The sequence below is a fragment of the Neorhizobium sp. JUb45 genome, from assembly GCF_004343585.1.
GTDB lineage: Bacteria > Pseudomonadota > Alphaproteobacteria > Rhizobiales > Rhizobiaceae > Neorhizobium.
This window is the reverse complement of the sequence record NZ_SLYW01000002.1, coordinates 1-57,671: the sequence shown is the minus strand read 5'-3', so window position 1 is coordinate 57,671 and position 57,671 is coordinate 1. Positions and strand designations below refer to the sequence as shown.

The window sequence follows — 57,671 nt, the reverse complement described above, 5'->3', positions numbered from 1 at the left end:
GGACCGACAGATGCTCGGATAAAATTCCCAAGTGTAAATACGTCAGCTTCGAGCAAGCTTGGCGTGCAATACTACAGCATGCCACGGCCATGACCGCCTTCGGAGAGAGAGCAATGATTGTTCTTCAAGCATGCGCAATGTTTATTTCTATCACAATCCTGGTTGCAATGCTGCAAATTCTCAGGATGGATCAGAAACGTGCCCTCGTGCCACGTAAAATTCTCTGAGCAAAACCGTCATCAGGCATATTGCGGCATCGCTCTGCAGATGAATCATCATCCGTGCGGCCGATTTGTCGAGTTCAACGGTCGAAATTCCGCCTGATTGGACGCGGATGGCTTGCGCTCTATTTCCGATCGGATAACGACGGTAAGTAGCGCGGCCTTCCACCCAGGTGCTCATGTGATACCTTCAGATATACCCGTCACCGACGAAACCGAACGTCACCCGCTGTTGGCGGCGCTGCTTCGGTTCAAGGTCTATCTTGCATCCATCGCCATGATCGCCGTGTTCGGCCTGATGACGTTTGCAGCCTATAACCTCACCCACGAGGTTCGTTACGACGAAGTGCTCGAGGCACTGTCGCAGACGACGTGGACCTCCGTTGCGCTGGCGGTGCTGTTTACCGGCATCAGTTTTGCCGCGCTGATCTGCTACGATCTCAACGCACTGGATTTTATCGGCCGAAAGCTGCCGACGGCGCCCGTCGCCATGACGGCGTTCAGCGCCTATGCAATCGGCAACACGGCAGGCTTCGGTGCATTGAGCGGCGGCGCCATCCGTTTCCGCACCTATTCGCGGCTTGGCCTGACACCGGAAGAAATCGCCCGTGTCATCGCATTCGTCACGTTGGCATTCGGCATCGGGCTTCTGGCGGTCAGCGCGCTTTCGGCCCTTGTCACCGCGCCGCGGCTGGCAAGTGTCGCCGGCATGGATGCCGACATCCTGCGGCTGATTGCGCTGGCGGTCATCGCAGTTCTGGTCGGCGTGCTGATCCTTGGCCGCAACGGCCGCGTGATTGCCATTGGCAAGCTGAAACTGCGTCTGCCCGACACCCTGACCTCGTCGCGCCAGTTTCTGATCACCGCGCTCGACATCGCCGCGTCGGCTTCGGTTCTCTACGTGCTGCTGCCGGAGACCAATGTCGGTTGGCCGACCTTCTTCGCGATCTATGCCACCGCCGTCGGCCTTGGCGTGCTGAGCCACGTGCCGGCCGGCCTCGGCGTGTTCGAAACCGTCATGCTCGGTGCGCTCGGCAATGCGATCAGCATCGATGTCCTGCTCGGCAGCCTCGTTCTCTATCGCATGATCTATCATGTTCTGCCGCTGGTGATCGCCGTGCTTCTGGTCGTCGGTGCAGAATTGCGCGAGGCGATGCAGCATCCGGTCGCCAACGATATCGGCAATCTCGCCGTGCGGCTGGCGCCGCATCTGCTCTCCGCCTATGGCCTCATCCTCGGCGCCATGCTGATCTTTTCGAGCGTGACACCGACGCCGGACACCAATCTCGATTTCCTGTCCGGCTTCCTGCCTCTGCCGGTCATCGAAGGCGCGCATCTGTTTTCCAGCCTGCTCGGCCTGATCCTTGCCATTGCTTCGCGTGGTCTTGGCCAGCGACTGGACGGCGCCTGGTGGGTTGCCCTGATTTCGGCCAGCGCCGCCTTTGTCCTTGCCTTCCTCAAGGGCATTGCCGTGGTGGAAGCAACGGTTCTGGCCATCTTCATTTTCGCGATGATCCTCAACGTCAAGCGCTTCAACCGGCCGGCGTCGCTGTTCGGCCAGGCGCTCAGCCCGGCATGGCTCGCAGCCCTTCTCGTCATCATCGCCAGCGCCATCACCATCCTGTTCTTCGTCTATCGCGATGTCGATTACAGCCGGGAACTCTGGTGGCAGTTCGAGTTCAACGAGGAAGCGCCGCGCAGCCTGCGCGCGCTGCTGGCGCTGACGATTGCCGCCTCGGCCATTGCCTTCTTCAGCCTGCTGCGGCCCGCCTTCAGCCGGCCGGAAAAAGTGCTGCCGGAAGATCTGGAGCGTGCCGTGGCGATTGCCGGCACCCAGAATGTCGCCGATGCCAATCTGGTGCGCATGGGCGACAAGCGCGTGATGTTTTCCGACAGCGGTAAGGCCTTCATCATGTACGGCATTCAGGGCCGTTCATGGATCGCGCTGGGTGACCCGATCGGGGCGGATGAAGATACGGCCGAACTGATCTGGCGTTTTGTCGAGACGGCCCGTGCGGCCGGCGGCCGTGCTGTTCTCTATCAGGTCTCCCCTGCCCTGCTTTCCTATTGCGCCGATGCGGGCCTGCGCGCCTTCAAGCTCGGCGAAATGGCCTCGGTAACGCTACCGACATTCGAGCTCAAGGGCGGCAAGCTTGCCGGTCTGCGGCAGGCGCTCAGCAAGGGCGCACGCGAGGGGCTGGAATTCTCGATCGTCGCACCGCCCGATGTCGTCAACATTCTCGGCGAGTTGCGCGCCGTCTCCGACGCCTGGCTGTCGGAACACAACACGCGGGAAAAGACCTTTTCGCTCGGCGCTTTCGATGATGATTATGTCACCGCACAACCGGTTGCGCTGCTGCGCAAGGAAGGTCGTGTCGTCGCCTTTGCGACGATCTTCGTGACCGAAACCAAACATGAAGGCACAGTCGACATCATGCGTTTTGCACCGGATGCGCCGCGCGGGTCGATGGATTTCCTGTTCGTCAGCCTGCTGGAATATCTGAAAGGCGAAGGATACCAGGTTTTCAATCTCGGCATGGCGCCGCTTTCGGGCATGTCGAAGCGCGAGATCGCCCCGGTCTGGGACCGGATCGGCGGCACGATGTTCGAACACGGCGAAAGGTTCTATAACTTCAAGGGCCTTCGCGCGTTCAAATCGAAATTCCACCCGCTGTGGCAGCCGCGTTATCTGGCGGTTTCAGGTGGAACCGGCGCCGTGCTGGCGCTGATGGATGTTACCCTCCTCATCAGTGGAGGCGTTCGAGGAGTGGTCGGCAAATGAACCGTTTTGTTACCTGCATCGTCTCTGCCGCTCTGGCCGTCGGTATTTCACTGCCCGCCTCGGCACAGCAGCCGCCAGCAAGTCTCGATAGCGGCCTGATCCCCTCGCCGCATATCTTCAAGCCGAGCGGTGCGGTCACCGCCAGCGTTTTCCTCGTTTCGGACGCCAAGGGATGGGGCGAACGGGAAGAAAAACAGGCGCAGGCGCTGACGGAAAAGGGCGCGGTCGTCGTCGGCATCGATTTCCCGAGCTACATGACATCGCTTGCGAAAGATCCCCAGGACTGCATCTACATGATCTCCGACATCGAGTCGCTTGCCCAGCAGGTGCAGCGCTCGCTCGGCAACAGCAGTTATCACCGTCCAATACTGGCCGGCATCGGTGCCGGTGGCGGTCTGGTGCTTGCCATGATCGCGCAGAGCCCGCCCGCCACCATCGACGAGGCGATTGCCGTCGATCCGGTGGCGAGCGTTCCGCTGACGCGGCAGCTTTGCACACCGGCCGTGAAGACGCCGGTCGAAGGCGGCATCGTTTATGCGCTGACCGAAGGTCCGCTGCCGGCTCCGGTCACCGTTCTGACGACACCTCAGGCCGATGCCGCCGGAAAGGCGCATGTGCAGGAACTGGAAAAGGCCTGGAACGACATCGACCTCAACGACACCGACAAGACCGCCGACGAGGCGCTGTCAGCGACGCTCTCCGACCACATAGACGCGGCCGCCAACACCAGCCAGCCGCTTGGCCTGCCGCTGACCATTCTCGATGCCGAACCGAAACTGGACACGATGGCGATCATCTATTCAGGTGATGGCGGCTGGCGCGACATCGACAGCGAAGTGGGGGCGGCTTTGCAGGCGGAGGGTATTCCCGTCGTCGGCATGGATGCACTGCGCTACTTCTGGACCGAGCTGAAGCCGCAGCAGGTGGCCGACGATCTCGACCGCATCATCAAGAACTACCGGCGCGAATGGAAGGTAAAGAACGTTCTCCTGATCGGCTATTCCTTCGGCGCCTCCGTTCTGCCTGCCACCTACAATCTGCTGGAGCCGGAGCAGAAGTCGCATGTTGTGCAGATGTCGCTGCTCGCTCTGGCGCGTGAAGTCGACTACGAGATTTCGGTGACCGGCTGGCTGGGCGTTGCCGGTGACGGCAAGGGCGGCGACAGCGTCGAGGATCTGAAAAAGATCAGTCCGAAAATCGTGCAATGCATCTATGGCACCGATGATGACGAGGACCCCTGCCCGACGCTTGCCGCTTCCGGCGTTGCGACGGTTGCCATCGAAGGCGGCCACCATTTCGACGAGGACTACAAGGGCCTTGCCGACCACATCGTTGCCGCATTGAAGTCACGTCTGCCGCAGAAGCCTTGATAAGCCGCATTCTGCGGCAAGTTTTCGCTTGCCATCCTCACGGAAATGTCATGTAGCGGTGATCGTAGCGTTTCACAGCTCACATTGACTTAAAAACGCATGGATCGAGGTGCGGCTTTAGGGCCTGCGCCAAATCGATCTTGACTGCTTGCGGCCCGCGCGGGCCTCCCAGAGGAGAGGGTACGAGACACAATGGAAATCTTTACGGCTGCGGGATTTGCAGCTCTCTTGCAGGTTATCGCCATCGACCTGGTTCTGGCAGGCGATAACGCCATCGTCATCGGTCTTGCTGCCGCCGGCCTGCCGGCCGAACAGCGCAAGAAGGCCATTCTGGTCGGTATCATTGCCGCAACCGTTCTGCGTATAGGCTTTGCAGCCATCACCGCCCAACTGCTCGGCATTGTCGGTCTGCAGTTCATCGGCGGTCTTCTGCTGGCCTGGGTCTGCTGGAAGATGTGGACCGAACTGCGCTCGGCCGATCACAATGCCGAACATGCGGCAACCGAGGCAGAAGCGGGCGAAACCCGCGTCAAGAAGACGTTTGCGCAGGCCGCGATGCAGATCGTCATTGCCGACGTTTCGATGTCGCTCGACAACGTTCTGGCTGTTGCCGGTGCCGCGCAGGACCACCCGACGGTTCTCATCATCGGCCTCATCATCTCGATCGCGCTGATGGGTCTTGCCGCCAACTTCGTGGCCCGCCTGTTGCATCGCCACCGCTGGATCGCCTATGTCGGTCTGGCCGTCATCGTCTATGTTGCCGGCATGATGCTTTATCACGGCTGGGAACAGATGTGGCCCTATATCCAGCAATGGATGGCCTGACCCGATAAAACGCTGACAAGGAAGGCGCCCATGACCAAGACACTGGATACCATGAACGCCTTCCTCGACCGCCCGAAACCGGATGTGGCTTTTGCCGCGTCCGGCCCGCTCTCCGGCTTGAGCCTGGCGGTCAAGGATATTTTCGACCTTGCCGGCGACCGCACCGGCAACGGCAATCCGCAGATCTACGACAATGCGCAACCCGCCACGGCAACCATGCCGGCGGTGCAGGCGATGTTCGATGCGGGCGCCAGCTTTGCCGGCAAGACCCAGACGGACGAACTTGCCTTTTCGCTGATGGGCCAGAACGCCCACTTTCCCTTTCCCGTCAATTCCGCAGCCCCCGACCGTGTTACCGGTGGATCTTCCTCCGGTTCCGCCGCATCGGTTGCCGCCGGCCTTGCCGATATTGCCTGCGGTTCCGACACCGGCGGCTCGATCCGCGCGCCTGCCAGTTTCTGCGGGCTGATCGGGCTGCGCACCAGCCATGGCCGCATTCCGCTTGACCGCGCCATGCCGCTCGCTCCAAGCCTCGACACCTTCGGCTGGTTTGCCCGCGACGCCGCCACCTATGAGGCCGTCGGCGATGTGCTGCTGGGCAAAGACGGTTTTGGAGGCCACCTTGGTCGCGCTATTTCCGCACCGCTTCTCGACGCTCTGCTGCTTGGCCCGGCGGAAGCTGCCGAATATGGTCGGATGCTGGATGGTGCCTATCCGGTGATCGGCGCGCCGCAACCGACCACGAGCGCTCCCCCCTTCGATATCGACAGCCTCTATACGATGTTCCGGAAAATCCAGGCCTATGAGGCATGGGCCGCGCATGGTGCATGGATTTCGCAGAGCGACCGCGGCCTTGGCCCCGGCGTCAAGGAACGTTTCGCCTATGGTGCCGAGATCGACACCGCGACCTATGACGACGAGATTGCCAAACGCGCCATTTTCCGCAGCTATCTGAGCGATCTGCTGGGCGATGACGGTTTTCTGGTCCTGCCGACCGTTCCGGGCGCAGCACCGCTCAAAACCCTCGCCCATGATGCGTTGCAGACATACCGCGAGCAGGCGCTGCGTCTGCTCTGCTGGTCCGGCCTCTCCGGTTTCCCGCAGATCACGCTTCCGCTCGGCAGCGTCGATGGCGCGCCCTTCGGTCTCTCCTTGCTTGGCCCTTACGGCAGTGACATGCAGCTCATCAGGCTCGGGCGGTCGGTGCTGGGCGCCGCCGGTCATCACGGCGCTTGAACGGCATGAGCATGGAGAACACTGGCGGCAAGCGCATTCCCATTATCGGCGGTGGTCCGGCCGGACTTATGGCGGCAGAGGTTCTCTCCCGTAACGGCCATGCCGTCACCGTTTACGAAGCGATGCCGACGGTTGCCCGCAAATTCCTGCTGGCCGGCAAGTCCGGCCTCAACATCACCCATTCGGAAGATTTTTCCCGGTTCTCCACCCGCTATGGCGCAGCAAACGATTGGCTGCGCACATCGCTCGATGCTTTTACGCCCGACGATGTGCGTGCATGGGCAACGGGACTTGGCACCGAAACCTTCGTCGGCTCATCCGGCCGGGTGTTTCCGACCACGATGAAAGCCTCGCCGCTGTTGCGGGCCTGGGTGGCGCGTCTGCGCGAACAGGGTGTCGAGATCCTCACCCGGCATCGCTGGACGGGCTTTGACGGCGACGCGCTGCTGATCGAAACGCCAGACGGCACAAAAACCATTGAGGCCGATGCGGTTCTGTTGGCGCTCGGTGGCGCCAGCTGGCCACGGCTCGGCTCCGATGCCGCATGGTTGCCATGGCTCCGAGACCGCGGTGTCGAGATTGCCGATTTTGCACCCGCGAATTGCGGCTTCGATGTTGCATGGAGCGAGCATTTTCGCGAGCGCAATGCCGGCGCACCCGTCAAGTCGGTGACGGCATCCGTCACCGGCAACGATGCCCTGCCCGGCGAATTCGTGATTTCGCGCCACGGCATCGAAGGCAGCCTCGTTTACGCGCATGCCGGCACTTTGCGCGAGCATCTCAGCGAAACCCGCAAAGCGGCGCTGCTGCTCGATCTGATGCCCGGCCGCAGCCTTGAGCGGCTCACAAACGATCTGTCCCGTCAGGACCGCAAGGCGAGCTTTTCCAACCGGATGCGCAAGGGCGCCGGCATCGATGGCGTCAAGACGGCCTTGCTGCGCGAACTGTCGGCGCCGGACGTGCTGAACGACCCGCAGAAACTGGCCGCCCGGATAAAGGCACTGCCCATTCCGCTGGTCGCGCCGCGCCCGATCGCCGAGGCGATCTCGTCGGCCGGCGGCATTCGTCACGATGCCGTCGATGACAATTTCATGCTGCGCCGCCTCCCCGGCCTGTTCGTGGCCGGCGAGATGCTGGACTGGGAAGCGCCGACCGGCGGTTATCTGCTGACGGCATGTTTTGCCACCGGCCAGGCAGCAGCACTTGGAATGCAGGCCTGGCTGGCGCAGTAAGGGGCTTTATCCGCTCGGTGCGTGGTCGTCAGACCCCGACAACCCGCCACTTGCCCTCGACCATTTCGACGGCAGCCTTGTAATGATGGCCATGCGGCGATTCGAGCACGATATCGTGCTGTTCGACGGCGCGGACGAGGATGTCGTTACTGCCGACAATCGGGCTTGGGCAAATGCGCTTTGTGCCTCGCACGGTATCGAAATGGATTTCGCCGGAAACCTCGTGACGGGAACCGTCCTTCAGCACGATCTGCCATGTCATACGCATTCTCCTCCCTGTCCGCGGGTCGAGACAAATGACGGATGAGCCGGCACCTTGCCCGCGGTTCACACAGCCTTGCGCCGAGAAGGCTTTATGTCAAGCGGCTCATATGAGTGGCAGCTTCGCTGCGACAACGTGTCGGTCCTGATCCGCCACGACGATATCCTGAAGGCACCTCCCGCGACCATCCGGTGCGAAATCGCAAGACATTTCAACGCCTCGATGGAATTGGGAAAGTTTTCATAAATATTGTTCATTCTCCCCTGAAAATCTGGGGGACTTCATCATGACTTCGATACTCAGGACCGTGTCCGGCAAGCTGATACTTGCGACAGGCACGGCAATCGCCAGCATCCTCATCGCCTACACCGCCTTCAACGTCATCAGCATCAAGGCCAAGACCGAAAGCGAGGTCATGGCACTTGCGACGGAAAAGGCCGCTCTCGTCAGCCAGCGTGTCGCGACCGACATTACCCAGGCAACCTCGGCAGGCAGCACGCTCGCCGCCAGCCTTTCCGGCATCATCGCCGACGGCTCGAAAAGCCGGGCAGATATCGTCGCCATGCTCAAGAGCGTGGGACCGCAATATCCGAGCATTTTCGGCGTGTGGATGTGCGAACTTATCGATGCCAAGAGCCCGATCAAAACCGTCGGCAGCGACGGCTTGAACAATGAGGGCATATTTACCCCCTACTGGACCAAGGGCGACAACGGCCAGATGGAGTTTTCCACCTGGACCATCAAGCCGGAAGACGAATATTACAGCCTCGTGCTGAAGTCTCAGAAGGCTGTCATCACCGCGCCCTACCTGACCAACATGAAGAAGCTGGTGACTTCGGTCTCCGTGCCTGTCACCGTCAACGGCACGTTGTTCGGCATGGCCGGCGTCGACATCAAGCTCGATGACCTGACCGCAACGGTCAGCCAGATGAAACCGTTCGAGGGCGGCAGCGTGATGCTGCTGGCCAATAACGGCAAATGGCTGACGCACCCGGACCAGTCCAAGCTGATGAACGCCTATGCCGATCAGGGCGCCGATACGGTGAAGCAGGCGCTGGCGGACGGCAAGATCAAGGTGCTTTCCGGCATGCCCGACGGTTCCGTCCGGCTTGTCTATCCCTTCACGGCGCCGGGCATGAACACGACCTGGGCGGCTGTTCTCGACGTGCCGGCTGCGGTGTTTTCAGCCCCCGTCTGGCACCAGATCTACAATACCGTGATAGGCGGCCTGCTGATCCTTGCCGTCACACTCGGTGTCATCCTGATCGCCAGCCGCATTCTGATCGGCAAGCCGCTGAACAGCGTTCTTTCCGCCGTGCAGAAAATGTCGAACGGCAATTATCATGATCCGATCGCGGAAAACGGCGCCCGCGATGAACTGGGAAGCCTGACCTCCGCGCTTGAAAAGTTCCGTCATCAGCTGGCCCGCGGCGATGCCCTGAAGGCCGAGCAGGAAGCCCTGCAGGAACAGGTGGAAGCCGACCGCAAGGCGCGTAGCAGCCTGGAAAATGCCAAGGCGGAAGACCTGCGCCGCTTCGTGGAAGTCGTGCAGAGCCGTTTCGACATTCTCGCATCCGGCGACCTTACCGTGCGCATGAACGACAGGCTGGCGCCGGAATTCGAAACGATCCGCCAGAATTTCAATACGTCGGTCGCCTCGCTCGAAGATACGATCGGCAATGTGGTGCAGGCCGTTTATGCCATCCGCTCCGGTCTTGGCGAAATCTCCACAGCCTCCAACGATCTGGCCCGCCGCACCGAGCAGCAGGCCGCCTCGCTGGAAGAAACGGTTGCCGCTCTGGGTGAGGTCACGCGTGGTGTCAACGACACCGCGGATGGCGCCAACTCCGCGCAGAAGACGGTGAACGTGGCCCGCGGCGATGCCGAAAAGGGCGGCGAAGTGGTTTCGCGCGCCATCGCGGCAATGACCGAGATCCAGGATTCGTCTGCAAAGATCGGCAACATCATCAGCGTTATCGACGAGATCGCTTTCCAGACCAACCTTCTGGCGCTGAATGCCGGCGTCGAAGCTGCCCGCGCAGGCGAAGCCGGCAAGGGCTTTGCCGTCGTCGCGCAGGAAGTGCGTGAACTCGCCCAGCGCTCGGCTCAGGCCGCCAAGGAGATCAAGACACTGATCTCCCTGTCCTCGACGCAGGTCGGTGCCGGTGTGCATCTGGTGCAGGAGACCGGCACGTCGCTCGGCAAGATCGTCGAGCAGGTTCTCGGCATGAGCCAGACGATCGGCCAGATCGCATCGAGCGCCCAGGAACAGGCCATCAGCCTGCGCGAAGTCTCATCCGCCGCAGACCAGATGGACAAGGTGACGCAGCAGAACGCCGCCATGGTGGAAGAAACCACGGCCGCCGCACAGGGCCTGGCGCACGAGACCGAGGCGCTCGCCCATATGATTGGCCGCTTCAAGGTCGGCAACGAAGCGCGCGGGCAACAGTCAGGTTATGGCGATTACGCTCTGGCCAGCTGAACCGGATAATTCAGACACAACAAATAAGGCCGGTGCGGGAAGCTGCACCGGCCTTTTCCATTGAAGACATGCAGGAAAATATGACGGCCCTTCGCCGCTATGTTGCGAGGCACAGCCTCTCAGAAATCAGGCCACGTCCGCCATCGGATCGGAACTCAGCGACAGTTCAAGCCCGTTCTTGCCCTTGGCCTTGACGGCGTAAAGCGCCCGGTCGGCGCTTGCAAAAATATCCTTGGCCGGCATGCCCGGCACGATCAGCGCCGCACCGACAGAACCGCTGATCTTGAGTTTGGCGGGATAGGAACCAACCCAGCATTCCAGATTGGTGACAATACGCCTGCCGATGACTTCGAGCGCGGCTGGACTATTGCATTCCAGGATGATCGCGAACTCGTCACCTCCCAGGCGGGCAATCAGGGTCGCGGCCGGCGCCGCCTCGACAATCCGGCGTCCGGCATCCTTCAGGCATTCATCGCCGGCCTGGTGGCCCAGCGTATCGTTGATGGCCTTGAAGCCATCCAGATCGACAAGCAGCAATGCCTGTGGCTTCGACATCTGCCCGGCCACCGCGTCATCAAGAACAGCTTCGAACTTCATGCGTGACGCAAGCCCGGTCACCGCATCTGTTTCGGCCAGCTTGCGGATATGCTCGAACGTGTTCTTCTCCGCGGTGATATCCTGCTTCATGCCAAAAATGCGGACAGGCTTGCCCCCCTCCCTCTCCACGATCGCGGTGATGCGGATCCAGCGAAGATTGCCCTTGGCGGTGATGATCTGCGCGTCGAGCGTAAAACCATCGCCCTCGCAGAGGGCCGCACTGCGAAGCTCCGTCAACTTCCGGCGGGATTCGGGCTTATACATATCCACCGTATCCTGCCGTAGCAGCGGTGAACCGGGCTCGAGCTCGAACAGGTCATAGACGGTATCGGTCCAGGTGATCGACTGATCCGGCAGAGTGCATTCCCAGATACCCACACGGGCCGCCTTGAACGACCTGTCGAACAAGGCCTGAAGGCGATCGAACTGCACAGAATTTGAGGCGCTGGCCGGAAGGATTTTATGCGCGTGGTGGTCCGGCCCGGTGACCGGCTGGGCGCGAGAAGAGCGCAATTTGTTCTGCATGAACGACATTCCCCACACACCGATATCATATCGGCGCTTATCAAAAGCCAGAATGCGGCAAAAACATTGCGTTTTCGTTGCCGGAAAAGCCTTTGTCATCAAGGAATTGGTGGGCTTGCGACAGTAAATACACGCGGTGATTGAAGGAAGGAAACACGCCAAATCATGTGGGGAGAATAATGAGGACCAGACTGGGGCGGGAAACGTCCCCGGTGGCGGGTTTTCAATCCCGGTCGGATCGCAACCAGGTCACGAGTTACGACAAATTCGGCGTCAAACGAGATAGGCAAAATCAAGCACTTAGACCTGACTGTTGATTTCCACTGAGAGCTGACCCGGCGCAGCCCGATATTTCCATTGAGAATTGGCTCTGACTCACATTTGCTGCTGTTGAAGATGATGCTTCCGCTGGTTCACCGGAGGATCAAATATGCAACGACGATTTCAACAAGCGCGCCTCGCGCCGTCCGGCTTTGCAGTCGATGAAGTAATGGTTGTCGCAGAGTGCGTTCAAGTTCGGTTGCGATCACGCGCTGCCTCAGGAACTTGCCCGTCATGTGGTCGGCAAAGCCGGCGAGTTCAAAGCCGATATCTACGCCGGCCCGCTGACCTGCCCTTTGGCGGTCGGCGAGTTGAGCTGGCGATCGTGGCGCGTCGGTTTTGGTGCGATGCCGTTCTGTGCGGTCGGCGAATCTTCTGCGAACAGTTCGATAGTGGCGTGCTGGCACGTTACGGTCGGCGCACCCAGCGGCTGGAGACCATCGTTCACCATCTTGGTTTAGCGCTTGGAGGCAGACCGGCGGCGGCCTTTGCCAATCGTCTGATGGTACCAGTGAGCAATGACACACTGCTGCGGGTGGTTCGCCGCCGTATTGCCGATCAGGACGATGAACTCACCGTAATCGGCATTGATGATTTTGCTTTCCGGCGAGGCCAAACCTATGGGACGATCGTCTGCGATCTGGAGCGGCGGAAGCCCGTCACCCTCCTACCGGATCGAGCATTAGACACGTCTCGAGCGTGGCTTGCTGAGCATCAGTCGATCTCCACCGTCGCTCGTGATCGGGGCGGCGGCTATGGTGAGGCCATGGCGAAGGCGCTGCCCAATGCTGAGCAGGTAGCTGATCGCTGGCATCTAATGGAAAATTCCAGTCGAGCCTTCCTCGATGCGGTTGGCAAGTCGATGCGACAGATCAGACAGGCGGTCGGCAGCAATGTCGTTGATCCCAAGCTCCTGACATACGCTGAAAAGCTGCAGTATGAGGGGTATCTACGCCGCCAGGAAACGAACGAGGCGGTCCGGGAGCTGTCGAAAAAGGGAACATCAATTCGGCAGATTGTGCGGCAAACCGGCCATAGCCGGAAGCTCGTTCGCGACGTTTTAAGGGGGCAGCGCCTCGACGTGTTCCGAACGCGGCCCAGCTCTCTGGATAGCTGGCTGCCTTGGCTCAACAGCCGCTGGGACGAAGGGGCACGGAATGCTTCGGCACTCTGGCGTGAGATGAAGACGAAGGGCTTTGCGGGACAAAGTGGCGTCGTATCGCAATGGGCTCAACGCCGACGCCTTGCGGAAAAGGCCAATCAGAGTGGGCTCGCTAGGACACCATCGGCACGTGTCATCGCTCGGCTCATGACCACCGCGCGCGATGACCTTGCCAAGTCCGAAGCGATCCTCGTGGCGGCGATCGAAGTAAACGTCCCGGACCTTGTGATTGCCTGTACGGCCATCGGTGACTTCCAGTCCATGATCCGCTCAAAGACTGCCCGAAAGCTTCATGAGTGGCTGGAAGCGGCCAGAAACAGTCTTGTCGGATCGTTCGTCGGCGGTGTCGAAAAGGACCTCGACGCTGTGAGAAACGCGATCATTTCACCGTGGTCGAATGGACAAACGGAAGGACAGATCACACGCTTGAAGCTCATTAAACGCCAGATGTACGGAAGAGCAAAGCTCGATCTGCTGCAAGCGCGCTTGATCGGTGCGTCGTAAGAGCGGCACGTCAGCAAATGTGCGTCAGAGCCACTTCTCGGTGGAAACGCCGGGTCAGCTCTCAGTGGAAATCAACAGTGTGGCGCTATCGCTGCCCCGCGATCCCCAGCCTGCATCAAGCAATATTTTTCATGGAAAATTTTTCAATTGCAACGTCTGACGTTGATCAGCTCTCGGCGCCACACACATGCGCCGCTCACAAGCAATCATAAAATGCACACGCAATCCGACACACGCGTTATTTATAATATATTGCTAAAACATCACACCCCGATCAAAATCAACCATTCCGCGCATTAGTCATCAGACATATTTCCCGCTTCTTGCTATCCAAATTGAAGGCTGAGTCGTTTTGTCTTGCGTCGCTCTGACCGGGTTTTCAACCAGGGGGATGCTTGATGCCGATTTGTGCGCGTTCTGGACCAGTTCGTTTTCCGTCGAGCCGTTTTTCAGGCAGACATCGTCTCCATGCTATAATTCGCCAACTCGCTTCGGCTGCATATCTGCTGATCCTGTGTAGCATCTTCCTCCTTCAGGCCGCAGCTGCCCAGGCGGCACCAACGATCACCCTTGTTTCTCCCAACACAGGCTCCACCGCTGGTGGATCGATCGTGACCATCACCGGCACGGAATTTACCGGCACGACCGTCGTCAGGTTCGGCCTCTCAGCGGCCACAGCAGTGACCGTTGTCAACGCGACCACAATCACCGCCAGAACGCCTTTTCGCCTGACAGCCGGCCTCGTGGACGTGACGGTGGTTGCGCCAACAGGAACGATCGTTGCAACCAATGCCTTCACCTATGTCCCTGAAGCCCCGCCGACAGTCCTTCTGGTCGCACCGCTCACCGGCTCGACCGCCGGCGGTACGAGTGTCACCATCACCGGCACAAATTTTACCGGTGCCACGGCCGTGAGCTTCGGAGGCGTTGCGGCGACAAATGTGACCGTTGTCAACGGCCTCACCATTACGGCGACAACGCCTGCGCATGTTGCCGGTCTGGTTGGCGTTTCGGTCACCACACCGGCCGGCACGGGATCGGGCCTTGGCCTGTTCACCTATGTGCAGCCGCCGCCATTGGTGGTTCTTGCCACGCCGCTAATAGGGTCAACGGCCGGCGGTACGCCCGTCACCATCACCGGTGTCAATTTCACCGGCGCAACTGCTGTCTCCTTCGGCGGAGTGGCAGCCACAGGCGTAACCGTCGTCAACGATCTGACGATTACCGCGATCGCGCCGGCCCATGCGGCCGGCCTCGTGAATGTGGCCGTGACAACGGCGAGCGGCACCGGTTCGGGCATCGGTCTATTCACCTATGTCCAAGCGCCACCGGTCGTCGTGCTGGCCACGCCACTGACCGGGTCGACATCGGGCGGGACGTCGGTGACGATCACCGGGGTCAACTTTACGGGTGCGACGGGCGTCACCTTTGGCGGAACGGCCGCCACAGGCATAACGGTCGTCAACGATACGACGATCACGGCGACAGCGCCGGCCCATGCCGCCGGTCTGGTCGACGTGACGGTCACCAATGCGGGTGGCACCGGGATCGGCCTTGGCCTGTTCACCTATCTGCCGTCATTGCCGCCATCGGTTCTTCTGGTTGCTCCCCTCACCGGCTCGATCAACGGCGGAACAGCGGTGACGATCACCGGCGCCAATTTCACCGGTGCCACGGCTGTCCGTTTTGGCGGCACTGCCGCCACCGGTGTAACCGTGCTCAACGACACGACCATCACCGCAACCGCACCGGCACATGCCGCCGGACTGGTCGACGTGTCCGTCACCGCGTCCGCTGGCACCGGCATCGGGCTTGGTGTCTTCACCTATCTGCCGACCGCCCCGCCCTCCGTGCTTCTGGCCACGCCTTTGACGGGACCAATAAGCGGCGGCACGGTGGTGACCATTACCGGCGTCAATTTCACAGGCGCAACGGCTGTGCGTTTCGGCGGCACGCTGGCGACAGCCGTCACCGTCATCAACGACACGACGATTACGGCAACCGCGCCAGCACATGCCGCAGGTCTGGTCGATGTGTCGGTAACATCGGCGACTGGCACCGGCCTTGGCCTCGGTCTCTTCACCTATCTGCCGACGGCGGTACCGTCCGTCCTGCTGGCCGCACCGCTGACGGGACCTGCTGCGGGCGGCACGCCCGTCACCATTACCGGCCTCAACTTCACCGGCGCGACGGCCGTGCGTTTCGGCGGCACGCTGGCGACCGCCGTCACCGTCGTCAATGATACGACGATAACGGCAACCGCGCCCGCACATGCCGCAGGTCTGGTCGACGTGACGGTAACATCGCCTGCCGGAACGGGCCTTGGCTTGGGGCTCTACACTTATCTGCCGGCACTGCCCCCTACAGGCATAGCCGTTCTTCCGCTGACCGGCCCGACATCCGGCGGAACGCCGGTCACCATCACCGGTGTCAATTTCACCGGGGTAACGGGTGTCAGCTTTGGCGGAACGGCCGCAACCAGCGTGACTGTGGTCAACGACACCACCATCACCGCCACAACGCCCGCCCATGCCGCCGGCATCGTCAACGTGTCTCTCACCTCCCCTGCCGGGACAGGTACGGGTGTCTCCCTGTTCACCTATCTGCCGGTGGCGCAGCCTTCGGTCCTGCTCGTCGCGCCATTGACCGGCCCGATATCCGGCAACACAACCGTGACCATAACCGGCCTCAATTTTACCGGTGCGACGGCCGTCAGTTTTGGTGGAACTGCCGCAACAGGCGTGACCGTCGTCAACGACAATACGATCACAGCGATTACACCTGCCCATGCTGCCGGTATCGTCGATGTCTCGGTGACGTCGGGCGCAGGCACCGGCCTTGGATTGGGACTGTTCACCTATCTGCCGACAATCCCGCCGAGCACGCTCGCCGTGCTTCCGCTGACGGGTTCGACGGCGGGCGGAACGCCGGTCACGATTACCGGTCTCAACTTCACCGGCGCCAACGCAGTCAGTTTCGGAGGCACGCCGGCCACCAATTTCCAGGTGGTCAACAATTCGACGATCACCGCGACTGCACCGGCCCATGCGGCCGGCCTTGTCGACGTCAACGTGACATCGGGCCAAGGAACGGGCGTGGGCACCGGACTGTTCACCTACCTGCCGACGGCGGCTCCTTCCGTCCTGCTGGTCGGCCCGCTCACCGGCTCCATAAATGGCGGCACCACCGTCACCATCAGCGGCCTCAACTTTACAGGCGCAACCGGTGTCACATTCGGCGGCACGGCCGCCACCAACGTCACCGTCGTCAACGACACCACGATCACCGCCACCACGCCGGCGCATGCGGCCGGCCTTGTCAATGTCGCCGTGATGTCGCCCAACGGCACCGGTCTCGGTCTTGGCCTTTTCACCTATCTGCCGACCGCGCAGCCCTCCGTGCTTCTGGTCGGACCGGCGGCAGGCTCCGCGGATGGCGGCACCAATGTTGTCATAACCGGTGTCAATTTCACCGGTACGCTTGAGGTCCGTTTTGGCGGCATCGCAGCAACCGGTGTGACCGTCGTCAATGACACAACCATTACAGCGACGACACCTGCTCATCCAGCAGGGATCGTCAGTGTAGATGTTGAAACGCCGAATGGAACCGGCTTGGGGGCTGGCCTGTTCGTCTACCTGCCGACCGCACAGCCATCCGTTCTCCTGGTCACACCGCCGACAGGCTCGATCGCCGGCGGCACGTCCGTGACGATAAGCGGACTGAATTTCACCGGTGCGACAGGTGTCAGTTTCGGCGGCACCGCGGCAACCAGCGTGACCGTCGTCAACGACACCACCATTACCGCGACGGCACCGCCGCATTCCGTGGGTGTCGTCAATGTTTCCGTCACCGCGCCGGGAGGAACAGGCATAGGCCTTGGCCTGTTCACCTATCTGCCGACCGCGCAGCCCTCCGTCATCCTGGCGGCGCCGCTGGCCGGACCCGTCTCCGGTGGCACGACGGTGACGCTGACCGGTTTCAACTTCACGGGCGCAACCGGCGTCAGTTTTGGCGGCACGCCCGCCACAGGCGTCACGGTGGTCAACGATACGACCATCGTCGCCACCTCACCGGCACATGCCGTCGGCCTGGTGGATGTTTCCGTCATATCTCCTTCGGGAACAGGCATCGGACTTGGCCTCTATACCTATCTGCCGACATTGCCGCCCTCCGTTCTTCTGGCCGCTCCATTGGCCGGCCCGGTCACCGGTGGCACCAGCGTCACCATCAGCGGGCTTAATTTTACCGGCGCCACCTCCGTCAGCTTTGGCGGGGTTGCGGCCACCGGCGTGACCGTTGTCAACGACAGCACCATTACCGCAACAGCGCCGGCGCACCCGGCTGGTCTGGTCAATGTTTCGGTCAGTTCGCCCACCGGTACTGGTCTCGGGCTTGGCCTCTACACCTATCTGCCGACACTCCCGCCCTCCGTTCTTCTGGTCACGCCGCCGGCCGGCGCAATCGGAGGCGGCACGCCGGTGACGATCACCGGTCTGAACTTTACCGGTGCCACGGGGGTTACGTTCGGAGGCACAGCGGCAACGGGTGTCACCGTCGTCAACGACACGACGATTTCGGCCATTGCCCCTGCGCATGCGGCCGGCATCGTCGATGTGGCCGTGACATCATCGACGAATGGAAGCGGGGTGGGCCTCGGCCTGTTCACCTATCTTCCCACGGCGCCGCCATCGGTTCTCCTGGTCGCACCGCTCACCGGCTCAACCGCCGGCGGCACACCGGTGACTATTACAGGTCTCAATTTCACCGGCGCAATAGACGTCGATTTCGGCGGAACGCCGGCAACAGGCGTCACAGTCGTCAATGATAACACGATCACCGCAACTGCCCCGGCACACGCTGTCGGCATTGTTGATGTCTCCGTCACCTCGCCGGAAGGCACGGGTCTCGGCCTTGGTCTGTTCACCTATCTGCCCACATTGCCGCCATCGGTTGTTCTGGTCGCACCGTTGACCGGATCGACCACCGGCGGCACACCGGTGACCATTACCGGTGTCAATTTCACAGGCGCAACGGCAGTCGACTTCGGAGGGACACCGGCAACCGGCGTGACCGTCATCAACGACACGACGATTTCCGCCACCGCTCCAGCGCATGCGGCCGGTATCGTCGATGTTTCCGTGACATCGCCGGCCGGCCCCGGACTGGGTCTTGGTCTCTTCACTTACCTCCCCACAGTGCCGCCATCGGTTCTTCTTGCAACGCCGCTGACCGGCACCGCCAGCGGCGGAACGACGGTGACACTGACGGGCCTCAACCTGACCGGAGCGACTGACGTCAGCTTTGGCGGAACACCGGCCACGAATGTCGTCGTCGTCAACGACACCACGGTCACGGCAACCGCTCCGGCGCATGCGGCCGGCATCGTCAATGTGTCGGTCACAACGCCGGCCGGAACCGGTCTCGGCCTTGGCCTGTTCACCTATCTACCGATCCTGCCACCTTCAGCCATCCTTGTAACACCGCTGACCGGTTCCACGGCAGGTGGAACAGCGGTCACGATCACCGGCCTGGATTTCACCGGCGCCACCGGCGTCAGTTTCGGGGCCACTCCGGCAACGAATGTGATCGTCGTCAACGACAATACCATCACCGCGACAGCCCCGGCGCATGCGGCCGGCCTCGTCAATGTCTCGGTCGAGTCAGGCGCGGGAACGGGGATTGGAACCGGCGTCTTCACCTATGTGCCGACCCTGCCGCCATCCGTCGTCCTTGCCACTCCGCTCACCGGCTCAACAGCTGGAGGAACACCGGTTACATTGACCGGCCTGAACTTCACCGGCGCCACAGCTGTCAGTTTCGGCGGCACACCGGCAACGAATGTCACCGTCGTCAACGATACCACCATCACGGCAACAGCTCCGGCGCATGCCGCGGGTCTCGTCAATGTTTCCGTCACATCGCCTGCGGGAACGGGCCTCGGTCTTGGCCTCTTCACCTATCTGCCGAGCCTGCCACCGTCCGTCGCTCTGGTTGCGCCGCTGACCGGCACGTCTTCCGGAGGAACACAGGTCACGTTGGTCGGCCTGAATTTCACCGGCGCAACCGCGGTCAGTTTCGGCGGCACACCGGCCACGAATGTGACCGTGGTCAATGATACGACCATCACCGCCACAAACCCGGCGCATGCGGCCGGCATCGTCAATGTGTCCGTCACATCACCTCAGGGAACCGGGCTTGGTCTCGGCCTGTTCACCTATCTGCCGACATTGCCGCCATCCGTCGTGCTCGCCTCACCGCTGACCGGCCCGACAACCGGCGGAACGCAGGTGACGCTGACCGGCCTGAACTTCACCGGTGCCACCGCCGTCAGTTTTGGCGGCACGCCGGCCACGAATATCGCCGTCGTCAACGACAGCACCATCACCGCCACCGCTCCGGCGCATGCCGCAGGCATCGTCAACGTCTCCGTCACATCACCATCCGGCACCGGGCTGGGTCTTGGCCTTTTCACCTATCTGCCAACGGCGCAACCGGTTGTTTTGCTGGCCACGCCGCTGACAGGCCCGATCGGTGGCGGAACTCTCGTCACCATCAGCGGGGTGAATTTTACCGGCGCGACCGCTGTGAATTTCGGCGGCACACCGGCGACAGGCGTGACGGTTGTCAACGACAACACGATCACGGCCATCGCTCCGGCCCATGCTGCCGGCATTGTCGATGTGTCGGTGACGACGCCTGCCGGATCCGGTCTCGGACTTGGCCTCTTCACCTATCTGCCGGCATTGCCGCCAGTGGTGATCGCGGCTCTGCCGGCAACCGGCTCCACCGCCGGCGGCACGCCCGTCACCATTACCGGCATCAACCTGACCGGCGCGACCGGCGTTTTGTTCGGCGGCACCGCCGCAACGAACATCACCGTCGTCAGTGACACGACGATTACCGCAACCGCCCCGGCCCACGGCGTTGGTATTGTCGATGTGTCCATCACAACGGCGCAGGGAACCGGGATCGGGATCGGCATCTACGCCTATGTTCCGGCAGCACCGCCAACCGTCGTATTGGTCACCCCGCCCACCGGCTCCACGGTTGGTGGCACGGCTGTGACGATCACCGGCTTCAACTTCACCGGCGCGACAGGCGTGAGTTTCGGCGGCACACCGGCCACCAGCGTGACCGTCGTCAACGACAATACGATTACGGCAGTTTCGCCGGCCCACGCTGTGGGTGTTGTCGATGTCTCCGTCACATCGACGCTGGGAACAGGAATTGGTCTTGGCCTGTTTGCCTATGTGCCGGACCTGCCGCCTTCGGTTGTCGCCGTTACGCCGCTGACCGGTTCGACGGCAGGCGGAACCTCGGTGACGCTGACCGGCCTCAACTTCACCGGCGCCACGGACGTGAGCTTCGGTGGAACACCGGCGACCAATGTCACCATCGTCAACAACACGACGATCACAGCGACGTCGCCGGCGCATGCTGCCGGCGTGGTCAATGTCTCAGTCACATCACCGGCGGGAACGGGGCTGGGCCTTGGCCTGTTCACCTACCTGCCCACCTTGCCACCTTCGGTTTTCCTTGTCTCGCCATTGACAGGCTCGACAACCGGCGGCACGTCGGTCACGCTGACCGGCCTCAACTTCACCGGCGCAACCGCGGTCAGCTTCGGCGGGGCACCGGCCACCAACGTCACCGTCGTCAACGATACCACGATCACGGCGACCACGCCGGCGCATGCGGCCGGTATCGTCAACGTGTCCGTATCGTCGACAGCCGGGACCGGCCTTGGTCTTGGCCTGTTCACCTACGTGCCGACCTTGCCGCCGTCGGTCCTTCTCGTCACGCCGCTGACCGGTTCGACGACCGGGGGGACATCGGTCACGCTCACCGGTCTCAATTTCACCGGTGCGACTTCGGTCAGTTTCGGCGGCACACCGGCAACCGGCGTGACCGTGATCAATGACACGACGATCGTCGCAACGGCGCCACCGCATGCGGCCGGTGTCGTCAATGTGTCCGTCACGTCGCCGGCAGGAACCGGGCTTGGCCTTGGCCTGTTTACCTATGTGCCAACCCTGCCACCGGTGGTCGCACTCGTTACACCAGTCTCCGGCTCGGCTGCCGGCGGAACTGCAGTGACCATCACCGGCCTGAACTTTACCGGCGCAACGGCCGTGAGCTTTGGCGGCACGCCGGCCAGCAATGTCGCCGTGGTCAACGACACCATCATCACCGCAACCACGCCGGCGCATGCCGTCGGTGTCGTCAACGTCTCCGTCACATCTCTGGACGGGGCCGGCATCGGTATCGGCCTGTTCACCTACCTGCCGCCGACAGGCCCGGTCATCCTGTCGCTTTCTCCTGCCAGCGGCCCGACGGCCGGAGGCAATTCCGTTACCATTTCCGGCATCAACCTGACCGGCACGACAGCGGTTACGTTTGGCGGCGTGGCGGCAAGCGGTGTCACCGTTGTCAATGACACGACAGTGACGGTGGTTGCACCGGCCGGCAGTGCCGGCACAGTCAATGTCGCGCTCACCGCAGCCGGACAGACATTTACAGCCAGCAATGCCTACACCTATCTTGCCGCCCCCATAGCCAATGCCGTTGCCGTGACCGTGCCCGGCAATGCCGTCGGTTTTCCAATCCCGCTGAACATAACCGGCGGCCCGGCAGCCTCTGTCGCCGTTGATACGCCACCCAGCCAGGGCATTGCCACGGCATCGGGAACCAGCATCAGTTACACACCGGTGCCCGGTTACTCTGGGCCGGACAGTTTCACCTACACGGCGACCAACGTATCCGGCACATCTGCGCCGGCAACGGTCAGCATCACGGTCACGCCCAATACGCTGGCCTTGTCACCGGCAGGCGGCGAGCTGCCGGCCGGCAATATCGGTAGCGTCTACCCAGGTGCAACAATCACCGCCTCAAATGGCGCGGCACCCTTTACCTACGCAGTCACCGCAGGGACCCTGCCTGTGGGGCTGACGCTGAACGCCGGAACCGGGACGATCAGCGGCACGCCGACCATTGCAGGCCTGTCGAGTTTCACCATAACCGCAACGGATGCTGCCTCTGCAACGGTTTCGGGAGCCTATACGATCAACATCGGCGCTTCCGCGCTGCCGACCGTGGCAACGGTTGCCCCCGCATGGGACACTACCGCCGGCGGTGCGACGGTGACGATCACCGGGACAAATCTGAGTGGTGCAACGGCTGTGACATTCGGTGGTACAGCCGCCACCAATCTGGTGGTTGTCAATGCAACTGCCGTGACGGTGACGGCACCGGCGCATGCGGCCGGCGCCGTTGATGTGGTCGTCATCACACCGGCAGGTTCGGCGGTCGGTACCGGTCTGTTCAGCTATATCGAGCCGGTTCGCCCGGACCCTTCACTGGATCCGGAAGTTATCGGCCTCGTCAATGCCCAGGCAGCGTCGGCGACCCGTCTGGCGCGTAACCAGATCCGCAATTTCCAGAGCAGGTTGGAACGGCTGCACAATGAACGCGAACGCCGTGCCGCCAGCATGGACATCCGTATCGGCACACCTTCCGAACGTGAGAAAGACCCGATCGAACGCCTGATGGATCGCCAGAACGATCCACGCGGTGATGCGATGGTGAGAGCCCCTCAGTCTTCGGCCTCTGATACCTATGGTTATGGCACCGGCAAAACCGGCCCGGTTTCCAGTGCTGCAGGCGGCGGCGCTGGAGCGGGAGGCGGATCGGATGAAGGTGAGGAATTCAGCCGGCTTGCCTTCTGGTCGGGTGGTTTCGTCAATTTCGGCGACCGGGACGACGAGGGGCTGGATATCGGCCACACGACGATCGGCATCAGCGGCGGCTTCGACTACCGCTTCTCGGAAAAACTGGTGGCCGGTCTGGGCATTGGTTATGGCCGCGATCAGGCCGATATCGGCGACAACGGCACGGAAAACCGCGCCCAGTCGTTCAGCGCCGCGCTCTACGCAAGCTACGAGCCGATCGACAATTTCTTCCTCGACACCTTGCTTGGGGCCGGAACCCTGAACTTCGACAGCAAACGGTATGTGACCTCCACCGGCGATATCGCAACGGGAGAGCGCAGCGGCAGCCAGGTCTTTGGATCTGTCACCGCCGCCTACGAAATCAGGGAGGAAAGCTGGCTCGTCTCACCCTACGCGCGGGTCGAGTTCTCCCGCTCCTGGCTGGATGGTTTTACCGAACAGGGTGGCGGTATCTACAGCCTGACCTATGGCAGCCAGACGGTGGATACCCTGTCAGGTGTCATCGGTGTTCGCGCCAACAAATCGTTCGAGATGGACTGGGGTACACTCACGCCGGGCCTGCGGCTGGAATATGTCCATGATTTCGACGGTTCGTCCAAGGTCAAACTCGGTTATGCCGATCTCGGCACGCTTCCTTACGAAATCGACGGACGCGAAACCGACCAGGATTATGTGACACTCGGCCTGTCGGTGAACATGCAGTTCGAGAATGACTGGGATCTCACGCTGGATTACCGGGCAATGTTTGGAGAGGACGGCAATGCGGACCACACGGTGGGGGCGCAGCTGAGGGTGAAATTCTAGGGAGAAGAAACGTTCAGCGAATCCGGATGATTGCGTCGGTGATCTGCCACTGAACTTTCATCCGGGCGCGACGAGGACAAACCGTCATTCATCGCAGCGATAGCATCTCGGCAGCGAGATATAAGCCACAGGGTTTCCAAGCGGACGGTAGGGAAAATGAAAACAAAACATGGTTGGTACCAACTGATTGACACCAAACTCGCAACCTATTGAATTTTCTGAGGTTTAATGGTGCCCGGAGGCGGATTTGAACCACCGACACGCGGATTTTCAATCCCGTTCGGATCGCAACACGGCCACGAGTTACGGCAAATTCGACGTCAAACGAGATAGGCAAAATCAAGCACTTAGACCGCGTTGGTCAAACAAAAATTGGCGGAATTTCGCGGCCGTAATAACCAGTCAACCGCGCTCAAACACAGCGCTGTATCAGGAGCCGGCTCACGCCGGCTCTCTGATGCCCTCCACTGGCGGGAGGCTGGCATGAGCACCGCGCGACCATTTCGGGAAGTGAAGCTGCAATGGCTTCAGCAATTGAGTTGCGACAGGGAACTGGGCGATAGCGCCCGATCGATTGCGCTTTACATCATCACCACACATGTGAACGGCCACACCGAGAAGGCGTGGCCGTCTTATCAAACGATTGCCGAAGCGACCGGCAAGAGCGTCAAGAGCATTCAACGTGCCGTCCGAGAACTTGAAGTCAGCGGGTGGTTCGAGGTCCGGCGTGGCAACGGCGTTGGGCACAACACGGAATATCGTCCCTCTGCAGCATCGATAATACGCGCAACAGAGGCCCGCGAAAAGACGGACAAAATTGTCCCCCTTCGTCCGCGGGAAGGCGGTCAAAATCGTCCTGTGAGGGGGTCGGATATGTCCAGTGAAGGCGGTCAAATATGTCCACCAAACTTAGAGAAAGAAAAAATATATAAATCTAACGCGCGCGAGGGCGCCCCTCCGCGCAAGGAGGCGCAACGGGCCATCCCGCTTGTCTTTCTGGACGAGCGCAAAGCGAAACAGATCTCGTTGTGGCGCGCCTGGCTGCACCGTTACGGCCTCCCGTCGCTTGAGGCTGTCAGAGCCCGAACAATGCGAGGTGGAAGGTTCGGTTACGACTTGCCCGGCTACTGGCCGCCGGACGATGGCGACGTCGCAACCCTTGACTGGATCGCATTTTTTCAACGTTGCGGCAGCAGTGGCTGCACAAAAGCTTTCGAGACAATAGAGCTTCTCGAGGCCTCGTGATTGGTTTTGCAGATACCCTGCTCAGCAACTTCCGTTAGTTTTGGATCGCTGGCAAGAGCATTGCATAAAGTAGCTATTCACCTGAATTACCTAAGTAGCTTGGAGACCTGATCATGAAGCAGTTTTCTTTTTCCGACATGAACCGTGTTTCGGGGAAAATTCTCGAAACCGAGCTGATAGAGCCGGTGGCGCTTACCAAGCGCTGCATGAACGATTGGTTTTTTGACGACTGACACCTATCAGCGCCTCTTGGGATTACAGCAGGCGCAAGTTTTCGGCCTCTACGATGCGCCCGAGGCCCCACACCGCGAGTTGATGACCGGCCTTGATGAAATCTTGGCCGAGAGCAACACCGATATTTGAGCGTGGCGAGATTGTCAGGTTCCATTATGTCTGGATGCGGCAGGCCAACGCAGGCGAGGAGACAGGCCGTTCGCAGCGAAGGTAATCCCGGCCGCCTCCCCCTGTTTCCGATCACAGCAAAGCCACCCGCAGCGGCAAGCTTGGCGCTCGCTTTTAATCAAATGGAATGCCGCCGCGCCGGTCTGATTTTCCATGCTGGATCATTCTCGACGATTTTAACCTTGTCGATTTGGACAAGACCTAAGATTTTGAAAGCACAAAGCCACCTGGCATTGTCATCTCCGCATTTCTCACCGAGATTGCCCGTAGCATCAAGCAAGCCGCCGCCACTGGACGGCTTTCAGGCGTTAAACGCTCCTGAAAATAGAGCCCGTGAGCCGGCATGATTGCCATGCTCGTGTAAATTGCATGCAATAACAGACTCAATTCCACGCAGAAACCGACATGTGCCAGCTTTTCATTCTTCGATAATGAGGTGGTGCATGCGCTATGCAAGCCTCAGCTTAAAAAGCTTCTGCCCCGATTTCCAGCTGATCTCTTACGTTTACTCCTGCGTTGCTGGAATTTCGATCGGTTTCATGCGAGTGCCTTCAAACCTTACGATCTTTTTCGAGCCGAAAGCCAGAAGCAGATCTTCGGCAGCGTCAACAGTGTGGACATACACATCATAGTTTCAATCCGGCATGACCGATTTTCACGGCGGTCAAAGCTCAGTCGCAAGCTTGGGTCCAAGGAAGGCGACACTCATCAGTCGGATTGCGAGACAATCATTTACTGGCACCACCCTTCAAAACGTGGAACTGATTTAAGCTCCCCAACAATTCTCTTTGTCCTCGTCGGGGAAATGCCCGCAGCGATTGTTTTTTCATCTCGAACCGCATAAGGCAAACAACAGACATACGGCTGTAACGATATCGGAACAGCACGATTTAAATGATCTATCAAATTTGATTTGCGGAGAGACACGTGACAAAGACAGCATTGGTCACCGGCATTACCGGTCAGGACGGCGCCTATCTTGCGGCGCTTCTGCTGGAAAAAGGCTACGATGTACATGGCCTTGCCCGACGCTCCAGCACTTCGGATGTAAACCTCAGCCGCCTCGACTGGCTAGGCATTACCCGTGAGGTGAAAATCGTGGACGGCGACCTGCTCGACTTGTCAGGCATGATCCGCACGTTGCGCGACGTCAAGCCCGATGAAGTCTACAATCTGGGTGCCCAGTCTTTCGTCAAGTCCTCTTGGCAGCAGCCCATTCTCACCGGGCAGGTGACCGGCCTCGGGGTTGCCAACATTCTGGAAGCCGTTCGCCTCGAACGTCCTGAGGCTCGGTTCTATCAGGCGTCATCTTCGGAAATGTACGGCCTCATCCAGGAGCCTATGCAGTCGGAAATCACGCCTTTCTATCCCCGCTCCCCTTATGCGGTTGCCAAGCTTTACGGCCACTGGCTTACGGTCAACTACCGCGAAAGCTTTGGCCTACACGCTTCGAGCGGCATTCTCTTCAACCACGAGTCCCCGCTTCGCGGCATTGAGTTCGTGACTCGCAAGGTGACGGATAGCGTTGCTCGCATCAAACTCGGTCTGTCGAACGAACTCCGTCTCGGCAACATCGACGCCAAGCGCGACTGGGGTCATTCCAAGGATTACGTCCGCGCCATGTGGATGATGCTCCAGCAGGACGTCGCAGACGATTATGTCGTTGCCACCGGTCGCACCACCACGGTACGCGACATGTGCAAGATCGCCTTTGAACATGCCGGTCTCGATATCGACAAGCATCTGGTCATTGATCCGGATCTCTTCCGCCCTGCCGAAGTCGACGTTCTCCTCGGCAACCCGCAGAAGGCCAAGGATGCCTTCGGCTGGGAAGCAACGATCACGCTGGAAGAGATGATCGTTGAAATGGTCGATGCCGACCTGAAGCGCTTGGCTCACCTGAAGTCGGTTTAAAGCGGTGACCGGATGACAGCGCAGCACAGGATCCTCGTCACCGGCGCATCCGGCTTCGTCGGCACGTGGCTGACGAGGACACTGCGCGAACTCCCCGTTAACAGCGGGCTCGAGCTTCTGCCATCGGGGCGCGGCCCAGATTGCGAGGTCAATTTCGATGTCACAGATAAGAAAGCGGTGACAGATGTGCTGCGCAATTTCCGACCGACTGCGGTCGTGCATCTGGCAGCGATCGCCGCGCCGCAGGAGGCGCGCAAAGATCCGACCCAAGCCTGGAATGTCAACTTTCACGGGACGACCAATCTTGCTTCGGCCGTTCTCGAAGAAGTGCCGAATTGTCGTTTCATCTTTGTCGGTAGTTCGGAAACCTATGGCCAATCTTTCGCGGACGCTGATGGAGATGCCGTTGGTGAAGATCGTGCCCTCAAGCCGATGACTGTCTATGGCGCAACCAAGGCAGCCGCGGACATAGCGATCGCTCAGATGTTTTACGATGGCCTGCGCTGCATCCGCTTCCGTCCCTTCAACCATACCGGCCCCGGCCAAGCCGAAAATTACGTTGTTCCAGCGTTTGCGAGCCAGATCGCACGGATCGAGGCCGGCATTGTGCCGCCGGTTATCGAAGTCGGCAACCTGAGCGCATACCGAGATTTTCTCGATGTCCGCGACGTTGTTCGCGCCTATGCGCTGGCCGCCCTTGGCGAGGGTGAGGATGCCGACGGCAAGGTGTTCAACCTTGCCTCTGGCCATGCCGTGGAAGTGCGTACTGTCCTAGATATTCTCGTGCGTCTCTCCGCCCGCGACATCGACGTCGTTGTTGCGCCGGATCGCATGCGTCCGGTCGATATTCCGACAGCGCGCGGCGACGCGAGCGCCGTCTTTCGCAGCCTCAAGTGGTCGCCTCAGTTTCAACTCGAAGATACCGTAAGCGCGGTTTTGTCCGATTGGAGAGACCGCATCAATGCCCCTCGTTAAGCCATACCGGAGGACGCCGTGCTGAGAAGCCTCTGGCAGTACCGATACTTTATCCTGTCATCGATTCGCGGGGAGTTGAAGGGACGCTTTGCACGATCCTATCTGGGCGCCTTCTGGTTCATCCTGCATCCGCTGGCCCAATCGCTGATCTTCTCGATTGTCCTGGCAGAGGTGATGCGTGCCCGTATCCCGAATATGGATAACCCGGCTGCATACCCGATCTATCTTCTGTCCGGCATGGCCGCCTGGGGCCTCTTTGCTGAAATTCTCAATCGCAGCATGACGATTTTTATAGAGCAGTCTTCCGCCATGAAGAAGATTGCCTTCCCGCGACTATGCCTGCCGGTGATCGTGTGGGGTGGCGCGATCATCAATCACCTGCTTCTGCTACTGGCAATCGCTTTCATCTTCCTGTTTTTCGGCCATTATCCGGGCCTAGCCTGGATTTACGTACCCATCGGCATTGCTCTCATCTCGGCACTGGCGTTCGGTCTTGGGGTGTTCCTCGGTATCATCAACGTCTTTGCCCGCGATGTCGGGCAGGTGATGATGGTGGTGATGCAGTTATGGTTCTGGCTGACTCCGATCGTCTATGTGAAAAGTGTGGTGCCGGAAAGCGTCCATCCCTACATCAATCTCAATCCCATGACCGGCCTCGTCGCCATCTATCAGGACGCCCTCCTTCTCAACAGGGCACCTGATCTGTCGAGCCTTCTGCCTGCGGCTGTGGTGGGAGCCATTGCGGTTGCCGCCTCTTTCGTCCTGTTCCGCCGCGCGAGCCCCGAACTGGTGGATGCCCTTTGATGACCGTCTTGACTGTTTCCGCTGTAAGCAAACGCTACGCGGCCTACAAGAACAATTTTCAGCGTTTCGCCACCTGGTTTGGCGCCAACATCAGACCGGTCTCTGAATACTGGGCCAATCGTGATATCTCTTTCGAGGTCAAAGCAGGCGAAGCTTTAGCGCTGATCGGTCAGAACGGCGCAGGCAAGAGCACGCTTTTGAAGATGATCACGGGCACAATTCGGCCGACCACCGGCCACGTCACGGTATCCGGCCGAATCAGTGCCATCCTAGAACTTGGGCTAGGCTTCAATCCGGAATTCACCGGCCGCCAGAATATCTACCATGCCGGCGGCCTTATGGGGTTCTCGCAGGAAGAACTTTCAGGCCTCATGCCTGGTATCGAAGATTTTGCCGAGATCGGCGAATTCTTCGACCAGCCGATCCGTGTCTATTCAAGCGGCATGCAGGCACGCCTTGCCTTTGCCTTGGCGACGGCCCGACGCCCGGATGTTCTGATTGTTGATGAGGTCCTGTCAGTCGGTGACAGCTACTTCCAGCACAAAAGCTTCGACAGGATCCGCCAGTTCAAGGAACACGGCACGTCAATCATACTGGTGACTCATAGCCTTGGAGATGTGCGCGCGCTGTGTAACCGCGTCGTTCTTTTGGATAAGGGGAGTATTATAAAAGACGGGATGCCTGACGAAGTACTGGACTACTACAATGCGATGATTGCTGCGCGAGAAAACAGTTCAGGCCGGATCGATCAGAACCGCGATACTAACGGTTGGCTAAGAACAAGCTCGGGAACTCACGAAGCAATCATCACGAGCATAGCATTAGTCGATCGACGCACAGGTGCCCCTGCGCGAGTAGTCGACACAGGCCAAGATTTGACCTTCAGGGTGGATATACAAATTGCAGGCGAAATTTCGCAAGTAGTTTTAGGACTGATGCTGCGTGACCGAACTGGTCATCTCGTTTGGGGCACCAATACGGCTCGCACTAATCAAGCAATCTGTTCACCCCAAAACAACGACCGCTACCGCATCGACGTCGATCTTCAGTGTTTGCTGGGCCCCGGTTCGTATGGATTGACGGCAGCACTTACGGCGGCCGACCACCACAGCCAAGGCAACTACGAGTGGACGGATAATGCGTTTGTCTTCGATGTAGTCAACACGTCTCTCCCCTATTTCGTCGGCACGGCTGCCCTGCCATCGACCTTCACCATCAACAGGATAGAGTAAGCAGATGGACGGCCTTGAACGCACTCTAATGACCATCGCCTGCGGAGACTGCAACGATATTCCCAAAACACCAGACGCTGGTCGCATTATCGCCGGCCCTGACGGCGATGTTCAGATAATGCATAATGGCCTTAAAGTCATTGCGGGGGGATATCATGGAGACTGGATGGCCCATGTCATTAGGGCGCTACGTGGTCACCATGAACCGCAAGAAGAACTGCTGTTTAATGCATTGCTGAAAGCATGCCGCCACAACTCGCTTTTCGTGGAGTTAGGTTCATTCTGGGCTTACTACAGTATGTGGTATCTGCATGAGGTCCCAGGGTCGCGCGCCATTTGCATAGAGCCAGATCCAAACAACAAAGCGATTGGTGAGCGCAATGCTCGTATCAATGGATTGCAGCAGCGGATGAACTTCCTGCAGGGCTTTGTTGGAGGTGATAGGCATGATGTTCTTGAAGCATTTGTAGAAACAGTAACTGACCCAATTGCCCTGCCATGTTATGATATCAATGCCATTATTGAATTATCTGGAAACGACGTAATAGAAATTCTTCATGTCGATGTACAAGGCGCTGAATTCCCTTTACTAACGTCAGCTCGCGATGCCATTGAAAAAAAGAAGATACGCTTTGCTATTATATCAACTCACCACGGATCAATTTCTGGCTCCCGCAACACACACGAAGACTGCCTTGCACTAGTCATCGCATTAGGAGGAAAGATTCTTGCGGAACATAGCGTGCAAGAGTCTTTTAGCGGCGATGGACTTATTGTCGCTAGCTTTTTCCAATGCGACGAACGTATCTCTATACCGCATATTAGTCGTAACATGCCTCAACTGTCCCTGTTTCCGGTGAAATGATGTTCATATCTTACGCTCAAAATTTCGAAGACGTTATGTTGTGGCGAGCGCTGAAAGATATTCAAAACGGTTTTTATATCGATATCGGCGCACAAGATCCTACAGTAGATTCCGTGAGTCGCGGGTTCTATGAAAAGGGCTGGCGGGGCGTGCATGTTGAACCTACTCCCCACCATGCTGGCATGTTACGGAAAGATCGACCTGATGAAGTTGTTATCGAAGCGGCCGTGGGATGCGGCACAGAGCCTTTGCATTTCTTTGATTTTCTAGAAACAGGGCTAAGCACCGGAGACAGGAGCCTTGCTGAGCAGCAACGCTTGCGAGGCTTCGAATACAAAGAGAGAAATGTCGAGCAAATTAGCCTTGGATCAATCCTCAACCGGGCGGAAGCTCACGTAGTCCACTGGCTTAAGATTGATGTAGAGGGCATGGAGGATCAGGTACTGGCAAGCTGGGGCGACTGTCCTAAGCGCCCGTGGATCATAGTTGTAGAAGCAACATCCCCAACTAATGAGCAGCGCAACGATAGTGAATGGGCACACTATCTGGTACAGAGGGGCTATAGGTTTGCTTATTTCGATGGTCTTAACGCGTTTTATGTCCATCAAAGCCAAGGCGAAAGACTGAGCTCGTTTGCGGCCCCTCCCAATGTCTTCGATCGCTTCTTCTTTTCCGGCAAGTCAACATCAAGCTTCTGTGGCAACCTGACATCAAAAATTAGTTATTTAGAGATCGACAAACACACACTGCTCTCCAAGATTGCGGAGAATGATATCTACGCTGGTTCGCTACGCTTGAAAGTGGCTGAGTTAGAAAGCGATATTGCCGAGAATGATATCTACTCCAATTCGCTAGACGTGAAAGTGGCTGAGTTAGAAAGTGATAAGGCCTTTTTGCAAGCTCGGATCGACGGTATCGAGACCGCTTTTAAAAATGAGCAAGAAGTACGTTCAAGTCTCGAGGCCGGCTTGCAGGCAATCTACGGTTCCACATCGTGGAAACTGACAGCTCCCATACGGCGCGGTATATTGGTAATCAGGCACTTTCGACACGGCGTCAAAGGCTGGATTTTTTTGCGACCAAACACGCGCCCACGAAGAGTTTGTTCGTCGATCCTTCGCCTCGTATATAGGTATGCAGCAAGCAATGCGTGGGCTATGCGCCTCGCCAAACGTCTTCTCAAGATCAACCCTGGGCTCGAGAGGCTCGTTCGACGAGCGCTAAGCTCGGCCCCGGCGTATGACAGATACGCCCCCGATAGCCCGAAGTATGGTTACTCCAATGGCTCAAAGGCTAGTGTCACATCGGACCTCGAAACGCTGATCCTTGAGAGATTGAATGCGGCTAGCATCGCGCGAAATCAAAAGGATGCCACTAAGAAATGAGACTAGTCGTAGATCTTTGCGGCGCGCAAAGCCGTAACAGCCGCAACCGCGGCATTGGCCGTTATACTATGTCACTCGTTGAAGAGATGGCGAGACACTCTGGCAATCATCAAATTAAAACAATTTTGAGCGATGCCTTCCCAGAAAGTTTTGATGAAATTCGCCAAAGGCTGGCCTGCGTTATGCCAACCGAAGACGTACGGTTTTGGAGCGCGCTTTCGCCATGTTCGGAAAGTGATCCTTCCAATCTGTGGCGAGCTGCCGTCAGCAGCACCACAAGGGAAGCTTTGATCGCAAGCCTTAATCCAGATCTGGTTCACATCGCTAGCTTGTTTGAAGGCTTTTGGGACGATGCCGTTACCAGTGCAGGAGAGCTTGTCCCTTTTGAAAGAACGGCTATTACGCTGTATGATATAATCCCATATATTTACCCTGATAAATATCTTCCGAGTGTAGAAGCAAAAAAATGGTATAGAAATAAGATTGAAAACTTGAAGCGCTCGCGTCTTCTACTAGCAATTTCCGAGTCTTCTCGACGAGAAGCTATTGATTTATTGCAGATTAAACCTGATTCAATTGTGACAATCTCGACGGCCGCAGAGGCCCATTTCAAACAAACAATTTTGTCACCACTCCAAGAACAGCATCTTCGGAAGAAATACAAACTAAGCAAGCCTTTTGTCATGTATACAGGAGGTATAGATCAACGGAAAAACATCGATGGGCTTATCGAGGCGTTCTCTCGTCTGCCTGCAGAAACCAAAGCAGCACGTCAACTCGCCGTCGTATGCTCGGCGCGAGCTGAGGATATCGCCGCATTAAGAAGGATCGCGACGCGAGCGGGAATTCCGACAGACGCATTTGTGATGACCGGCTTCGTCCCTGAAGAAGACCTTGTTGCACTCTATAATCTCTGTGACGTCTTTTGCTTCCCGTCACTCCACGAAGGTTTTGGATTACCGGCATTAGAGGCTATGCAATGCGGAGCTGTAACAATCGGCTCAAATACGTCGAGTATACCCGAAGTTATCGGCCGCCAAGACGCACTTTTTGATCCGTCGAATATCGACGATATTGCGATAGTCTTGAACCGCTCGCTGACTGATGCAGGGTTTCGTGACGCATTGCGCGAGCACAGCTTGGTACAAGCGAGGAATTTTTCCTGGACCGCAACCGCGAAGAGGACGTGGCAGGCCCTTGAAGAAATTGAAACCAAGCGTGTTTTTGAATCAAGAGACAGCGTTAAAGCAAAATCAGTTGTTTCAGTGAAGAAGAAGCTTGCATATGTGTCGCCGCTACCGCCAGCGCAGACTGGCATAGCGGACTATAGCGCCGAACTCATTCCAGCACTCGAAGCGTATTACGATATTGAATTAGTGGTCGACCAACCCATAAAAGCCATCGATTCGTTTTCAGGCCAGATTGTTAGCGTCGAGGAATTCCAAAAGCATTACACCAAATATGACCGTATCCTGTATCATTTCGGCAATTCGACCTACCACAGCCATATGTTTTCGATGATAAGATATGCACCCGGTGCGGTCGTATTGCACGATTTTTATCTTAGCGGCATTGCCGCACACCGTTCTCTACATGAAGGCGTAGCTGGTTTCTGGGAAGAAAGCCTCTACGATTCCCATGGTTACAAGGCGCTCGCTGATAACGGGCGTACGGTCGACGATGCATCTATAATCTACAAATACCCCGCGAATGCTCCCGCTATAAGCAACGCTGTTGGCGTGATTGTGCATAGCGAATTTGCAAGAAGCTTGGCTCAGGAATTTTATGGTAAAGGCGTCTCCGAAAGTTGGTGCTCTCTGCCCCTTCTGCGTGCTGTGCCAGAATTACAAGACCGCGCAAGTGCGCGTAGAAGTCTTGGCTATGACGATGATGATTTTATTGTATGCTCCTTTGGCTCTGTAGGTCGGCTTAAGCTCGCTGACCGGCTCATTTCCGCGTGGGCAGCGTCGGATCTAAGTAGCGATCGCAAATGCCATCTGATTTTCGTCGGTGGAGAGGCCCAAGGCGAATTCCAAGATGTTATTAAGAGATTGATCAAGCATGCCGCGGGAATGGCTCAGATACGCATTACCGGCTTCATCGACATGGATGTTTATCGTTCGTACCTAGCTGCTGCCGATGTTGGCGTTCAGCTAAGAACGAAGTCCCGTGGAGAAACCTCCGCCGCCGTTAACGACTGCATGGTCGCGGGAATGGCAACTATCGTCAATAATCACGGCTCGATGGCAGAATTGCCGGAAAATTGCGTTTTGAGGATAGTCGATGAGTTTGCTGACTGTGATCTGAGCGCTGCCCTTTCACAATTATACAATGATGCAGGTTTGCGCTTCGCTATAGGCCAAGCTGCGACACATTATGTAAGGAACTATCTCGCCCCGGAGATTTTGGCTGAAAAATACCACACTCAGATCGAGATGCTGTATAAAACCAGCCGGATGTGTACGCTGGATAACGCTGTAAAAAAAATCGCCTCCCTTGGACCCGTTCCGGGAAATGACAGACAACTAGAACAAGCGGCCAAAGCGCTTGCTTCAACGTTCTCAGATCTATCACTTCACAAACGCGTATTCGTTGACATAACAGAACTCGTAAAAATCGATGCCCAGACCGGTATTCAACGGGTTGTTAGAAGCATATTATCGGAGCTGATTGAAATAGACCAAGTAAAATTCCGATTCGAACCCGTCTATTCTATTGACGGACACGATGGATATTTTTATGCCAGATCATTTACATCACAATTTGTCGGATCCTACAGTGAAACTCTATGTGATAGTCCAATTGAATACGGTGCTGGCGATATTTTCGTTGGCTTGGACCTCCATCACAAGGCCGTGGTTCAAAACACTGTAACATTTGAAAAAATGCGCCGCTACGGCGTCAAAATCATTTTCGTTATATACGATCTCCTGCCTATTAAAATGCCACAATTTTTTCCGCCGGAGGCATTATTGTTGCACTCCGAATGGCTTCAAAGTGCGGTCACATGCAGCGATGGCCTTTTATGCATATCCCAGTCCGTTGCAAAGGAATTATCAGAGTGGATCGCTGCAGAACTACCTGAGTTAGAAAGCCTGCCATCCGTAGATTGGTTTCCTCTCGGCTCGGATATTGAGAATAGCCGTCCCTCGTGTGGACTACCGCCGAATGCAGCCGAACTTCTCGCCAAATTCGATAAAAACACCACATTTGTCTGTGTTGGTACTATCGAACCGCGGAAAGCACACAATGAGGTTCTCATAGCTTTCGAGAAACTCTGGTCAGAAGATAAAAACGTCAATCTTGTCTTCGTCGGCAAAGAGGGATGGATGATAGAGGAGTTTATCTCTAAAGTTCGTACGCACACACGACTGGGCGAGAACTTGTTCTGGCTTACAGGAGTCAGCGACGAGTATCTGGAAAATATCTATGGCTGCACTGATTGCGTCATAATCGCGTCACATGGTGAAGGATTCGGACTTCCAATCGTCGAAGCTGCAAAAAGAGGCATTCCAATTATAGCTCGCGACTTACCAGTATTCCATGAAGTCGCGGGTATGAGCGCGACGTATTTTTCGAGCTCATCACCTTATTTGCTAGCAGATGTCATCAAGCGTTGGATAGATACCGATGCCTCATCACGCCCATCGTCCGCGTCAATTCCCGTTGTGACATGGAAACAGTGCGCATTCGAATTTTTCTCCAAAATTTCTGGCGTTGAGAGCAAATCGAACGCAAGCCCTAGAGCGCGACTGGTACAATGAAGATCGGCGTCGATGCTCGTAATCTTGTGCCTAGTCTCAGCGGAATCGGCCGTTACGTGTTGGAGACATGTCGGGAGTTAGGTGAGCGCGGGCATTGCCTCATCCTTTACATGCCGGAGAAACCGCGAAAACCGCTACCGTTGTTGAGAAACTGTGAGATCCGCACATTCGATTTTAGAGGACCTCTTCGACGAGCAATATGGAGTATGACAGCGCTGCCTAAGGCCGCTAACGATGACAATCTCGACGTGTTTTGGGGGCCGGCGCATCGGCTGCCTCTTGGTCTTTCAAAACAAATACCCAGCGTAGTGACGATTCACGATTTGGTTTGGCAGAAAGCACCAGCCACAATGCGCTGGCAGACATGGGTTGGTGAACGTTTATTCATGCGATCGGCGCTAAAACGGGCAACAATTATAGTTGCCGATTCGCAAGCGACGGCGGCAGATGTGGTTGCCTTCTATCAGGATGCTTCCAGCCGCATTTCCGTCGTATATCCAGGACTGACACAGCTTTCGGTTGATGCCGTACACGCTGAAGCACCGATTGGTTGCTCTACCTGCCATCCCTATGCCTTGTTTGTCGGAACGCTTGAACCAAGGAAGAACTTACAGCGACTGTTGCAAGCCTTTGCCGCACTTCCAACCGCAAACCGTGGTGCTCTGAATCTCGTGATCGCGGGCGGCCAAGGGTGGCGTATGGGAGATTTGACGAAGATGATCGATCAATACAACCTGAAAGATATAGTGAAGCTCACTGGGTACGTCTCAGACACACAACTTGCTTCGCTCTACGCTTCGGCTCGATTTCTGCTCATGCCGTCACTGTATGAAGGATTTGGCCTCCCAATCATAGAAGCCCAGAGCTTTGGTATACCAGTGATAACATCGACAACATCGTCGATGCCCGAGGTCGCCGCACGTGGTGCGCTTCTGATAGATCCTTTGAACGTTACTGAATTGGCACGGGCGATCGTACGGCTAAACTCTGATAATGAGCTTCGGCAGGTGTTGAGTAGCTACGCCAAAGAAAATGCTTGCCGATTTTCGTGGCAAAAAACAGGCCAGCAGCTTTCTCTGATATTCCAAATTGCTGGCGACCATATGAGTCCGTCCTCGTAAAGTCACCTCGGACGGGCGCCATTTCCAGAAAATAATAACTCACTGCGGTACGGAAAGCGGCTTATCGTACACCCAAACTTCCTCACCGCCACAATTTTTTCTGGAGGACGGTAGGCCAAACTGGGCTTCAAGCTTATCGCTTTCCAGCCTTGTTGTGATGATAAATGTTGGCTGCAATTGCGTTTCATCATTTGCGTGACGCAAAAACCAGAGGCTATTGTAGTTAAAACGCATAGGACGAATATCACCATTGAGCTGGATAATGTGCGTCTTACGCTTAGTGAGAAATAAGGTTCTTTTGGAGTTCCAATAGTCACCGAAGCCGGTGTCGCCCGGCAAGCAAGAAATCATCCTCATGTCAGGCCCATGATAAGCTGCTGCTGCTGGAAAAGCGATCAAAACTGCCAGAATTCCAGACGGAATAGTGATGTCTATTTTCAACGATTTGAATACCAGACAAAACCAAACAAGGCTTAGAACAGGCGCCACAATAATATAGCGGAGATGATCAGGGTAAACAAAAAGCCCTTTCACCAGAGGAGCAACGATCGATGCGGCCATGACTCCAGGGATCAGAATGAGAACTACATCTGCTTCCCTAATACCGTTGCCGGAGAGCGAGCGCAAAATCTTGTTCGTGGCGACAAAACTGCCAACAATCAAACTGAAGAAAATGCACCCCAACATCGGGTCATATTGGTGCAAGGCATCCCGCAGCGTGCCCAAAAACACCCTCAAAGAACCCGCGGGAGAGATTGTTCCCGCACTCATATATGCTTGCCGAACGCTATTTATTACGCTGTCAACAACAAAGGCACCAAAAGACGGAATGATCACCGCAATCGCGAGCCTATGACGGTTAATTTTTCTTGATGAAATATAATCCACAGCTAGCAGCACGAAGAACGGAGGGACAAGCCATGCCAACAGGATTATGTCGGAAAGGGTTACGACGAACATTAATGTCGCTAGGACCGACAAACTCCTAAAGTTGGGATTATCCCAATTGCTCCGTATCAATCCTATCGCAACTATTGTCATCGCTACCGCCCCAGTATGCATGTAGGGCGCGAATGTATATGCCATGAGCCATATACCACGGCCACCAGGCGACAGCCATTGCAGAAATATCGCTGCCCCACTGTACAACACTGCGAAAGATGTGACCGCTCGCGTGCTGATTGCGCGTTGCGAACATAGAGAATATCCGACAGCATAAAGTGAAACTAATATCGTCCCATATATTACCTGCGTTATTGTCGCAGGCAACTCGCTTAATTGGGCAGCAACGATCCAATCGGGGAATATGTAAAGCGAGGGGGCTTGGTACCAGGTCCAAATAGAATGCCAATTCCGCGATATATCTAAACCCATCAAATAGGGCTGCACCACATCGCTGTTAAAAAAATTTATTTCAAGACCGGTAGCCATCAGGTAGATGTTTGCGACAGCGGTCACTATCAAAGCCAACAAAATCCTCGTCACAAACCCGCCCCGTGCAGTTAAAGATTTCCGTAACTATTCGAAAACGGAGATCACTGCAACTTGGCCGTCACTCGGTAAAATGCCGATCAAGAAAGCGCCATTCAAGTGGCTCGATACGTTTGGCCGTGCGACCGAAGCCAACAACTAGAACGATGCTCCGAGCCAAGCTTTTCGACCGTTTACCCGTCCAAAATGAGGCATTTCAATTGCAACACACGCAGGCCCTCGTTATATCGCTATTCCACAGCCAGTGAGATATTTCTCACTGGCGCCACTTAATAAAATGCGATCAAACGTGATCCAAACAGCCAAACCGTGGAAGAACGCACCAGAATCTTCCATTCGCAAAAAGGTGATTTCAGAATGAAAGCTGTAATATTGGCTGGCGGACTTGGCACCAGAATATCTGAGGAAACGCACCTTAAGCCAAAGCCAATGGTCGAGATCGGCGGCAAGCCAATTCTGTGGCATATCATGAAGATATATTCCTACTACGGCATCAACGATTTCATTATATGCCTTGGCTACAAGGGCTATGTAATCAAAGAATATTTCGCAAATTACTTCTTGCACATGTCGGACGTGACATTCGACATGAAGACTAACAGCATGGAGGTGCATCACCAACATGCCGAACCGTGGCGCGTCACGTTGATCGATACCGGTGAGGCTACCATGACCGGCGGCCGCCTTAAACGCGTTGCTTCTTATTTGAAGGATGAAGACGCTTTTTGCTTCACCTACGGGGACGGCGTAAGCGATGTGAACATTCATGATCTGGTTAAGTTTCACCAAAGCCACGGACGCCTAGCCACCCTAACGGCTACTTATCCGCCAGGGCGCTTCGGCGCCCTCGACATTCAGGCTAATAACAGCATCGCCTCCTTTCGGGAAAAGCCAAAGGGCGATGGAGGGATGATAAACGGCGGTTTCTTCGTTCTCTCTCCAAAGGTCATTGACCTTATTTCCGGCGATGAGATGCCTTGGGAGCACGAGCCTCTTGAAACGCTTGCTTCGCAAGGGCACCTTCACGCATACGAACACCAAGGTTTCTGGCAGCCGATGGACACGCTGCGAGATAAGCACCACCTTGAAGATTTGTGGAGCCGCGGCAAGGCTCCATGGAAGGTGTGGGCATGAACCAGCACTTCTGGCGCGGGAAGCGCGTCTTTCTGACCGGCCATACTGGTTTCAAGGGAAGCTGGCTTTCTCTCTGGCTGCAGGATCTCGGCGCCGAGTTAACCGGATTTTCTCTTACTCCGCCGACATCCCCGTCGCTATTCGAAACTGCTCGTGTCGGAACAAATATGATCTCGCTGGTAGGCGACATTCGCGATCTGCCTGTCTTGAAGGAGGCGATGATCGCCGCTCGCCCGGAGATCGTTATCCACATGGCGGCTCAGCCGTTGGTGCGCCTTTCCTATGATGATCCGGTAGGCACGTATTCAAGCAATGTTATGGGGGTGGTCAACCTGCTGGAAGCGGTGCGCGCAAGCGGAAGCGTAAGGTCGGTTGTCAACGTCACAACCGACAAATGTTACGAAAACCGCGAATGGGCCTGGGGCTACCGTGAAAATGAGCAGATGGGCGGCTTTGATCCCTACAGCAGCAGCAAGGGATGCGCAGAGCTCATCACGGCGGCTTATCGATCATCATATTTCCACCCCGATAATTATCTCGAGCATGGCGTTGCTATTTCCACCGCACGCGCCGGCAATGTAATCGGGGGCGGTGATTGGGCCAAAGACCGTTTAATACCGGATATTGTCAATGCTTTTGCAGCTGGTGACTCGGTCATGATTAGAAATCCCAATGCCATTCGTCCTTGGCAACATGTTCTGGAGCCGTTGCGTGGCTATCTCGTGCTCGCTGAACGCATGTACGACGCTGGCGCCGACTTTTCACAGGCCTGGAATTTCGGGCCAAATGACGATGACGCAAAACCAGTCGCTTGGATAGTTGAGCGAATGTCTTCGTTGTGGGGACAGCAGGCAGCATGGTCCATCGACGACCGACTGCACCCGCACGAGGCAAGCTTCTTGAAACTCGACATATCGAAAGTGCGAAATCTTCTGGGCTGGAAACCGGTGCTAGGCCTAGGACATGCGCTGGAATACATCGTCGAGTGGAGCAAGGCAGTGGCAACAGGAACCGATGCTCGAGATCATACACTTATGCAGATCCGTCGTTATCAGGATCTAGCGACCGAGGGGTTCCGAAGAGATTCTCACGTGAAGATTAATTAACACAAGTACGGCCCTCCGACCCCATACCCTGCGAAGGGCAGCAAAAAACAGACCTCCCTTTTGTTGTTACAATCCCTGATTATTGTCAGATAGCGCTTAACAGCCAACGGGTTTTTCACTATCTCAATGCTCGTCATCTGGCGAAGCAAATCACAAAGGACTGGATTAATGAGCAATTTCAAATTCGTTATGGTTTCCGCCGGCTTTGAGCACGGCGGAAACGTTACACACCGCCACCTCGATGGCCACCCAGAGTTGCTCGTATATCCATTCGAATCCCAGCTGGGCAGCCGCAATTTCAACGACTTCCTCGCCTCCGTCGAGCGCGTACAGTACCGCTATCCAGAGTTCCCAGAGGGTCTGCGTCCAGCCGAACTCTATGAGCACATGATCGATGAGGAAGCAAAGACGTTCCTGCGCAAGCGCAACGGCTCGAAGTTCAAAGATGCGGATCTTGACCTGATCGAAGCCGACCGTCAGGCTGCGTTTGCAGAATATCTTGGTGATGCAGATTTCTATCCACGCGCAAAGGTTATTGAAGCCTTTTTCCGTGCCACATTCGCCGCGTGGAAAAATTATTACGTCAAGCCGCGCGAAGACATGACATATGTGGGCTACTCGCCGGCCATCGGCATCGATGCGGATCGCATCGTCCGCGACTTCCCGGATGCTCGGATCATCCACATCGTCCGTAATCCGTTCTCGGCCTACCGCGATACGAAGCGCCGCCCCTTCCCGCAGCCGTTGAGCAAGTACCTGATCACCTGGAACATCTACCATTCCACGGTCGAGATGTACGCCAAGATGCATCCGAAGAATGTACGGGTGTTCCGCTATGAAGATCTCGTCGCGAACAAGGAAAAGTTCATGCGCGAAGTCTCCGATTTCATCAACGTACCATTTGCTGAAACGATGCTATATCCGAGCTGGAACGGCGTTGAGATCAAGGAAAGCATCGCACCTTGGGGCACGGTTCTGAAAAGCACCGAAGAATACAACGAAGCCGTCATCAACGAACTGACCGAAGAAGAAAAGGTACAGATCGTTGCCGGCACAACGGCTCTGGCCCGCCACTTCCAGTACGACAATATCAGCTACCTGAACAAATATTATGGTGCTTAGTAAATTGCGGCATGCAAATGCCGCAAGTAAACTTGGCGCTGACGAGAAAAATGACTTGGCGACAGGTCTGCAGGCCACGCTGGGCGCAAGCCTGGCTGGCCTGCGCCCGCTAAACGGCGGAACCCTTGGGATCATTTTTTCTGGCACGCTGGACGGCTGCGAACGCTGTTTCAAGACGCATGCCGTACCGTCGGGCCAGGTGACCCTGCGGCGCGAGCATGCATTTCTGCAGCAGATTTCGAATAACCGGACGGATGCCAGTCTGTTTTCAGTCGCGGAGCGAGACAGTCAGCGAACGTGGCTGCAGATGAACCTACTTTCTTCATGCAACGACCTGACGCCGGCGACCATCAGACGACTAGTCTTCGATTACGAGGCGAAATTGCCTGGCAAAATCGGATTTGCTCTCGTCCCAGCCGAAGACAATATCCATCTTCTTCTTGATAAATCAGAGCAATCACTGGCATTGCTTTCGGATCATGACCTGATTTCCGCAGGCGTCGCATCTAAGGCCCGACATCGGCTTACTCACCTCCGTGCAATTTCCGGTGAATTTATCCTGCAGTTGTGCCATGGAGATCTTGGTCCGGCCAACATCCTGTGCGATGACTTTGGGCCTGTGGCAATCGATTGGGAAGATGCCTTCTGGGGTATTGCCGGCTACGACTATTTGTACTGGTTGACCTTTTTCTCCAACAGGCGATGGCTGACACCGGACTCTGTAGGACACACGCCATGGGGCCGCCCCGCTGAGGTGGCGCTGATGGTGATGATATTACTGCTGAAATGCATGCTCTCCGTTCGAGACGGCAGCTATCTCGGCAACAAGATCAGTTTTGACCAACGCCTGATGGAAGTGATTGCTCTTGACTAGCATAACCGATCAAGGATCTGGGCCGCGCGTCGGCAGTAGCGACCTGCAGGCGATGCTCGATGTTGCTTCCGCGGATCTCGATGAACTGCGCGGCGCTCGTCTTTTCATAACCGGTGGAACTGGTTATATTGGGCGATGGTTGCTGGAACTTCTTTGCCACGCCAACTGGTCCCGAGATCTTTCCATGACCATCGTTGTGCTAAGCCGCAACCCTCGAAAATTTGCCGACCAGTGCCCACATCTTGCAAATGACCCCGCCGTCTCATTCATCCAGGGAGATGTCCGCGATTTCACCGGCCTGACCGGCACGTTTAGCCATATTCTTCACGCTGCAACGGATGTGATCGCCAGCAACACGGCACTCGACACATTCGACGTGACTGTTGCTGGTACGCAGCGCGTGCTCGATGTCGCGCGCGATCATGGTGCCAAAAATGTTCTGCTTTTATCTTCGGGGGCGGTTTACGGCCGGCTGGCGGAGCCGGTAGACCGAATTCCAGAAACGCAACCTTGCACCTCAGACGTGACGGCCAGCAGCGCCGCATACGGACTTGGCAAGATCGCCACCGAGTGGCTCGGCAATGCCTATGGCCAGCAGTACGGTTTCGCCTGTAAATCGGCGCGCATATTCGCACAAGTTGGCCCTTATCTGGAGCTGGACGCTCATTTCGCGGCCGGCAATTTCATCCGCGACGCATTGCGGGGGCAGACGCTTACGATCAAGGGTGACGGCACCTCGCTACGCTCCTACATGTATGCGACGGATCTTGTTGCTTGGCTGCTGGCGATCCTCGTCAGGGGACGGGCCGAGACCTCCTACAATGTCGGTTCAGAGCAGGCTGTATCAATTCGCGAACTGGCGGAAGCAGTGGCGCGGGTAACGGGTCTAGACAGCAGTAACGTCAAGATTCTCGGCCAACCAGCTCTAGGCGTTGCCCCCGATCGCTACGTACCCAGCACGCAGTTCGCACAATCAGATCTCGGACTGTCCATCACGGTGCCTTTTGAAGAAGCCCTCCTCCGTACCGCCGAATGGTATCGTCCGCAATTCAGCACAGGAAAACGATAATGACGAGTACACCGGCATACGCTAAACAGCTGCGTCAACGTGTTCTTGAACTCTGCAGCCGAAAGCGAACGTCGCATATTGGCGGCGCATTTTCCGTGGCCGACATATTGGCGGTTCTCTACGCGGAAATCCTCGACATCACGGCAGATGAACCCGACGCACCCGGGCGCGACCGGCTGTTCTTCAGCAAAGGTCATGCCTGCACCGCACTCTATGCGATGCTGGAGTTGCGCGGCTTCTTCAAGGGCTACGACCTGCTGGAGCAGTTCACTGAAAACGGCACCTATTTCACCTCGCACGTCAATCACAATCTGCCAGGCGTGGAACTCTCCACCGGCAGTCTTGGTCATGCGCTGGGCGTATCATGCGGAAGCGCCCTTGCCGGCAAGCGCCGAAGACAGCCGTGGAGCGTTTTTTCCATTTTGAGCGATGGTGAGCTGGACGAAGGCTCAAACTGGGAAGCCATTCTGTTTGCCGCCCATCATAAGCTGGACAATCTTGTCGCCGTAATCGATTACAACAAGATCCAGAGTTTCGGCGCTGTCAGCGAGATCATGAACCTTGAGCCGTTGGCCGACAAATTCAAGGCGTTCAACTGGGAGGTCGAAGAAGTCGACGGCCATGCTCTGCCGGCTTTGCAGGATGTATTCATGCGATTCAAGGAAAGCCGCAATGGCCGACCGAAATGCGTCATTGCCCATACTGTCAAAGGTAAGGGAGTCAGCTTCATGGAGAACGATTTGGCGTGGCATTATCGCTCACCCTCCGAGGCAGATGTACTGAAGGCGATTAGCGAATTGGAGGCGGTGTAATGCGCAATACCTTTATCAACACGCTGTGCGACCTCGCCGAAAAGCACGACGACATTTTCCTTCTGTGCGGCGATCTTGGCTACTCCGTTCTGGAGCCGTTTGCTGCGCGTTACCCGGATCGTTTCTTGAATGCGGGCATAGCCGAACAGAACATGACGCAGGTCGCGGCCGGACTAGCACGTGAAGGTTACAATGTCTTCACCTACTCGATCGGCAATTTTCCAACCCTTCGGGCAATGGAGCAGGTGCGCTATGACGTCTGCTATCATGCAGCCAACGTTAAGGTCGTTGCCGTGGGTGCCGGTTATGCGTACGGGCCGCAAGGTGTGTCGCATCACACTACCGAAGACATCGCAATGTTGCGCGCATTGCCCGGCATGACCGTGTGCGCGCCAGCCGATGCCGGCGAAGCCCGAGCTGCCGCCCTTTTCATGGCGAACCATGTAGGGCCAGGCTATGTCCGCCTTAACAAGTCGGGAGAACCCGTTCTTCACGATGCCTCAAGGCCTGTGAAAATGGCACCTGGCGAGTTTGTCCCTGTCAAGGATGGACAGGGCACGTTGGTGCTTGCGACGGGTGCAATCGTCACGCCGATGTTGATTGAACTGCGCGATAATAGTCTTGACTGGGCGCTTTGGAGCGCGCCGTTTATCGGCGGTTATAACCGTGAAACGCTGGTCTCGATGTCACATCGTTTTCAACGCATCGTCACCGTCGAGGAACATCAACTCAGCGGCGGCTTCGGCAGCTCCATCATCGAGGCCCTTAGCGATCTTTATGCCACGGGCGTTCTGAGACAAATGCCGAAGGTCGAACGTATAGGAGTGCCGAACACATTCATCAGCACCTCCGGCACGCAGGAATATCTCCGGCAGGTCGCTGGCCTAACACTCGCCAACGTAAGCCGGTAACGCGTCAATGGATACCTACAGCCTGATGACCAATTTTTTGACCAGCAGACTTCTCAGATTCCTGCTGGTTGGAGTTCTAAACACGGTTGTCGGCTACAGCGTCTATGTGCTCGGGCTTTGGGCCGGTTTACACTTCGCCACAGCCATCGCTGTGGCTACAGTGCTTGGAACGCTGTTCAACTTCAAAAGCATCGGCAGTTTAGTTTTTGCCGACAAGGACCACACAAAACTGCCGCGGTTCGTGATGGTCTATGTCGTTGTTTATCTCGTCAACGTCACCGGCGTTGGAGGATTAGTCCGTCTTGGTATTGCCGATTGGCTTGGCGGCCTGATACTCCTGATTCCACTGGCGCTCCTTTCCTACTTTCTCAACAGCCGATATGTTTTCAAGCCATGACAAAAAAAATCAGCATTGTTACGCCGCTTTTCAACGAAGCGGAAAACGTCACCGAGCTATGCGAGCGGATTGCTGCAGTCATGTCGGCTCTGCCCTATGATTATGATCACCTCTGCATCGACAATTGCTCGTCAGACAAGACTGTAGAGATACTACGCGCCAGAGCCGCACATGATCCTCATCTGCGCGTGATCGTGAACGCCCGCAATTTCGGTTATATTCGATCATCTTATCACGCCCTACTCCAAGCATCTGGGGATGCCGCTGTGCTGATCGCATCCGACCTTCAGGATCCACCAGAGATCATTCTAGAATTTGTTAAAAAATGGGAATCCGGCTTCAAGACCGTAATGGCTGTAAAGCCGGTGAGCGAAGAGTCATCGCTCATGTTTGCGGTTCGCAAGTTCTACTATAAAACGATTGGCCGTATTTCAGATGTCCCGTTGGTTCCCAACGCCACTGGGTCCGGTTTATTTGATCGGGTAGTGCTAGACGTCTTGCGGAAACTCGATGACCCCTATCCTTATTTCCGCGGCCTCGTTTGCGAGATCGGATACCCAATCGCTACCATACCCTTTACGCAACCGCGTAGAATGCGCGGTGTGACAAGCCAAAATTTCTACTCTCTGTACGACATGGCAATGTTGGGTATAACCAAACATTCCAAGGTGCCTCTGCGGATAATGACATTGTCCGGTTTCGGCGTTGCCTGCCTTAGCCTATTCGTAGCATTAGGCTATCTCCTCGCAAAGCTAGTCTTTTGGAACTCGTTCGAGATCGGACTTGCCCCAATCCTTATAGGTATCTTCTTCTTCGGTGCCGTCCAAATGCTATTTCTAGGTATGCTGGGGGAATACATTGGAGCAATCCAGACACAAGTGCGAAAATTGCCTCTCGTCACAGAGCAAGAACGGATAAACTTCCCATCACATGCCGCTATGGAAAGCATTGCATCGGACGATTAAACATAGACATATCCCGCGCTCGACATTAAGTTCCAGCACTCATTTGCGGTGAAGAGATTGCAGATGGCGCGTCAGAGAGCCTCGAAGGTTCTGGCCTTTGCCTTTCTCGGGTTCGACTTGAGCTTGGCTGTTGGTTTCCACGCGGAACTGAGCCGGTGGGGATGCGGATAAAAACTTGGACTGATTTAGACGTTATGGCCGAGACTTCTGCGATACTCGATCGGGCTGAGCGACCCCAATGATATTTTGATGCGCTTCTCATTGTACCATCGGATGTAGCCATCAACCTCGCGAACAAATTGCTCGATCGTGATGGTCTTCCAGTCTCGTGGATAGAAGAGTTCCGTTTTCAACCGTCCAAAGAAGCCTTCGCACGCGGCGTTATCTTGGGAACAGCCCTTGCGGGACATCGAGCGAACCAATTTCGCATCGTTAATCCGAGAGAGCCAGCCGGGCCAACGATAATGAGCTCCGCGATCGGAATGGACAATTGTCCCGCCTTCGCCGTCGGTGACAGTTTCAATGGCGGCGTCCAGCATCGTGTTGACCAGGCCCGCATCAGGTTGCGTTCCGATCGACCAGCTGATCACCATCCCGTCGAAGCAATCTATGATGGGCGAGAGATACACTTTGCCGGCTGGGATCTGGAATTCGGTAATGTCCGTGAGCCACTTCTCGTTCGGTGTTTTGGCATGGAAGTCGCGGTTGATGAGGTTCTCAGGCGCAGGACTGATTTCTCCCAAGTAAGAGCCAAAACGCCGTCGCCGTGGTCTGGCGGCGACCAGACGCTCCTGTTTCATCAATCGCTGCACAACCTTTTCCGAGATTGTCACACTCTGCCTGGCCAGAGACGCCTGCAGTCTGCGATAGCCGTAGCAGCGATGGTTGCTTTCGAAGATTTCCGTCAGGTCTCGACGGATGGCGACATACTTGTCTTCCAGGTTTGCTCGGGCGCGGTGGTAGAAGTACGAACTTCGCGCAATCCCCAACTGCACAAGCAGTTCCGGCAATCGATAGGTATCTTTGAGGGCGTCAACCAGCTGTGTCTTCTCTCGATTACTCAGGAGTTGCAGATCGACGCCCAGGCCTTTTTTTAGCAGTTCATTGGCCTTCTTCAGCAGATCATGCTCGAGCTGCAATTGTCGGACATCGCGCTGGAGGGCTTCAAGCTGTCGCTCGAGTTCTTCACGCTCAGGTGCCGGCGCGGAGGTTTTGCGGCGTTTCATCGATGAGGCAGCCTCATGACCGAGTAACTCATTCCTCCAAGCGTACAACGTCGGCCGGCATACGCCTATCCGGTCGGCTACCTGCTGGGCACTTTCCTCTCTACTGCAAAGATCTAGGACAGCGACCTGCTTCAACGCTTCAGGATAAGCCCGACGCCAGGATCTTCCTGCCATCGAAGTTCTCGTCTGTGGAAACGCCTCTCGAACCCATGCTGTCAAAGTCCCGCGACCTGGATAACCCAGCGCCCTCATCGTCACAGAGATACAGCGATCGTGAGTACGGTAGTGCTCAAGCGCTACCTGCTTCTGCGCCTCAGAAAACTTCGGTGCGCGAGCCGCACTACGGACGCGCAGGTCTTGATGCTGCTGGTACTCTCGATACCAGTTCCTCAGCGCATTCTTCGTGGGATAACCTAATTGGCGGATCGTCGCCTTAACCCGCCTGCCGAGCTTAATATACAGCTCGACTGCGCGAATTCTGTCTGCATGGGAATACATGGACTACCTCCTGGTGGTCCAAGTTTTAGTCCGCATCCCCTTATGCGCCCAACCGGCTCAGTTCTGCGTGGAAACCAACAGGCTTGCCTTCTGGTCGGGTGGTTTCGTCAATTTCGGCGACCGGGACGACGAGGGGCTGGATATCGGCCACACGACGATCGGCATCAGCGGCGGCTTCGACTACCGCTTCTCGGAAAAACTGGTGGCCGGACTGGGCATTGGTTACGGCCGCGATCAGGCCGATATCGGCGAAAACGGCACAGAAAACCGCGCCCAGTCGTTCAGCGCCGCGCTCTACGCAAGTTACGAGCCGATCGACAATTTCTTCCTCGACACCTTGCTTGGGGCCGGAACCCTGAACTTCGACAGCAATCGGTATGTGACCTCCACCGGCGATATCGCAACGGGAGAGCGCAGCGGCAGCCAGGTCTTTGGGTCCGTCACCGCCGCCTACGAAATCAGGGAGGATAGCTGGCTCGTCTCACCCTACGCGCGGGTCGAGTTCTCCCGCTCCGGGCTGGATGGCTTTACCGAACAGGGCGGCAGCATCTACAGCCTGACCTATGGCAGCCAGACGGTGGATACCGTTTCCGGTTTCATCGGTGTTCGCGCCAACAAATCGTTCGAGATGGACTGGGGTACACTCACGCCGGGCCTGCGACTGGAGTATGTCCATGACTTCGACGGTTCGTCCAAGGTCAAACTCGATTATGCCGATCTCGGCACGCTTCCTTACGAAATCGACGGACGCGAAACCGACCAGGACTATGTGACTTTGGGCCTTTCGGTGAACACGCAGTTCGACAACGACTAGGATCTTACGCTGGATTACCGGGCAATGTTTGGAGAGGACGGCAATGCGGACCACATGGTCGGTGCGCAACTCAGGGTGAAATTCTAGCTGAACAATAGCATTCGGCGCGGGAGGATCATGCGCCGGATGAACCCTGAAGCTGATCATCCAGCAACCGCATCAGATACTCGTGCATGCGATGGGAGGCATAAGGGCGGATATCAATTGACAGCACATAATGAGAGCTTTCCGTACAACACCGAATATCTCTCGACCATGGACTTTGAGGCCAGTATGTCGACGTAGTGCTGTCTTGCATAGATCGGATAGTCTGCAACCTCGGCTGTCTTCTCCGACATTCGCATCATCGCGCCAGCCAGCGCCCTGGCATTCTGCGGTGGCACCACGATTCCCGTTTGCCCATCCTTGTTGACAAAACTCGTGCCCGTGCCGATCTCGCAACTGATCATCGGCTTGCCGAACATGGCGGCCTCCACCAGAGAAAGCCCGTAGGCTTCCGACCTCAGATGTGAAGGGAAAACGAAGGCCATGCAGAGTTCGAGCAAGGCCGCCTTGTCGAGATCATTCACGCCGCCGAGGAAATGCACGTTGGTCAAACCAGCGCGGGCGACCTGATCTTTCAATTCGCTCTCCATCGGCCCCTCGCCGGCAATTAGGATATCGGCATACACATCCTTTGCCGCCTCGATCAGTGTATGCAGGCCTTTGTAATAACGCAGCACGCCGACGAACAGGAAGAACGGCTTTGGAAATCGGGCCTGCCAGTTGGCCTTCAAATCGTCCGACGCGCGAGGGTAATCCGCCTCGTCGAGGCCAATCGGGATGACCTCAGTCTTGTCCCGGAAGCCCTGCAGCACTTCGCTGCTCTCCAGATAATTCGGCGAGGTCGCGATGATACGATCGACGCTGCCGAGGAAGCGATGCATCAGCGGCTTGTAGAGCCGCAGAAGCAGCTTCTGTTTGACGATATCGGAGTGGTAGGTGACAACGCTCGGCTTTCCCGGCGGATGCAACACATGCAGCAGGTCCATGAACGGCCACGGAAAATGGTAATGAACCACGTCGGCCCTGACGCTCAGGGCCTTGAATTTGGCAATGACATCCAACGAGAAGCCGGTGGAGGCAAATTCGAAATCGAGTTTGGCCTTGTGCGCCATATGCCCGTCGAACTCGACCGTATTGGCTATCGGATCGCGGCTAAGCGACAGGACATCGGACTGGATGCCATACGCCAAAGATCCCTTGGCGATGGCATGGATCGTCCGTTCGACGCCGCCGAAAGTATCCGGATAATACGTCTTGAAGACGTGGAGAACGCGCATTTCAAAGCCTCGAATGCATCGTTGCCCGACGCCGTCCACCAAAGCAACGGCGCCGAGAGTTGATTTCGGGCTTTACCCGCGACCGAATTCGTCGGAGACCCGAACGATATCGTCTTCGCCGAGATAGGAACCTGTCTGCACTTCGATCATTTCCAGCATGATACGACCGGGGTTGTAGAGACGATGAAGGTCTCCCTGCGGGATATAAACGGATTCGTTTTCGCGCACGAAGGTGACCTTGTCGCCAACAGTCACTTCTGCCGTGCCCTTGACGCAAATCCAGTGTTCCGAACGATGGAAATGTTTCTGCAGCGAGAGCTTTTTGCCAGGTAGCACGAACAGACGCTTCACCTGGAAACGGTCACCGTTGAACAGCGAGGTATAACCGCCCCATGGACGATAAGAGGTCGGGTGAGTTTCCGTCAGGCTCGATGTCGCCTTGGCCTTGGCCAGGTATTTTACCAGCTTGCCGACTTCCTGCGCTTCGTCGAGGCGGCCGACATAAACGGCATCTTCGCTGGCGATAACCGCGACGTCCTTCAGTCCCTGTACGGCCAGATGCGAGGCGCGCGACAGAATCAGAGAATTTTCGGTGTTCATGACCGTGGCATGCCCGATGACGACATTACCATTCTCATCCTTTTCGCCGAGTTTCCACACGGCATCCCAGCTGCCGAGATCCGACCAAGTGAAAGAAGACGTGACCACCGCGGCGTTCGTGGTCTTTTCCATGACTGCATAGTCGATGGAGATGTCCGGGCTTGCGGCAAAGCTAGCCTCGTCGAGACGGACGAAGTCAAGATCGACCGCAGCCTTGGCGACGGCGGCACCTGCTGCCTCGTGCACGGATGGTGCATAGGATTCGAGTTCGCTCAGGAACAGATCGGCGCGACACATGAAGATGCCCGAGTTCCAGAAGAACCCGCCAGCGGCCAGCATCTGCTCAGCAGCGGCAGGTTGCGGCTTTTCGACGAACCGCTTGACCTTGTGGGCGCCGGTCGACAGAGCCTCTCCCTGCTCGATGTAACCGTAACCCGTAGCCGGTTCGGTCGGTTCGATGCCAAAAGTGACTATTTTGCCTGAGGCAGCGGTCTGAAGTGCCGTTGCGATCGCATCTCTCCAATCATTGCCGGCATCGATCTCGTGATCGGAGGCAAGAAGCAGAAGAATGGCATCTTCACCAAAGGTCTGCGTCAGGTGGAAAGCGGCAGCAGCGATAGCAGCAGCCGTATTGCGCGCCACCGGCTCAAGAATAATGGCTGACAGATCGACGCCGACTTCGCGGGCCTGTTCCGCTACCGTGAAGCGAAAGTCCTGGTTGGTAATCACGACGGGCGCTTCATAGACAGCGCTGTCCACGACGCGCTCCAGGGTTTCCTGAAACAGCGTTTTTTCGTCGACCACCTGGATGAACTGTTTCGGTGCGCTGGAACGCGACAGAGGCCACAAACGCGTGCCTTTGCCGCCGGCCATGATAACTGGAATGATCTTCTGGGTCATAAAATATCTCCGGTGGTCGGACGGATCGTGTTGTAGTCGGGCAACCTTGAATAGGCAATCAGCTCAATGCGTTTCAGCCCATTGACGCACAAGAGACAGACCCTTGCCCAACAGCAATGATGCCGCAGCTTCGTCTTCCGCCTCCACATAACACCGCATTTCCGGCGCATTGCCGGAAGGGCGTAGGTGAATGACGGTTCGATCAACAAGTGTCACGCGCAAACCGTCGATGTCGCTGATCGAACCGACGTCACCGAGCGGAGCAAGGAGGGCGGTAAGATTTTCAGGTGCTTCCCGTAGATGCGCCATTAGCGCTGCACTGGTCTCGACGGAAAAATTCTCCAGCCGGTCAGCAGCAGCGACGGGCAAACCAAAACCCTCAGCGATGACGGAGAGCGGCTTGTTGCGTCCTTTGGCGAGAGACAGCGTTGCCAGAACCGGCAGAAAGCTGTCGCGCGTAGGAAGGGCGGTCAGCGTAGCGGCATTGGCGACGAAGAACGCTGATTGGGTCAGAACGCCGCCATTGGCCTCGAACCCCATCACACCCGTCTCGCCTGCCGCTGTCGCCTGGTTCATGCCTTCGATAACAAACGGGGAACCGACTTTGGTGCGCGTGACACGATATGTGCCGGCCGCCTCGATACCGGAATTGGAAGTGACCGGCGTGACGACCACCTTTGCATCGAGAAAACGGGCGACGATAAGGCCGAGCAGGTCACCGCGCAGCGGCGTGCCAGCTTCATCGGCCACTAGCGGTCGATCCCCATCACCATCGGCAGAAACGATAGCGTCGAGGCTGTGCTCCTGCGCCCATGCCTGCAAAACCTCGATCGTCTGGGGCGACACCGCCTCGGTGTCGACCGGAATGAAGCGCTCCGAATGACCGAGCGCGACGACCTCTGCACCGTAACCGGCGATCACATCGACAAGACCATCGCGGGCAACCGTGCTGTGCTGGTAGACACCCACTTTCAAGCCGGAAAGAGCGCCTGGCGTCAAAACTGCGCGGTTGCGCGAAAGGAAAAGCGCCTGCGCCTGGGCTTCCTCATGCAAGGCGGCACCCGGCGTCAGGTCGATTATACTGTCAGAAATTTCTGCTGCGATGCGGGTGATGGCAAGCTCGTCGGTCTTGTCGATTTCACCATCCGGACGATAGAACTTGATGCCGTTGCGATCGGCGGGAATGTGCGATCCTGTTACCATCAACGAAGGCGAGCCTCTCGACATCGCATAAAGCGCCAGTGCCGGCGTCGGTATCGCACCACAATCAACCGGCGTCAGACCAGCTCGCGCCAAGGCGCCAATGCAGGTGGCTGCGATATCGGGGCTGGAGGGCCGGTAATCCCCGGCAACATAGATGCGATCACCCGGCTTTACGAAGCCGGCATCCAGAAGATATTTTGCAAAAGCGGTTGCATACAATACCGATGCGTGACCTTGGAGATCCGTTACCAGGCCGCGGAGCCCGCTGGTGCCGAACTTCATGAATGCTCCTAACCCTTGGTATTTGTATTTTCGGTAACGTGCGGCGTCACTCTCGCAACTCGCCCACATGTTCACGACGGTAACTCCCATTTCTCTCATATGGTCCGGCACGTTTGTCAAACGAGACTTGGCCGAACTCGGGCTATACCCTCGGCGCCTGGTTGGAGATGGCGAAAATCGATCGTGGCCCTGTGTTTCGCAAGATCGATCGCTGGGGCAATATTGCCAACCGCGCTTGATCCGCAGGCCGTCAATGCCATCGTCAAGCAGCGCGCCGAGATGGCTAAGTTGGACAGCGGGGAATTTTCTGCACATGGGCTGCGATCGGGCTATCTGACCGAGGCAGCCAATCGCGGCATCCCCCCGCCCGAGGCGATGGAACAGTCTCGGCATCAGTCGGTGCAGCAGACGTCCACCTATAACAACAACGCAACGCGCCGCAGTGGTCGCGCAGCGCGACTATTGTAAAGGCTAATTCAGTCTTAGAATTCCCAGGGCGAGATCAGTTCCAATCCTGTCGTCTGGAAATCCTTGAGGTTGCGTGTCGCCAGACGGCCTCCGTTGATCCTTGCGATCACCGCGATCATGCCGTCGGGAGCAGACATTGCCCTGCCCTGACGGACCGCATCACCCATGATCTCACCGTACGACAGTGCCGCGTCTTCCGTGAACGAAAACATCCGGTCCGAGAAGCGGCGACGCCAACTCGAAAGCCCCTCCTCCAATCGATCTGCACGCTGATTTGGTCGAATCTTCTGGATACCAAAAGCGATTTCAGCAACGGTGACTGTTGGCAATGCAAGTTCAGCGTCGTGGCGAACCAACCATGCGATAACTGCCGGGTCCGGTACTTTCTTCAACGTCTCTGACAAGACATTCGTGTCGAGGAAGATCAAAGTTCCACCGCTTTGTGGGGAACTCTGTTTTCGTTGATTATGATTTCCAGATCGACATCCGTGCCCGATTGCAACGAAAGGCGTCGATAAAAATCCACAGCGAGCTCACGCCCTGCTTCACGGGATTCATATGTCTCGAGTGCACGCTCGACGATATCGGCGATCGTACGATTCTCGCGACGTGCAAGACGATTTGCGATATCGCGCGCTTTTGAACTGCGAACCGAGAGCTGTGGTGCGGCCATGAACGCCTCCTTATAACTCAAATATACTATCATGCACGCTTGTCATCAACATGGCACTTGCAAGCTTGATGGCATCATCACCTAATGTCGTTTTGCATTTAATGGCTAGGGTCCGCACTCGTTAATTTAACAAGATAGGCGCAAAGCAGCCAAATTTGCTCCACAGGCGCGCCAGAATGGGTGCTGCAACTTTTAGATATTCAGAATACTGCGCGTCCACCATGAGTTCAAAATGAAACAGGCTCCGCATCACGATGGCAATGTCATTGTCGGTCTGGTGCTCTTACTCCGAAACTCTGCTCAACAGGCTACTCTTCGGTGGAAACCTTGATGTCACGCGCTGCAAGCGCCTTCAGAAGCTTCGCGCTGGGCTTGCTGTTCTCCAATCCACTGATCGAGTTGAGGTTTGGCAGAAGCTCAAGATCGGAAATCGCCTTGTCGCTCACGGGAATAGCTTCATCGCCACTGCCGGGGTCCCAAAAGGGGTAGAGGTGATAGATAAACTCAGACCCGCCGTCCAATCCGCTGGATTGATGCAGCGTTTCGACTTTGGCCAGAAGCTCGTCCGATATGGCTAGGTTTTTGAAGTAGGTCTCGACCTCAGGGATGATCTCGTAGCCGTCGATCTCGACGGAAATTTCCCGCTTCTCATATTCCTTGGCAAACAGGTGGATATCGAATTGCGGCTTGAGCACCTTCTGCTGATACATAAGCTGTTCGATGACCAGCAGCTTCAAGCCAAGATCCTTGAAACGATTTTCCGATGGCTTGTGCGGCGGGTAGAGTTTCGGTCGGTTTGAATAGTCAGCGACCTCATCGAGAAGCGCGCCAATGCGTTCGCCATAAGGTGCAGGGAGCTTGGTTTTGACGACCTTGAACGCCTTACGCGTTGTTGCGGAAACGGCAAGCCGTTGGACGGCCTTGTCGCGACGTTTCCCATTCCAGGCATCGAAATCGGTCTGGATCAAATTGAGGGTTGCCCGATGCATCTGAAGGCTTTTTTCGTCGCGTTCGCGGTACGTTTGGGCTGACGTACCGAGATGACTTTCATATTTATTCTCCCGCAGCAGACGTTCGTAATTGGCGATGGTCGATTGCAGGAGAGCTTCAGCCTTTTGTTGCGAATATGTCTGGATATCCAGAGGCGTGAAAATGACATCCTCCAGAAACTTGTCGAGCTGTTGTTCCGTCCAGGAAGATGCGTCGCTGAGAGCATGCTGCAGAATTGCGGCCGATTGTGCGTGCGCCGGCTTGCCTTTGTCCGAGTGGAACCCGAACATGTCGTAAGCAAGGTCCACAAGCAGAGGGGCGTCGGGCTGGCCTTTTTCCAGGGTATAGAACCGGATCAGGTCACCAGCCTCGCGGATTGCATCTGGATGCAGCATCAGGTGGTCGGGCAGGAGAAAACTCTTATGCTCCGGAAACGCCCGGTAGATCTCGGGAACAAGCATGGCTGCTTCGGTTCTGAGCGTTTCGTCGCGGTTGCTATAAGGCTTGTGCCAATAATAGAGGTCGAGCATCGATGTAACGATATCAGCCCAGGTTCCCGTTTTTGTCCTGCTGAATTTTTCACTGACGACACTATTGGGTCGTGAGATCGCGCGTCGCAGAAGGTCGAGATGTTGGGCGTGCCGCTCATTGAGAATTCGCCACGCTTCTTCTTTGCCGCCATGGCTGGCGACAGTGGTCGTGCCCGAAAATGCAAGAATGAAATTATAAGCTTTCACACCGTTAAGGGCCAAAGCGTCATTTTCACCCAGGAAGCCTTTGATCGTCGCGAAATAGATATCGTAAAGTCGTTCAAGGTTGCCACGATCTTCGCTGATCAATGATTTCCAGTTTTCCTGGGCAATTTTTAGAGATCGGTAATCGTCTGGTTCATAGGAATTGAGAAAATCTAGGCTTTCTTCAAACGTCATATCTACCCACAATCGATTTCGAACGGATTTGATGCGTATTCCAATGAAGCCGGCCACTGATTCCGAAATCAAGCCGGCCAGTCATTCCGATCTCATTCCGGCCGCCGTTCCGATTTGAAGGCGGCCA

General features: G+C 56.7%; 39 protein-coding genes and 1 pseudogene. 29 read left to right on the top strand and 11 right to left on the bottom strand.

All coding sequences use genetic code 11. The annotated features are described in order from the left end of the window. Positions 1-180 precede the first annotated feature (180 nt). A complete protein-coding gene (locus EDF70_RS06850) occupies positions 181-402 on the bottom strand; it encodes a hypothetical protein (protein ID WP_132272626.1) in 222 nt (73 codons plus the stop codon). A 48-nt stretch (positions 403-450) separates the two neighbouring features. On the opposite strand from EDF70_RS06850, the gene mprF reads away from it, so the two are divergent. The 5 genes from mprF to EDF70_RS06825 all read left to right on the top strand — a co-directional run bounded on the left by mprF (position 451) and on the right by EDF70_RS06825 (position 7,666). Further along, entirely contained in the window at positions 451-3,003 is a 2,553-nt protein-coding gene (mprF, locus tag EDF70_RS06845; RefSeq protein WP_245519133.1) for a bifunctional lysylphosphatidylglycerol flippase/synthetase MprF, read from the top strand. Beyond that, positions 3,000-4,373, top strand: coding sequence for an AcvB/VirJ family lysyl-phosphatidylglycerol hydrolase (locus EDF70_RS06840; RefSeq protein ID WP_132272625.1), 1,374 nt, complete (start codon positions 3,000-3,002; stop codon positions 4,371-4,373). The genes mprF and EDF70_RS06840 overlap by 4 nt, the downstream gene beginning before the upstream one ends. A 192-nt stretch (positions 4,374-4,565) precedes the next feature. After that, positions 4,566-5,198, top strand: coding sequence for a TerC family protein (locus EDF70_RS06835; protein WP_132272624.1), 633 nt, complete (start codon positions 4,566-4,568; stop codon positions 5,196-5,198). Positions 5,199-5,228: 30 nt separating this feature from the next. Beyond that, positions 5,229-6,434: an amidase gene (locus EDF70_RS06830; protein WP_132272623.1), complete on the top strand. Its 1,206-nt coding sequence runs from the start codon at positions 5,229-5,231 to the stop codon at positions 6,432-6,434. A 5-nt stretch (positions 6,435-6,439) separates the two neighbouring features. Next, positions 6,440-7,666: a TIGR03862 family flavoprotein gene (locus tag EDF70_RS06825; RefSeq protein WP_245519084.1), complete on the top strand. Its 1,227-nt coding sequence runs from the start codon at positions 6,440-6,442 to the stop codon at positions 7,664-7,666. Positions 7,667-7,694: 28 nt separating this feature from the next. On the opposite strand, the gene EDF70_RS06820 is transcribed toward EDF70_RS06825, so the two are convergent. Further along, the gene (locus EDF70_RS06820; protein ID WP_132272622.1) at positions 7,695-7,928 is read right to left on the bottom strand and encodes a hypothetical protein; all 234 of its coding nucleotides are present in this window, start codon (positions 7,926-7,928) and stop codon (positions 7,695-7,697) included. A 286-nt stretch (positions 7,929-8,214) separates the two neighbouring features. Between EDF70_RS06820 and EDF70_RS06815 the strand changes: the two genes are divergently transcribed. Further along, positions 8,215-10,410: a methyl-accepting chemotaxis protein gene (locus EDF70_RS06815; protein ID WP_245519083.1), complete on the top strand. Its 2,196-nt coding sequence runs from the start codon at positions 8,215-8,217 to the stop codon at positions 10,408-10,410. Between the two features lie 126 nt (positions 10,411-10,536). Here the strand turns inward: EDF70_RS06815 and EDF70_RS06810 are convergent, their stop codons facing one another. Next, entirely contained in the window at positions 10,537-11,532 is a 996-nt protein-coding gene (locus EDF70_RS06810) for a diguanylate cyclase (RefSeq protein WP_132272621.1), read from the bottom strand. 430 nt (positions 11,533-11,962) lie between these two features. Here EDF70_RS06810 and EDF70_RS06805 point away from each other — a divergent pair, with 430 nt between their 5' ends. The 12 genes from EDF70_RS06805 (at position 11,963) to EDF70_RS06750 (ending at position 37,758) form a co-directional block, all read left to right on the top strand. Next, entirely contained in the window at positions 11,963-13,519 is a 1,557-nt protein-coding gene (locus EDF70_RS06805) for an ISL3 family transposase (RefSeq protein WP_132272620.1), read from the top strand. 398 nt (positions 13,520-13,917) lie between these two features. After that, complete coding sequence (locus EDF70_RS06800; protein WP_132272619.1) at positions 13,918-24,051, top strand: IPT/TIG domain-containing protein; 10,134 nt, start codon at positions 13,918-13,920, stop codon at positions 24,049-24,051. A 483-nt stretch (positions 24,052-24,534) separates the two neighbouring features. Further along, a complete protein-coding gene (locus EDF70_RS06795; protein ID WP_132272618.1) occupies positions 24,535-25,296 on the top strand; it encodes a helix-turn-helix domain-containing protein in 762 nt (253 codons plus the stop codon). Positions 25,297-25,518: 222 nt separating this feature from the next. After that, complete coding sequence (locus tag EDF70_RS30295) at positions 25,519-25,659, top strand: hypothetical protein (RefSeq protein ID WP_245519081.1); 141 nt, start codon at positions 25,519-25,521, stop codon at positions 25,657-25,659. A gap of 966 nt (positions 25,660-26,625) precedes the next feature. Further along, complete coding sequence (locus EDF70_RS06785) at positions 26,626-27,612, top strand: GDP-mannose 4,6-dehydratase (RefSeq protein WP_132272617.1); 987 nt, start codon at positions 26,626-26,628, stop codon at positions 27,610-27,612. A gap of 12 nt (positions 27,613-27,624) precedes the next feature. Next, on the top strand, positions 27,625-28,587 hold the full coding sequence (locus EDF70_RS06780; RefSeq protein ID WP_132272616.1) for a GDP-mannose 4,6-dehydratase: 963 nt from the start codon (positions 27,625-27,627) through the stop codon (positions 28,585-28,587). An 18-nt stretch (positions 28,588-28,605) separates the two neighbouring features. Then, the gene (locus EDF70_RS06775; protein WP_132272615.1) at positions 28,606-29,391 is read left to right on the top strand and encodes an ABC transporter permease; all 786 of its coding nucleotides are present in this window, start codon (positions 28,606-28,608) and stop codon (positions 29,389-29,391) included. Further along, on the top strand, positions 29,391-30,623 hold the full coding sequence (locus EDF70_RS06770) for an ABC transporter ATP-binding protein (RefSeq protein ID WP_132272614.1): 1,233 nt from the start codon (positions 29,391-29,393) through the stop codon (positions 30,621-30,623). The genes EDF70_RS06775 and EDF70_RS06770 overlap by 1 nt, the downstream gene beginning before the upstream one ends. A gap of 4 nt (positions 30,624-30,627) precedes the next feature. After that, a complete protein-coding gene (locus tag EDF70_RS06765) occupies positions 30,628-31,488 on the top strand; it encodes an FkbM family methyltransferase (protein WP_132272613.1) in 861 nt (286 codons plus the stop codon). After that, entirely contained in the window at positions 31,488-32,873 is a 1,386-nt protein-coding gene (locus EDF70_RS06760) for an FkbM family methyltransferase (RefSeq protein WP_165931958.1), read from the top strand. The genes EDF70_RS06765 and EDF70_RS06760 overlap by 1 nt, the downstream gene beginning before the upstream one ends. Continuing rightward, a complete protein-coding gene (locus EDF70_RS06755; RefSeq protein ID WP_132272611.1) occupies positions 32,870-36,637 on the top strand; it encodes a glycosyltransferase in 3,768 nt (1,255 codons plus the stop codon). The genes EDF70_RS06760 and EDF70_RS06755 overlap by 4 nt, the downstream gene beginning before the upstream one ends. Continuing rightward, positions 36,634-37,758, top strand: coding sequence for a glycosyltransferase family 1 protein (locus EDF70_RS06750; RefSeq protein WP_132272610.1), 1,125 nt, complete (start codon positions 36,634-36,636; stop codon positions 37,756-37,758). The genes EDF70_RS06755 and EDF70_RS06750 overlap by 4 nt, the downstream gene beginning before the upstream one ends. Before the next feature lie 39 nt (positions 37,759-37,797). On the opposite strand, the gene EDF70_RS06745 is transcribed toward EDF70_RS06750, so the two are convergent. Continuing rightward, on the bottom strand, positions 37,798-39,228 hold the full coding sequence (locus EDF70_RS06745) for a hypothetical protein (protein WP_132272609.1): 1,431 nt from the start codon (positions 39,226-39,228) through the stop codon (positions 37,798-37,800). 378 nt (positions 39,229-39,606) lie between these two features. Here EDF70_RS06745 and rfbF point away from each other — a divergent pair, with 378 nt between their 5' ends. From rfbF to EDF70_RS06700, 9 genes are all read left to right on the top strand, one after another. Further along, positions 39,607-40,383 (top strand): glucose-1-phosphate cytidylyltransferase, encoded by a 777-nt coding sequence (gene rfbF / locus EDF70_RS06740; RefSeq protein ID WP_132273660.1) that lies wholly within the window; start codon positions 39,607-39,609, stop codon positions 40,381-40,383. Continuing rightward, complete coding sequence (rfbG, locus tag EDF70_RS06735) at positions 40,380-41,489, top strand: CDP-glucose 4,6-dehydratase (protein WP_132272608.1); 1,110 nt, start codon at positions 40,380-40,382, stop codon at positions 41,487-41,489. Before rfbF ends, rfbG begins: the two co-directional genes overlap by 4 nt. A gap of 168 nt (positions 41,490-41,657) precedes the next feature. Further along, complete coding sequence (locus EDF70_RS06730; RefSeq protein WP_132272607.1) at positions 41,658-42,611, top strand: sulfotransferase; 954 nt, start codon at positions 41,658-41,660, stop codon at positions 42,609-42,611. Further along, complete coding sequence (locus EDF70_RS06725; protein WP_132272606.1) at positions 42,601-43,485, top strand: phosphotransferase; 885 nt, start codon at positions 42,601-42,603, stop codon at positions 43,483-43,485. Before EDF70_RS06730 ends, EDF70_RS06725 begins: the two co-directional genes overlap by 11 nt. Then, on the top strand, positions 43,478-44,554 hold the full coding sequence (locus EDF70_RS06720; protein ID WP_132272605.1) for an NAD(P)-dependent oxidoreductase: 1,077 nt from the start codon (positions 43,478-43,480) through the stop codon (positions 44,552-44,554). The genes EDF70_RS06725 and EDF70_RS06720 overlap by 8 nt, the downstream gene beginning before the upstream one ends. After that, positions 44,554-45,366, top strand: a complete 813-nt coding sequence (locus EDF70_RS06715) for a transketolase (protein WP_132272604.1) — start codon at positions 44,554-44,556, stop codon at positions 45,364-45,366. Before EDF70_RS06720 ends, EDF70_RS06715 begins: the two co-directional genes overlap by 1 nt. Beyond that, complete coding sequence (locus tag EDF70_RS06710; protein WP_132272603.1) at positions 45,366-46,277, top strand: transketolase C-terminal domain-containing protein; 912 nt, start codon at positions 45,366-45,368, stop codon at positions 46,275-46,277. Before EDF70_RS06715 ends, EDF70_RS06710 begins: the two co-directional genes overlap by 1 nt. Before the next feature lie 7 nt (positions 46,278-46,284). Then, on the top strand, positions 46,285-46,674 hold the full coding sequence (locus EDF70_RS06705; RefSeq protein ID WP_132272602.1) for a GtrA family protein: 390 nt from the start codon (positions 46,285-46,287) through the stop codon (positions 46,672-46,674). Continuing rightward, complete coding sequence (locus tag EDF70_RS06700; RefSeq protein WP_132272601.1) at positions 46,671-47,639, top strand: glycosyltransferase family 2 protein; 969 nt, start codon at positions 46,671-46,673, stop codon at positions 47,637-47,639. Before EDF70_RS06705 ends, EDF70_RS06700 begins: the two co-directional genes overlap by 4 nt. Positions 47,640-47,824: 185 nt before the next feature. Here EDF70_RS06700 and EDF70_RS06695 read toward each other — a convergent pair whose 3' ends face one another. Then, on the bottom strand, positions 47,825-49,363 hold the full coding sequence (locus tag EDF70_RS06695) for an IS3 family transposase (protein WP_132272600.1): 1,539 nt from the start codon (positions 49,361-49,363) through the stop codon (positions 47,825-47,827). 67 nt (positions 49,364-49,430) lie between these two features. On the opposite strand from EDF70_RS06695, the gene EDF70_RS06690 reads away from it, so the two are divergent. Next, positions 49,431-50,177 (top strand): autotransporter outer membrane beta-barrel domain-containing protein, encoded by a 747-nt coding sequence (locus EDF70_RS06690; RefSeq protein WP_165931957.1) that lies wholly within the window; start codon positions 49,431-49,433, stop codon positions 50,175-50,177. A gap of 200 nt (positions 50,178-50,377) precedes the next feature. Here EDF70_RS06690 and EDF70_RS06685 read toward each other — a convergent pair whose 3' ends face one another. The 3 genes from EDF70_RS06685 to EDF70_RS06675 all read right to left on the bottom strand — a co-directional run bounded on the left by EDF70_RS06685 (position 50,378) and on the right by EDF70_RS06675 (position 54,484). Beyond that, positions 50,378-51,499 (bottom strand): glycosyltransferase, encoded by a 1,122-nt coding sequence (locus EDF70_RS06685; protein WP_132272598.1) that lies wholly within the window; start codon positions 51,497-51,499, stop codon positions 50,378-50,380. 72 nt (positions 51,500-51,571) lie between these two features. Beyond that, the gene (locus EDF70_RS06680) at positions 51,572-52,999 is read right to left on the bottom strand and encodes a mannose-1-phosphate guanylyltransferase/mannose-6-phosphate isomerase (protein WP_132272597.1); all 1,428 of its coding nucleotides are present in this window, start codon (positions 52,997-52,999) and stop codon (positions 51,572-51,574) included. Positions 53,000-53,062: 63 nt separating this feature from the next. Further along, on the bottom strand, positions 53,063-54,484 hold the full coding sequence (locus EDF70_RS06675; RefSeq protein ID WP_132272596.1) for a phosphomannomutase: 1,422 nt from the start codon (positions 54,482-54,484) through the stop codon (positions 53,063-53,065). A 149-nt stretch (positions 54,485-54,633) separates the two neighbouring features. Between EDF70_RS06675 and EDF70_RS06670 the strand changes: the two are divergent. Further along, a pseudogene (locus tag EDF70_RS06670) lies at positions 54,634-54,952 on the top strand (tyrosine-type recombinase/integrase); the annotation flags it as partial. 14 nt (positions 54,953-54,966) lie between these two features. On the opposite strand, the gene EDF70_RS06665 reads toward EDF70_RS06670, so the two are convergent. The 3 genes from EDF70_RS06665 to EDF70_RS06655 all read right to left on the bottom strand — a co-directional run bounded on the left by EDF70_RS06665 (position 54,967) and on the right by EDF70_RS06655 (position 57,544). Beyond that, positions 54,967-55,380 carry a type II toxin-antitoxin system VapC family toxin gene (locus EDF70_RS06665; protein ID WP_132272595.1) on the bottom strand — a complete coding sequence of 138 codons (414 nt, stop codon included), beginning with the start codon at positions 55,378-55,380 and terminating at the stop codon, positions 54,967-54,969. Continuing rightward, complete coding sequence (locus tag EDF70_RS06660; protein WP_132272594.1) at positions 55,377-55,625, bottom strand: plasmid stabilization protein; 249 nt, start codon at positions 55,623-55,625, stop codon at positions 55,377-55,379. Before EDF70_RS06660 ends, EDF70_RS06665 begins: the two co-directional genes overlap by 4 nt. 308 nt (positions 55,626-55,933) lie before the next feature. Further along, the gene (locus EDF70_RS06655; RefSeq protein ID WP_132272593.1) at positions 55,934-57,544 is read right to left on the bottom strand and encodes a hypothetical protein; all 1,611 of its coding nucleotides are present in this window, start codon (positions 57,542-57,544) and stop codon (positions 55,934-55,936) included. Between the last annotated feature and the right edge of the window lie 127 nt (positions 57,545-57,671).

What these genes read in the sequence shown, in the direction of transcription:
- EDF70_RS06780 (WP_132272616.1), top strand. Translation starts at nt 27,625, where the DNA reads ATGACAGCGCAGCACAGGATCCTCGTCACCGGCGCATCCGGCTTCGTC.
- EDF70_RS06705 (WP_132272602.1), top strand. Translation starts at nt 46,285, where the DNA reads ATGGATACCTACAGCCTGATGACCAATTTTTTGACCAGCAGACTTCTC.
- EDF70_RS06750 (WP_132272610.1), top strand. Translation starts at nt 36,634, where the DNA reads ATGAAGATCGGCGTCGATGCTCGTAATCTTGTGCCTAGTCTCAGCGGA.
- EDF70_RS06675 (WP_132272596.1), bottom strand. Translation starts at nt 54,484, where the DNA reads ATGAAGTTCGGCACCAGCGGGCTCCGCGGCCTGGTAACGGATCTCCAA.
- EDF70_RS06760 (WP_165931958.1), top strand. Translation starts at nt 31,488, where the DNA reads ATGTTCATATCTTACGCTCAAAATTTCGAAGACGTTATGTTGTGGCGA.
- EDF70_RS06700 (WP_132272601.1), top strand. Translation starts at nt 46,671, where the DNA reads ATGACAAAAAAAATCAGCATTGTTACGCCGCTTTTCAACGAAGCGGAA.
- EDF70_RS06660 (WP_132272594.1), bottom strand. Translation starts at nt 55,625, where the DNA reads ATGGCCGCACCACAGCTCTCGGTTCGCAGTTCAAAAGCGCGCGATATC.
- EDF70_RS06755 (WP_132272611.1), top strand. Translation starts at nt 32,870, where the DNA reads ATGAGACTAGTCGTAGATCTTTGCGGCGCGCAAAGCCGTAACAGCCGC.
- EDF70_RS06825 (WP_245519084.1), top strand. Translation starts at nt 6,440, where the DNA reads ATGAGCATGGAGAACACTGGCGGCAAGCGCATTCCCATTATCGGCGGT.
- EDF70_RS06805 (WP_132272620.1), top strand. Translation starts at nt 11,963, where the DNA reads ATGCAACGACGATTTCAACAAGCGCGCCTCGCGCCGTCCGGCTTTGCA.
- EDF70_RS06715 (WP_132272604.1), top strand. Translation starts at nt 44,554, where the DNA reads ATGACGAGTACACCGGCATACGCTAAACAGCTGCGTCAACGTGTTCTT.
- EDF70_RS06820 (WP_132272622.1), bottom strand. Translation starts at nt 7,928, where the DNA reads ATGACATGGCAGATCGTGCTGAAGGACGGTTCCCGTCACGAGGTTTCC.
- rfbG (WP_132272608.1), top strand. Translation starts at nt 40,380, where the DNA reads ATGAACCAGCACTTCTGGCGCGGGAAGCGCGTCTTTCTGACCGGCCAT.
- EDF70_RS06795 (WP_132272618.1), top strand. Translation starts at nt 24,535, where the DNA reads ATGAGCACCGCGCGACCATTTCGGGAAGTGAAGCTGCAATGGCTTCAG.
- EDF70_RS06830 (WP_132272623.1), top strand. Translation starts at nt 5,229, where the DNA reads ATGACCAAGACACTGGATACCATGAACGCCTTCCTCGACCGCCCGAAA.
- EDF70_RS06730 (WP_132272607.1), top strand. Translation starts at nt 41,658, where the DNA reads ATGAGCAATTTCAAATTCGTTATGGTTTCCGCCGGCTTTGAGCACGGC.
- EDF70_RS06680 (WP_132272597.1), bottom strand. Translation starts at nt 52,999, where the DNA reads ATGACCCAGAAGATCATTCCAGTTATCATGGCCGGCGGCAAAGGCACG.
- EDF70_RS06810 (WP_132272621.1), bottom strand. Translation starts at nt 11,532, where the DNA reads ATGCAGAACAAATTGCGCTCTTCTCGCGCCCAGCCGGTCACCGGGCCG.
- EDF70_RS06815 (WP_245519083.1), top strand. Translation starts at nt 8,215, where the DNA reads ATGACTTCGATACTCAGGACCGTGTCCGGCAAGCTGATACTTGCGACA.
- EDF70_RS06835 (WP_132272624.1), top strand. Translation starts at nt 4,566, where the DNA reads ATGGAAATCTTTACGGCTGCGGGATTTGCAGCTCTCTTGCAGGTTATC.
- EDF70_RS06695 (WP_132272600.1), bottom strand. Translation starts at nt 49,363, where the DNA reads ATGTATTCCCATGCAGACAGAATTCGCGCAGTCGAGCTGTATATTAAG.
- EDF70_RS06725 (WP_132272606.1), top strand. Translation starts at nt 42,601, where the DNA reads ATGGTGCTTAGTAAATTGCGGCATGCAAATGCCGCAAGTAAACTTGGC.
- EDF70_RS06850 (WP_132272626.1), bottom strand. Translation starts at nt 402, where the DNA reads ATGAGCACCTGGGTGGAAGGCCGCGCTACTTACCGTCGTTATCCGATC.
- EDF70_RS06685 (WP_132272598.1), bottom strand. Translation starts at nt 51,499, where the DNA reads ATGCGCGTTCTCCACGTCTTCAAGACGTATTATCCGGATACTTTCGGC.
- EDF70_RS06655 (WP_132272593.1), bottom strand. Translation starts at nt 57,544, where the DNA reads ATGACGTTTGAAGAAAGCCTAGATTTTCTCAATTCCTATGAACCAGAC.
- EDF70_RS06800 (WP_132272619.1), top strand. Translation starts at nt 13,918, where the DNA reads ATGCCGATTTGTGCGCGTTCTGGACCAGTTCGTTTTCCGTCGAGCCGT.
- rfbF (WP_132273660.1), top strand. Translation starts at nt 39,607, where the DNA reads ATGAAAGCTGTAATATTGGCTGGCGGACTTGGCACCAGAATATCTGAG.
- EDF70_RS06770 (WP_132272614.1), top strand. Translation starts at nt 29,391, where the DNA reads ATGACCGTCTTGACTGTTTCCGCTGTAAGCAAACGCTACGCGGCCTAC.
- EDF70_RS06765 (WP_132272613.1), top strand. Translation starts at nt 30,628, where the DNA reads ATGGACGGCCTTGAACGCACTCTAATGACCATCGCCTGCGGAGACTGC.
- EDF70_RS06710 (WP_132272603.1), top strand. Translation starts at nt 45,366, where the DNA reads ATGCGCAATACCTTTATCAACACGCTGTGCGACCTCGCCGAAAAGCAC.
- EDF70_RS06840 (WP_132272625.1), top strand. Translation starts at nt 3,000, where the DNA reads ATGAACCGTTTTGTTACCTGCATCGTCTCTGCCGCTCTGGCCGTCGGT.